Annotated in this window: 58 protein-coding genes (2 of these 58 only partly in view); 40 read left to right on the plus strand and 18 right to left on the minus strand. The window is 55.3% G+C overall.

The genetic code is table 11. The features are described from left to right. Positions 1-89 carry the 3' portion of an autotransporter outer membrane beta-barrel domain-containing protein gene (locus tag AB6731_RS08560; RefSeq protein ID WP_371006190.1) on the plus strand. Its footprint begins 2,686 nt before the window's first position, so the window shows 89 of its 2,775 coding nt (coding positions 2,687-2,775); the start codon falls outside the window, past its left edge; its stop codon occupies positions 87-89. 91 nt (positions 90-180) lie between these two features. Then, positions 181-804, plus strand: a complete 624-nt coding sequence (locus tag AB6731_RS08565; protein ID WP_181240165.1) for a helix-turn-helix domain-containing protein — start codon at positions 181-183, stop codon at positions 802-804. Here the strand turns inward: AB6731_RS08565 and ampH are convergent. Continuing rightward, positions 801-1,967 (minus strand): D-alanyl-D-alanine-carboxypeptidase/endopeptidase AmpH, encoded by a 1,167-nt coding sequence (gene ampH / locus AB6731_RS08570; protein ID WP_020885249.1) that lies wholly within the window; start codon positions 1,965-1,967, stop codon positions 801-803. The genes AB6731_RS08565 and ampH overlap by 4 nt on opposite strands. Before the next feature lie 204 nt (positions 1,968-2,171). On the opposite strand from ampH, the gene AB6731_RS08575 reads away from it, so the two are divergent. The 3 genes from AB6731_RS08575 to AB6731_RS08585 all read left to right on the plus strand — a co-directional run bounded on the left by AB6731_RS08575 (position 2,172) and on the right by AB6731_RS08585 (position 5,149). Next, positions 2,172-2,705 carry an isochorismatase family protein gene (locus tag AB6731_RS08575; protein ID WP_134178845.1) on the plus strand — a complete coding sequence of 178 codons (534 nt, stop codon included), beginning with the start codon at positions 2,172-2,174 and terminating at the stop codon, positions 2,703-2,705. A 111-nt stretch (positions 2,706-2,816) separates the two neighbouring features. Further along, positions 2,817-4,037, plus strand: a complete 1,221-nt coding sequence (sbmA, locus tag AB6731_RS08580; RefSeq protein WP_044857021.1) for a peptide antibiotic transporter SbmA — start codon at positions 2,817-2,819, stop codon at positions 4,035-4,037. A 14-nt stretch (positions 4,038-4,051) separates the two neighbouring features. Next, positions 4,052-5,149, plus strand: coding sequence for a DUF1615 domain-containing protein (locus AB6731_RS08585; RefSeq protein ID WP_025205001.1), 1,098 nt, complete (start codon positions 4,052-4,054; stop codon positions 5,147-5,149). Here AB6731_RS08585 and AB6731_RS08590 read toward each other — a convergent pair. Further along, on the minus strand, positions 5,146-5,448 hold the full coding sequence (locus AB6731_RS08590) for a DUF2755 family protein (RefSeq protein WP_020885246.1): 303 nt from the start codon (positions 5,446-5,448) through the stop codon (positions 5,146-5,148). The two genes, AB6731_RS08585 and AB6731_RS08590, sit on opposite strands and share 4 nt — an antisense overlap. Positions 5,449-5,696: 248 nt before the next feature. Between AB6731_RS08590 and AB6731_RS08595 the strand changes: the two genes are divergently transcribed. Next, positions 5,697-5,933, plus strand: a complete 237-nt coding sequence (locus tag AB6731_RS08595; RefSeq protein ID WP_020885245.1) for a DUF2754 family protein — start codon at positions 5,697-5,699, stop codon at positions 5,931-5,933. Here AB6731_RS08595 and ddlA read toward each other — a convergent pair. Beyond that, positions 5,930-7,030, minus strand: coding sequence for a D-alanine--D-alanine ligase (gene ddlA / locus AB6731_RS08600; protein ID WP_086463107.1), 1,101 nt, complete (start codon positions 7,028-7,030; stop codon positions 5,930-5,932). The two genes, AB6731_RS08595 and ddlA, sit on opposite strands and share 4 nt — an antisense overlap. 103 nt (positions 7,031-7,133) lie before the next feature. On the opposite strand from ddlA, the gene AB6731_RS08605 reads away from it, so the two are divergent. The 6 genes from AB6731_RS08605 (at position 7,134) to adrA (ending at position 12,801) form a co-directional block, all read left to right on the plus strand. Then, on the plus strand, positions 7,134-7,817 hold the full coding sequence (locus AB6731_RS08605) for an extensin family protein (RefSeq protein ID WP_371006193.1): 684 nt from the start codon (positions 7,134-7,136) through the stop codon (positions 7,815-7,817). A 169-nt stretch (positions 7,818-7,986) separates the two neighbouring features. Continuing rightward, the gene (locus AB6731_RS08610; protein ID WP_025204998.1) at positions 7,987-9,201 is read left to right on the plus strand and encodes a multidrug efflux MFS transporter; all 1,215 of its coding nucleotides are present in this window, start codon (positions 7,987-7,989) and stop codon (positions 9,199-9,201) included. Between the two features lie 209 nt (positions 9,202-9,410). Further along, entirely contained in the window at positions 9,411-9,671 is a 261-nt protein-coding gene (gene iraP / locus AB6731_RS08615) for an anti-adapter protein IraP (RefSeq protein ID WP_014168818.1), read from the plus strand. A 99-nt stretch (positions 9,672-9,770) separates the two neighbouring features. Next, positions 9,771-11,186, plus strand: a complete 1,416-nt coding sequence (phoA, locus tag AB6731_RS08620; protein WP_371006195.1) for an alkaline phosphatase — start codon at positions 9,771-9,773, stop codon at positions 11,184-11,186. Between the two features lie 89 nt (positions 11,187-11,275). After that, positions 11,276-11,596, plus strand: a complete 321-nt coding sequence (gene psiF / locus AB6731_RS08625) for a phosphate starvation-inducible protein PsiF (RefSeq protein ID WP_014168820.1) — start codon at positions 11,276-11,278, stop codon at positions 11,594-11,596. Positions 11,597-11,697: 101 nt separating this feature from the next. Next, positions 11,698-12,801, plus strand: a complete 1,104-nt coding sequence (gene adrA / locus AB6731_RS08630; RefSeq protein WP_063215184.1) for a diguanylate cyclase AdrA — start codon at positions 11,698-11,700, stop codon at positions 12,799-12,801. A 16-nt stretch (positions 12,802-12,817) separates the two neighbouring features. Here adrA and proC read toward each other — a convergent pair whose 3' ends face one another. After that, positions 12,818-13,627 (minus strand): pyrroline-5-carboxylate reductase, encoded by an 810-nt coding sequence (proC, locus tag AB6731_RS08635; RefSeq protein WP_020885239.1) that lies wholly within the window; start codon positions 13,625-13,627, stop codon positions 12,818-12,820. Between the two features lie 97 nt (positions 13,628-13,724). On the opposite strand from proC, the gene AB6731_RS08640 reads away from it, so the two are divergent. The 5 genes from AB6731_RS08640 to ppnP all read left to right on the plus strand — a co-directional run bounded on the left by AB6731_RS08640 (position 13,725) and on the right by ppnP (position 16,362). Then, the gene (locus AB6731_RS08640) at positions 13,725-14,183 is read left to right on the plus strand and encodes a YaiI/YqxD family protein (RefSeq protein WP_181240157.1); all 459 of its coding nucleotides are present in this window, start codon (positions 13,725-13,727) and stop codon (positions 14,181-14,183) included. A gap of 144 nt (positions 14,184-14,327) precedes the next feature. Then, entirely contained in the window at positions 14,328-14,852 is a 525-nt protein-coding gene (gene aroL, locus AB6731_RS08645; protein WP_059306748.1) for a shikimate kinase AroL, read from the plus strand. Positions 14,853-14,896: 44 nt separating this feature from the next. Continuing rightward, positions 14,897-15,088 (plus strand): protein YaiA, encoded by a 192-nt coding sequence (gene yaiA, locus AB6731_RS08650; protein ID WP_013095817.1) that lies wholly within the window; start codon positions 14,897-14,899, stop codon positions 15,086-15,088. A 237-nt stretch (positions 15,089-15,325) separates the two neighbouring features. Further along, positions 15,326-16,003: an AroM family protein gene (locus AB6731_RS08655; RefSeq protein WP_032670756.1), complete on the plus strand. Its 678-nt coding sequence runs from the start codon at positions 15,326-15,328 to the stop codon at positions 16,001-16,003. A 71-nt stretch (positions 16,004-16,074) separates the two neighbouring features. Then, a complete protein-coding gene (gene ppnP, locus AB6731_RS08660; protein ID WP_014168827.1) occupies positions 16,075-16,362 on the plus strand; it encodes a pyrimidine/purine nucleoside phosphorylase in 288 nt (95 codons plus the stop codon). Positions 16,363-16,407: 45 nt separating this feature from the next. On the opposite strand, the gene rdgC is transcribed toward ppnP, so the two are convergent. Beyond that, positions 16,408-17,322, minus strand: a complete 915-nt coding sequence (gene rdgC / locus AB6731_RS08665) for a recombination-associated protein RdgC (protein WP_014882739.1) — start codon at positions 17,320-17,322, stop codon at positions 16,408-16,410. Positions 17,323-17,445: 123 nt separating this feature from the next. Between rdgC and mak the strand changes: the two genes are divergently transcribed. Next, positions 17,446-18,351, plus strand: coding sequence for a fructokinase (gene mak, locus AB6731_RS08670; RefSeq protein WP_025204991.1), 906 nt, complete (start codon positions 17,446-17,448; stop codon positions 18,349-18,351). A gap of 60 nt (positions 18,352-18,411) precedes the next feature. Here mak and sbcC read toward each other — a convergent pair whose 3' ends face one another. Then, positions 18,412-21,543, minus strand: a complete 3,132-nt coding sequence (gene sbcC / locus AB6731_RS08675) for an exonuclease subunit SbcC (RefSeq protein ID WP_371006198.1) — start codon at positions 21,541-21,543, stop codon at positions 18,412-18,414. After that, positions 21,540-22,745: an exonuclease subunit SbcD gene (gene sbcD / locus AB6731_RS08680; protein WP_014168831.1), complete on the minus strand. Its 1,206-nt coding sequence runs from the start codon at positions 22,743-22,745 to the stop codon at positions 21,540-21,542. The genes sbcC and sbcD overlap by 4 nt, the downstream gene beginning before the upstream one ends. A 187-nt stretch (positions 22,746-22,932) precedes the next feature. Between sbcD and phoB the strand changes: the two genes are divergently transcribed. From phoB to AB6731_RS08720, 8 genes are all read left to right on the plus strand, one after another. After that, complete coding sequence (phoB, locus tag AB6731_RS08685; protein ID WP_008503265.1) at positions 22,933-23,622, plus strand: phosphate response regulator transcription factor PhoB; 690 nt, start codon at positions 22,933-22,935, stop codon at positions 23,620-23,622. A 21-nt stretch (positions 23,623-23,643) separates the two neighbouring features. Beyond that, the gene (phoR, locus tag AB6731_RS08690) at positions 23,644-24,939 is read left to right on the plus strand and encodes a phosphate regulon sensor histidine kinase PhoR (RefSeq protein WP_014168833.1); all 1,296 of its coding nucleotides are present in this window, start codon (positions 23,644-23,646) and stop codon (positions 24,937-24,939) included. Positions 24,940-25,348: 409 nt separating this feature from the next. Then, positions 25,349-26,668 (plus strand): branched-chain amino acid transporter carrier protein BrnQ, encoded by a 1,320-nt coding sequence (brnQ, locus tag AB6731_RS08695; protein WP_014168834.1) that lies wholly within the window; start codon positions 25,349-25,351, stop codon positions 26,666-26,668. Positions 26,669-26,749: 81 nt separating this feature from the next. Next, positions 26,750-28,123, plus strand: coding sequence for a proline-specific permease ProY (proY, locus tag AB6731_RS08700; RefSeq protein ID WP_014168835.1), 1,374 nt, complete (start codon positions 26,750-26,752; stop codon positions 28,121-28,123). A gap of 153 nt (positions 28,124-28,276) precedes the next feature. Further along, on the plus strand, positions 28,277-30,094 hold the full coding sequence (gene malZ, locus AB6731_RS08705; protein ID WP_032681572.1) for a maltodextrin glucosidase: 1,818 nt from the start codon (positions 28,277-28,279) through the stop codon (positions 30,092-30,094). A 200-nt stretch (positions 30,095-30,294) separates the two neighbouring features. Beyond that, positions 30,295-30,936, plus strand: a complete 642-nt coding sequence (locus AB6731_RS08710) for a hydrolase (protein ID WP_047744157.1) — start codon at positions 30,295-30,297, stop codon at positions 30,934-30,936. Positions 30,937-30,984: 48 nt separating this feature from the next. Next, positions 30,985-31,530 (plus strand): antibiotic biosynthesis monooxygenase, encoded by a 546-nt coding sequence (locus tag AB6731_RS08715; RefSeq protein ID WP_371006199.1) that lies wholly within the window; start codon positions 30,985-30,987, stop codon positions 31,528-31,530. 21 nt (positions 31,531-31,551) lie between these two features. Continuing rightward, positions 31,552-33,420, plus strand: coding sequence for an amidohydrolase (locus AB6731_RS08720; RefSeq protein WP_014168839.1), 1,869 nt, complete (start codon positions 31,552-31,554; stop codon positions 33,418-33,420). Between the two features lie 70 nt (positions 33,421-33,490). Here AB6731_RS08720 and AB6731_RS08725 read toward each other — a convergent pair whose 3' ends face one another. Together AB6731_RS08725 and acpH are read right to left on the minus strand one after the other, a co-directional pair. After that, positions 33,491-34,093 carry a peroxiredoxin gene (locus tag AB6731_RS08725; RefSeq protein ID WP_014168840.1) on the minus strand — a complete coding sequence of 201 codons (603 nt, stop codon included), beginning with the start codon at positions 34,091-34,093 and terminating at the stop codon, positions 33,491-33,493. 127 nt (positions 34,094-34,220) lie between these two features. Continuing rightward, positions 34,221-34,802, minus strand: coding sequence for an ACP phosphodiesterase (acpH, locus tag AB6731_RS08730; RefSeq protein WP_371006200.1), 582 nt, complete (start codon positions 34,800-34,802; stop codon positions 34,221-34,223). A 92-nt stretch (positions 34,803-34,894) separates the two neighbouring features. On the opposite strand from acpH, the gene queA reads away from it, so the two are divergent. The 7 genes from queA (at position 34,895) to AB6731_RS08765 (ending at position 41,561) form a co-directional block, all read left to right on the plus strand. After that, positions 34,895-35,965, plus strand: coding sequence for a tRNA preQ1(34) S-adenosylmethionine ribosyltransferase-isomerase QueA (gene queA, locus AB6731_RS08735; RefSeq protein ID WP_032677507.1), 1,071 nt, complete (start codon positions 34,895-34,897; stop codon positions 35,963-35,965). 53 nt (positions 35,966-36,018) lie between these two features. After that, on the plus strand, positions 36,019-37,146 hold the full coding sequence (gene tgt / locus AB6731_RS08740; protein ID WP_020885227.1) for a tRNA guanosine(34) transglycosylase Tgt: 1,128 nt from the start codon (positions 36,019-36,021) through the stop codon (positions 37,144-37,146). A gap of 22 nt (positions 37,147-37,168) precedes the next feature. After that, entirely contained in the window at positions 37,169-37,501 is a 333-nt protein-coding gene (gene yajC, locus AB6731_RS08745) for a preprotein translocase subunit YajC (protein WP_000007630.1), read from the plus strand. Positions 37,502-37,528: 27 nt separating this feature from the next. After that, on the plus strand, positions 37,529-39,376 hold the full coding sequence (gene secD, locus AB6731_RS08750) for a protein translocase subunit SecD (protein WP_014168844.1): 1,848 nt from the start codon (positions 37,529-37,531) through the stop codon (positions 39,374-39,376). Positions 39,377-39,386: 10 nt separating this feature from the next. Then, on the plus strand, positions 39,387-40,358 hold the full coding sequence (gene secF, locus AB6731_RS08755; RefSeq protein ID WP_020885225.1) for a protein translocase subunit SecF: 972 nt from the start codon (positions 39,387-39,389) through the stop codon (positions 40,356-40,358). A 142-nt stretch (positions 40,359-40,500) separates the two neighbouring features. Beyond that, positions 40,501-40,866 (plus strand): VOC family protein, encoded by a 366-nt coding sequence (locus AB6731_RS08760; protein ID WP_020885224.1) that lies wholly within the window; start codon positions 40,501-40,503, stop codon positions 40,864-40,866. A 14-nt stretch (positions 40,867-40,880) separates the two neighbouring features. Continuing rightward, complete coding sequence (locus AB6731_RS08765; RefSeq protein ID WP_014168847.1) at positions 40,881-41,561, plus strand: YafY family protein; 681 nt, start codon at positions 40,881-40,883, stop codon at positions 41,559-41,561. A gap of 48 nt (positions 41,562-41,609) precedes the next feature. On the opposite strand, the gene AB6731_RS08770 is transcribed toward AB6731_RS08765, so the two are convergent. Both AB6731_RS08770 and AB6731_RS08775 read right to left on the minus strand, forming a co-directional pair. Beyond that, the gene (locus tag AB6731_RS08770; RefSeq protein WP_025204975.1) at positions 41,610-42,494 is read right to left on the minus strand and encodes a nucleoside-specific channel-forming protein Tsx; all 885 of its coding nucleotides are present in this window, start codon (positions 42,492-42,494) and stop codon (positions 41,610-41,612) included. Positions 42,495-42,760: 266 nt separating this feature from the next. Then, positions 42,761-43,300: a DUF3251 domain-containing protein gene (locus AB6731_RS08775; RefSeq protein WP_025204974.1), complete on the minus strand. Its 540-nt coding sequence runs from the start codon at positions 43,298-43,300 to the stop codon at positions 42,761-42,763. Between the two features lie 152 nt (positions 43,301-43,452). Here AB6731_RS08775 and nrdR point away from each other — a divergent pair, with 152 nt between their 5' ends. The 5 genes from nrdR to thiL all read left to right on the plus strand — a co-directional run bounded on the left by nrdR (position 43,453) and on the right by thiL (position 47,059). Continuing rightward, positions 43,453-43,902, plus strand: coding sequence for a transcriptional regulator NrdR (gene nrdR, locus AB6731_RS08780; protein ID WP_008503337.1), 450 nt, complete (start codon positions 43,453-43,455; stop codon positions 43,900-43,902). A 4-nt stretch (positions 43,903-43,906) separates the two neighbouring features. Further along, complete coding sequence (ribD, locus tag AB6731_RS08785; protein ID WP_063435362.1) at positions 43,907-45,010, plus strand: bifunctional diaminohydroxyphosphoribosylaminopyrimidine deaminase/5-amino-6-(5-phosphoribosylamino)uracil reductase RibD; 1,104 nt, start codon at positions 43,907-43,909, stop codon at positions 45,008-45,010. Between the two features lie 87 nt (positions 45,011-45,097). Continuing rightward, positions 45,098-45,568, plus strand: a complete 471-nt coding sequence (ribE, locus tag AB6731_RS08790; RefSeq protein WP_371006201.1) for a 6,7-dimethyl-8-ribityllumazine synthase — start codon at positions 45,098-45,100, stop codon at positions 45,566-45,568. A 21-nt stretch (positions 45,569-45,589) separates the two neighbouring features. Continuing rightward, positions 45,590-46,009, plus strand: coding sequence for a transcription antitermination factor NusB (nusB, locus tag AB6731_RS08795; RefSeq protein WP_006809908.1), 420 nt, complete (start codon positions 45,590-45,592; stop codon positions 46,007-46,009). Positions 46,010-46,087: 78 nt separating this feature from the next. Next, positions 46,088-47,059 (plus strand): thiamine-phosphate kinase, encoded by a 972-nt coding sequence (gene thiL / locus AB6731_RS08800; protein ID WP_020885221.1) that lies wholly within the window; start codon positions 46,088-46,090, stop codon positions 47,057-47,059. An 81-nt stretch (positions 47,060-47,140) separates the two neighbouring features. On the opposite strand, the gene AB6731_RS08805 is transcribed toward thiL, so the two are convergent. The 4 genes from AB6731_RS08805 to xseB form a co-directional block, all read right to left on the minus strand. Continuing rightward, positions 47,141-48,115, minus strand: coding sequence for an aldo/keto reductase (locus AB6731_RS08805; RefSeq protein WP_014168853.1), 975 nt, complete (start codon positions 48,113-48,115; stop codon positions 47,141-47,143). 63 nt (positions 48,116-48,178) lie between these two features. Next, entirely contained in the window at positions 48,179-50,041 is a 1,863-nt protein-coding gene (dxs, locus tag AB6731_RS08810; RefSeq protein WP_025204969.1) for a 1-deoxy-D-xylulose-5-phosphate synthase, read from the minus strand. Between the two features lie 24 nt (positions 50,042-50,065). After that, complete coding sequence (gene ispA / locus AB6731_RS08815; RefSeq protein WP_014168855.1) at positions 50,066-50,965, minus strand: (2E,6E)-farnesyl diphosphate synthase; 900 nt, start codon at positions 50,963-50,965, stop codon at positions 50,066-50,068. Further along, a complete protein-coding gene (gene xseB / locus AB6731_RS08820) occupies positions 50,966-51,208 on the minus strand; it encodes an exodeoxyribonuclease VII small subunit (protein ID WP_008503331.1) in 243 nt (80 codons plus the stop codon). A gap of 312 nt (positions 51,209-51,520) precedes the next feature. Between xseB and thiI the strand changes: the two genes are divergently transcribed. After that, the gene (gene thiI / locus AB6731_RS08825; protein WP_014168857.1) at positions 51,521-52,969 is read left to right on the plus strand and encodes a tRNA uracil 4-sulfurtransferase ThiI; all 1,449 of its coding nucleotides are present in this window, start codon (positions 51,521-51,523) and stop codon (positions 52,967-52,969) included. A 45-nt stretch (positions 52,970-53,014) separates the two neighbouring features. On the opposite strand, the gene yajL is transcribed toward thiI, so the two are convergent. Both yajL and panE read right to left on the minus strand, forming a co-directional pair. Further along, complete coding sequence (yajL, locus tag AB6731_RS08830; protein WP_020885217.1) at positions 53,015-53,608, minus strand: protein deglycase YajL; 594 nt, start codon at positions 53,606-53,608, stop codon at positions 53,015-53,017. Then, positions 53,571-54,482, minus strand: coding sequence for a 2-dehydropantoate 2-reductase (panE, locus tag AB6731_RS08835; RefSeq protein ID WP_014168859.1), 912 nt, complete (start codon positions 54,480-54,482; stop codon positions 53,571-53,573). Before panE ends, yajL begins: the two co-directional genes overlap by 38 nt. Before the next feature lie 203 nt (positions 54,483-54,685). Here panE and AB6731_RS08840 point away from each other — a divergent pair, with 203 nt between their 5' ends. Further along, entirely contained in the window at positions 54,686-55,177 is a 492-nt protein-coding gene (locus AB6731_RS08840) for a YajQ family cyclic di-GMP-binding protein (protein ID WP_020885215.1), read from the plus strand. Between the two features lie 32 nt (positions 55,178-55,209). Here AB6731_RS08840 and AB6731_RS08845 read toward each other — a convergent pair whose 3' ends face one another. Beyond that, positions 55,210-56,130, minus strand: partial view of an MFS transporter gene (locus AB6731_RS08845; RefSeq protein ID WP_214580823.1) — the 3' portion only. It continues 441 nt past the right edge of the window; the window shows 921 of its 1,362 coding nt (coding positions 442-1,362); the start codon falls outside the window, past its right edge; its stop codon occupies positions 55,210-55,212.

Below are 56,130 nucleotides of genomic sequence, written 5' to 3' on the forward strand. Positions count from 1 at the left end.
TCAGTGCTTACACTGATGCCACTTATCTGGGCGGCGGTGACGTTGACCAGAACTGGGGCGCAAATCTGGGTGTGAAATATACCTGGTAATAAATAAAAGCGGGGGATAAGCCCCCGCTTTTTTATAGATGACAATAAAAAATAATAGTGAACCGACAAATACGGATGTCTTGAGGTCTGCATGAACGTTAATGCGAAACCACTTTCTGAATTAAGCCGGCTCGAAGCATGTTTGATAGCAGCCAGTACCCCGTTTAAATCTGCTCCACAGCAATTAATTACCTCGGGCAAGGGGAGTGAGCCTTGTACCTACGTATTCCAGACCGGCGTTATTGAAGTTTATCGTCATTCAGACGATCTGCTGGTTGGCATTGCGTCAGCCCCTTTTATTTTTGGCCTGTCTGCCGTAGTGATTAATCACAGTCAGGAATACAGAGTCACTGCCAAAACGGCCTGTACCGGTTTTTATTTGCCCGCGACGACCACCCGTCAACTCATTCAACAGCATTCGCTCTGGAAAGACGCGTTTTGCTGGTTATCCTGGATAAATTACATTCTGGGCAAACGCGACAGGCAGCTGGTGGGAAATAACTCCTATCACCAGATCCGCGCAATGCTGCTGAATATGGCCGAGTGGGATGAAACGCTGCGTTCAAAAATTGGTGTGATGAATCATATACAGCAAAGCACGCGTATTTCACGCTCTGTCGTTGCCGAAGTGCTCGCCGCTTTGCGACAAGGCAACTATATCAATATGAGCCGGGGCAAACTGGTCAGCATCAACCGTTTGCCCACGGAATATTAAGGCTGGATGGAGGCGGTGAGCACCTGGGCTTTATTGGCGCTCAGCTCAGCCACCAGGTTATTGATGCCATCGCTCATATTGACGAAACGCGTATTTGGAGAGCGGGTGACGACCACAAACGCGCCCACGTTGGACTGCGGGATCATCGCCATATAGGTGATGAATCCACCGCCGCCACCGGTTTTCTGAATAATGCCCGGTCGGCCATTTTTGGGTGCCATATAGACCCAGCCCATGCCCAGCGCGTCGGCTTTACCCGGTACGTCCATGCCGATCACGCGGTGCAACTGGCTACGCTGGTAAATCAGGGTCTGCATGCGATCGGCCTGGTGACTGCGCGCATAGAAATCTGATGAGAGGAACTGCTGCATCCAGCGCATCATGTCGCCTGGCGTTGAATAGACCCCACCACTGCCGATGGCTGCCAGGGTGTTATTACACGGGCTTGCGCCTTTCTCTGCCACCATCAGGCGTCGGCACTGATCCGGAGAAGGGGTAAAGGTGGTGTCCTTCATGCCGAGCGGGCGCGTTATCTGCTCTTCAAAGAGTTGCGGGTAAGGTTTGCCTGCTGCCGTCGAGAGCGCATCTGCCAGCAGGTCAAACGCCAGGTTTGAGTAAGATGCCTGTGAACCCGGGGCCGATTTCAGCGTGGCGGTGCTCAGGTAGTTCCAGCGCTGTTCGCGCGTTGGCCAGACAAAAACGTCACGGTGCGCCGCGCCGCCGGGTTGTTCGCGAGGCAGCGCGCTGGTATGGGTGGCAAGGTTTACCAGCGTGATGGGCGTGCCCTGATAGGTTGGAACGCGTGCGCCTGGCGGCGCATATTTGCTGAGCGGATCGTCGAGCTTGACCACGCCCTGATCGAGTAATTTCACCAGCATTTCGCTGGTCATCAGCTTGGTTAAGGACGCAATGCGGATCACGGAATCCAGCTGCGGGTGAACGTTATTTCCCGGTCGCGTTTCGCCAAAGCTGCGAAATACGCGCTGGTTGCCGTCGATGACCACCATCGCCATCCCGGTCGCGCCACTGCCGTAATAGATAAGGTTCGCGTAGCGATCGGCAATATCTGAAGCCAAAACGGGGGCCGTCAGCGGCTGAGCTGCCTGGGCGGTGGAGAAGCTCACCGCACACAGCGCGGCAAAAGAGAGCAGACAACGTTTCAACGAAAAGCATCCATGAATTGAATGAGAAAAGTAATGGGTATTTATACTACTAAAGCGCACCGTGCAATGCCCCGAATTGCATAACGATAGCGAGAAAAACGTAACCATGGGTAAATAAGCATAATTTCCTGGCGACCAGTCTCCCATTTTGTGACATCGGCCGTATGATAGAGGCCAGTGTCACTCAATCTTGCGGAGAACGATATGTCAGTGAAGCGTGTGGTTATGGTTGTCGATATGCAGCAAGGGGTGTTTGCAACGCCGCGTTACCAGCGCGAAAAATGTGTTTCGCTTATCAATCAGCTCACGCAGGCCGCCGAACGGGTGATTTTTATTCAGCATACCGGTGAAGGCGGTCTGGAAGAGGGGAGCGAAGGGTTTGCGCTGCTGCCTGAACTCCATCAGCCCGCTGACGCGCTTTACGTCACCAAGACTGCCTGCGATGCATTTTATAACACCGCACTTGAAGCGGTGTTGCGCGAGCAAGGTATTCGCGAGTTTGTCATCTGCGGCTGTGCCACCGATTACTGTGTCGACGCGACCATCAAGAACGGGGTCAGCCGTGGCTATCACATTACCGTGGCGGAAGATGCCCATACCACGGCTAATCGTCCGGCAGCCGACGCGCCCATTCTGATTAACCATTACAACGACGTCTGGCGTGACTTTATTGCGCCGGCCAATCCTCTCGTGGTGAAACGCACCGAAACAATTCTCGAAAACTGGAAAGCGAACTAATAATTAACCCTCGGGTCTGACCTTTTTGCCTGCGCCGTCTGGCTCAGGCGAGATTTTCGTGTGGTGATGTGTTGAGCACAGCAACAGCCATAACAACAAGAAGGAAGCATTATGTTTAAGTCTTTTTTCCCAAAGCCGGGGCCTTTTTTCCTGTCGGCATTTATTTGGGCACTGATCGCTGTCATTTTCTGGCAGGCTGGCGGCGGGGCGTGGCTGGCCCGCATTACGGGCGCAACGGGTGAAGTCCCGATCAGCGCCGCTCGCTTCTGGTCGCTTAGCTATTTGCTGTTTTACGCCTACTACATGGTATGCGTTGGCCTGTTTGCCCTGTTCTGGTTTGTCTATGCGCCGCACCGCTGGCAATACTGGTCGATTCTGGGAACCTCGCTGATTATCTTTGTGACCTGGTTCCTGGTGGAAGTGGGGGTGGCAGTAAACGCCTGGTATGCCCCGTTCTACGACCTTATCCAGACTGCGCTGAGTTCGCCGCATAAGGTAACCATTAACCAGTTTTACCATGAGGTGGGCATTTTCCTCGGTATCGCATTGATTGCGGTGGTGATCGGGGTGATGAACAACTTCTTCGTCAGCCACTACGTTTTCCGCTGGCGTACCGCGATGAACGAACACTATATGGCGCACTGGCAACACCTGCGTCATATCGAAGGTGCAGCACAGCGTGTGCAGGAAGACACCATGCGTTTTGCCTCCACCCTTGAAGACATGGGCGTCAGCTTTATCAACGCCATCATGACGCTGATTGCCTTCCTGCCGGTGCTGGTGACGCTCTCGGCTCACGTGCCGGATCTGCCTCTTGTCGGTCATCTGCCGTATGGGCTGGTGATTGCGGCGATTGTCTGGTCTCTGATGGGGACGGGGCTGCTGGCGGTGGTCGGGATTAAGCTGCCGGGGCTGGAGTTTAAAAATCAACGCGTGGAAGCGGCTTATCGTAAAGAGCTGGTCTACGGTGAAGATGATGCTAACCGCGCCTCGCCACCAACCGTACGTGAGCTGTTTGGTGCCGTGCGTCGCAACTATTTCCGTCTCTACTTCCACTATATGTATTTCAATATTGCGCGCATTTTGTATCTGCAGGTCGATAACGTTTTCGGTTTGTTCCTGCTGTTCCCGTCCATCGTTGCGGGTACGATTACGCTCGGCCTGATGACCCAGATAACTAACGTTTTTGGTCAGGTGCGTGGCTCATTCCAGTATCTGATCAGCTCCTGGACCACGCTGGTGGAACTGATGTCCATCTATAAACGTTTACGCAGCTTTGAGCGTGAGCTGGACGGCCAGGAACTGCAGGAAGTCACCAATACATTTAGCTAATACAGGGAGTTGCTATGACCTTTGCCGTACCGCGTGCGTTACCGTTGTCCTTACTGGCCGCTCTGGTGCTGGTAGGGTGTGCCGAAAAAGGGGCTGCCCCGCTTAAAGAAGGGGAGAAGCCTGTTGATGTGGCAAGCGTTGTGCGGCAAAAAATGCCTGCCAGCGTGAAAGATCGCAATGCATGGGCGGATGCGCTGGCAAAAACCTTTGAAAGCCAGAAGATTGCCCCTACCGAGGAGAATATCTGCTCGGTACTGGCGGTGGCGCAGCAGGAATCAATGTACCAGTCAGACCCGGTCGTGCCGGGTCTGAACAAAATAGCCTGGAAAGAGATCGACCGCCGTGCGGAATCGATGCATATCCCGGTATTTCTCGTGCATACCGCGTTTAAAATCACCTCGCCAAATGGAAAAAGCTACAGCGAACGGCTGGACACGGTAAAAACCGAGAAACAGCTCAGCGCCATCTTTGATGATTTCATCAGCATGGTGCCGATGGGGCAGACACTGTTTGGCTCACTTAACCCGGTACACACCGGCGGGCCGATGCAGGTCAGCATTGCCTTTGCGGAAAAGCATACCGACGGCTACCCGTGGAAAATCGACGGTACGGTGCGTCAGGAGGTCTTCTCCCTGCGTGGCGGCCTGTGGTTCGGCACTTATCATCTGCTGAACTATCCGGCGAATTACAGTGAGCCGCTGTACCGCTTTGCGGACTTTAACGCGGGCTGGTATGCCAGTCGTAACGCGGCATTTCAGAATGCGGTCAGCCGCGCGAGCGGCGTGAAGCTGGCACTGGATGGCGATCTTATTGCCTACGGCAGCAGCGAGGCTGGCACCACGGAGCGGGCGGTGCGGAAATTATCGAACAGGCTTGGCATGAGTGACAGCGACATTCGCCATCAGCTTGAGAAAGGCGATAGTCTGGCGTTTGAGAAAACCGATCTCTACAAGAAAGTCTTTACGCTTGCAGAACAGAAAAGTGGGAAAACGTTACCGAGGGCAATCCTGCCGGGTATTCAGCTGGAAAGCCCGAAGATCACGCGTAACCTGACAACCGCCTGGTTCGCAAAACGCGTGGATGACCGCCGGGCTCGCTGTATGGGGCTTTAAAAGCGACGGCGAAAACGCAGTACTAATGCCACAACGCCTAAAATCATACACCCTGCGAGGAAAGGAATGAGGCCAAACAGGGTGCTTACGCCAAAGCCAATTTCCACTCGCGGGCGTCCGTTATCCTGCACCTGCATCAGGTGTTCATAGACTCCTGGTGCATGAACCAGCATATTGAGTAGCTGCGAACCCGCCCAGAAACAGAACAAGACAAACAGGGCGTAAGCGATATTACCCGCCGTGGAGGTTTTTGGTTGTTTACCGCCAAAAATCGGTTTCGACAATGTAAAGTCAGCCATCACGACCTCCCGATAAATCACTCTGTTTTATATGCGTCTTACAAGGTGAGTTTGACAGGTCATAGCATTTGTCAATATCAGAATCGTGTTAATTTACCCTAAGGAATTCTCCTGGATTGTCGAATTCTGCAGCGCATCACAATTTCTTAACTTAATTGAAACAACAGCGTATTTCAGAATTTCCGCATCAGCCACAGACCTCGTCATAAATCTGTGAGAGGATATCTTTTTTTCCTGCCGGAGTTGTCATGAAGCTCACTTCCAAACTACGCCGTGACTGGCATTACTACGCCTTTGCTATCGGGCTGATCTTTATTCTTAACGGTGTCGTGGGGCTGTTGGGATTTGAAGCAAAAGGGTGGCAAACGTATGCCGTGGGTCTGGTGACCTGGGTTATCAGCTTCTGGCTGGCGGGGATGATTATCCGCCGTCGTCCTGAAGAGACGACAGCGGATGAGACGGAAACGGCGAAGAGTCCCGATTAACCGTTTACGGAGCTTTTCAGGGCGCTGTCCGCAGCATGACGCTCCAGCGCCAGTTCAATCAGGCGGGTGATAAGTGCTGAGTAGCTAAGCCCGCTGGCCTGCCACAGCTTGGGATACATGCTGATGTTGGTGAAGCCCGGCAGGGTGTTGATTTCATTAATCACCACCTCGTTTTCAGGCGTCAGGAATACATCCACGCGCGCCATGCCGCTGCAGCCGAGCGTCTGATAAGCGTTAATCGCGATCGCGCGGATCTTATCGTTGATTGCCGGATCGATATTCGCAGGCACAACAACCTGGGCGCCTTTATCATCAATGTATTTGGTGTCGTAAGAGTAGAAATCACTGTTTAACACCACTTCACCGCAGGTGCTTGCCTGTGGGAAATCGTTGCCCAGCACGGCGCACTCAATTTCGCGGCCTTTGATGCCCTGCTCAACCACCACCTTATGGTCAAACTCAAACGCCAGGCTGACCGCTTGCGTGAACTGCGCTTCGCTTGTCACCTTGCTGACCCCGACGGAAGAACCCTGGTTTGCGGGTTTCACAAACAGCGGCAGGCCCAGCTGACCGGAAATCTGAGCGAAGCTGTGTTGGTCACGATTGGCGCGGGTGAGGGTGACAAACGGCGCAATATTCAGCCCCGCATCACGCAGCAGGCGCTTGGTGACGTCTTTATCCATGCAGGCAGCGGAACCCAGCACATCAGAACCGACAAACGGCAGGTTGGCCATGCGCAGCATCCCCTGCAGCGAACCATCTTCGCCAAGGGTGCCATGAACGATAGGGAAGACCACGTCAATCTGGGCGAGAGACTGCGCATTACCGGCGTCGATGAGTTGCCCTTGCACCACGCCGGGTACGGTCGCGACGCTGATTGCAGAAGGATTCAGGGCGATATGCGCCGGATCGTCAGCATTTAACAGATACTGGCAGGCATCGTTGACATGCCACTGCCCCTGTTTATCTATGCCCAGCAGCACCACGTCGAAACGGCTTTTATCGATTGCATCGACGATATTTTTGGCCGATTGCAATGAAACCTCGTGCTCCGCTGATTTTCCCCCAAAGACAATACCTACGCGCTGCTTTGCCATCTCACTCTCTTCCAGTCTGACGAAAAACCAATAACATACCACGATGCCCAGCGGGTTTCGCGGCCTTCTGCCATAATGTTTTGGGGAATGTTAAGGGGGGAGCGTGAAAGGAAAAACTCTGCTGACCGTTTTCATTATTGCGGCTGTCGCAACGGTGGGGTATCGCTGGTTGCCGTCTTACTACAACCCTTTCACGCCGCTACATCTCGACGACCCGCCAGGCCGCATTACCCAGTATAAGCTTCGGAACTTAACGCCCCAGGCGTGCGCGAGCCTGTTATCGCAGGCCAATCAACGCGCGCTTATCCGCACACAACCGGTCGCAGACAGCGGTGGGGAGTGTCCACTCCGTAACGTCGTCCGGGTACGTAACTTCGGTCCGGTCAGCCTGAACAGCAGTTTCCTTGCGAGCTGCCCGCTGGCGCTCAGTTCTGCCTTGTTTATCAGCCAGCAGGCCCGGCCACTCACCAGAAGCTATACGGGAAGTGAGCTGACGCGTATTGAGCATCTCGGCAGCTTTGCCTGCCGCAACATTTACCATCGCCCCGACGCGCGACGCAGTGAACATGCTACGGCAGAGGCGCTGGATATCACGGCGTTTGGGCTGGCAAACGGTGAGAGGGTCACGGTACAAAACGGCTGGAAGGCGACAAAAACGCAGCCATGGCTGAAAGGCATGCTGGCGGCGAGCTGCAGCTATTACGGTAACAGCCTGGGGCCAGAGTATAACGCTGCCCATGCCAGCCACTTTCACCTGGGGATGCGCGATTTTGGTCTCTGCCGCTGAAGCATAATATTCCGTCAGAAAATGGATTATTTGTGACTTATTTCACAAATATGATGACTGGGAAGATAAAACACCAAAGTCGGCAAGTGCGCATCTCTGGTGCGACGTCATAACGCGTAACTTGCTAATCTGTCGGCGAATTCGCCTAAAAATGAAGACTATTTCTTTTATGGAATCCTGGAAAGTTAATCTCATCTCGGTCTGGTTCGGGTGCTTCTTTACCGGGCTGGCCATCAGCCAGATATTGCCCTTCCTGCCGCTGTACGTGTCGCAGCTGGGCGTTACCTCCCATGAAGCGCTATCCATGTGGTCAGGTCTGACGTTCAGCGTCACGTTTCTGGTCTCTGCCATCGTCTCGCCGATGTGGGGGAGTCTGGCCGACCGCAAAGGGCGCAAGCTGATGCTGTTGCGCGCATCGCTGGGGATGGCGATAGCCATTCTGCTGCAGGCCTTTGCCACTAACGTATGGCAGCTCTTTTTCCTGCGAGCGGTGATGGGGCTGACGTCCGGGTATATTCCGAATGCCATGGCGCTGGTGGCCTCGCAGGTGCCCCGTGAACGCAGCGGCTGGGCGCTGAGTACGCTCTCTACTGCTCAGATAAGCGGGGTCATTGGCGGCCCGCTGCTAGGGGGCTTCCTCGCCGATCATGTGGGATTGCGCGCGGTGTTTATCATTACGGCCATCCTGCTGGTGGTCAGTTTTCTGGTCACGCTCTTCCTCATTAAAGAGGGAGGACGCCCCGTCATCAGCAAAGCTGAACGCCTGAGCGGCAAGGCCGTCTTCGCCTCGCTGCCCTATCCGGGCCTGATGATCAGCCTGTTTGTGACCACCATGGTGATCCAGCTTTGCAACGGTTCGGTCGGCCCGATTCTGGCGCTGTTTATTAAGTCGATGGAGCCAGACAGCAATAATATTGCTTTCCTCAGCGGGATGATTGCCGCCGTCCCGGGCGTATCAGCCCTCATTTCGGCGCCACGCCTTGGAAAACTGGGCGACAGGATCGGCACGGCGCGTATCCTGATGGCCACGCTGATTTTTGCGGTGGTGCTCTTTTTCGCAATGTCGTTTGTCACTTCTCCGCTTCAGCTTGGCGTGCTGCGGTTTCTGCTGGGCTTTGCCGATGGTGCGATGTTACCCGCGGTGCAAACATTGCTGGTGAAATATTCCAGTGACCAGGTAACGGGCCGTATTTTTGGCTATAACCAGTCGTTTATGTATTTAGGTAACGTTGCCGGTCCGCTTATGGGAGCCGCTGTTTCGGCAATGGCCGGTTTCCGTTGGGTATTTGCTGCTACCGCCATTGTGGTGCTGATAAATATTATTCAACTGGCTATTGCACTGCGTCGCCGCAGACAAATGGCAGAGGCGAAGTCGGCGCGATAACCGTTTCGCAGATGTATTATATATTCTTATGGTCGCCGCATTTTTATATAACTAAATGCGGCGTTTTTTATAGAAAAACGTTTCGCTGAAAGCCGCGAGGAATCTATTTTTCCTGCCGCATCACTTTTGCATAACATAATAAATTTCTTCTCTTTGCATAATGGATTCAGAATGCTAAGTTCAGACAAAACGGATAAGGAAATAGCACCATGAAAAATCTCATTGCTGAGTTGTTGGTCAAGCTTGCACAAAAGGAAGAAGAGTCAAAAGAGTTGGTCGCCCAGGTTGAAGCGCTGGAAATTGTGGTCACCGCGCTGCTGCGACAAATGGCGAAAAACGAACAACAGACGTTGATTGAGAACGTTGAAGGCGCGCTGGAAAGCGTCAGACCCGATTCCCAGGTGCCGGTTGAGGATGCTGAAATGCTCCGCCAGTACGTAAAAAAGCTGTTAAGGCATCCTCGCAACTAAACCATCACGGAACCTGACGGCGTGTCATAGAATTGTCATGCAGGATGCCTATAGTCGCTCTGTTTTATTTTTTATGTATTTGTACATGGAGAAAATAAATTGAAACAGAGCGCACTTTTCATCGCATTACTTCCCCTGTTAATGTCACCCGCTATTTATGCCGACACTCACAATACCAGCGTGCTGGATAATCGTGCGGCCAAAGGGGATATCACCCAGCCAGGCGGCGCGCGCCGGTTGACTGAAGATCAAACCGCCGCCATTCGCGCTTCGCTGAATGAGAAACCCGCTAAAAACATTATTCTGCTGATTGGCGACGGGATGGGCGATTCCGAAATAACGGCAGCACGAAATTATGCCGAAGGCGCGGGCGGCTTTTTTAAAGGTATCGACGCACTGCCTCTCACCGGACAATATACCCATTACGCGCTGGATAAAAAAACCGGTAAACCCGATTACGTGACGGATTCTGCTGCCTCTGCCACGGCGTGGTCCACGGGTGTGAAAACCTATAATGGTGCGCTGGGTGTAGATATTCACGAAAAAGATCACCAGACCATTCTGGAGATGGCTAAAGCGGCGGGACTGGCTACCGGCAACGTCTCTTCGGCTGAACTTCAGGATGCAACGCCAGCGGCGCTGGTGGCGCATGTCACCTCGCGTAAATGCTACGGCCCGTCGGTGACCAGCGAAAAATGCCCCACTAACGCGCTGGAAAAGGGCGGCAAAGGCTCGATTACGGAACAACTGTTGAACGCACGTCCTGACGTGACGCTGGGCGGCGGGGCGAAAACTTTCGCGGAAACCGCAACGGCGGGCGAATGGCAGGGCAAAACGCTGCGTGAGCAGGCGCAGGCTCGCGGCTATCAGCTGGTGAGCGATGCATCTTCTCTGGCGGCGATTACCGAAGCAAGCCAGGATAAACCGCTGCTGGGTCTTTTCTCTGATGGCAATATGCCGGTGCGCTGGGAAGGGCCAAAAGCGTCCTACCACGGCAACATTGATAAACCTGCCGTAACCTGTACGCCAAACCCAAAACGTACCGACAGCATCCCGACGCTGGCGGCGATGACCGATAAAGCGATCTCACTGCTGAGCAAGAGTGAAAAGGGCTTCTTCCTGCAGGTGGAAGGCGCGTCTATCGATAAACAGGATCATGCGGCTAACCCGTGCGGTCAGATTGGCGAGACGGTCGATCTGGACGAAGCAGTGCAGAAGGCACTTGAGTTCGCGAAGAAAGACGGCAACACCCTGGTGGTCGTTACCGCAGACCATGCGCACGCCAGCCAGATCATCCCAGCGGATACCAAAGCACCGGGCCTGACGCAGGCGCTGAACACCAAAGACGGCGCGGTGATGGTGTTGAGCTATGGCAACTCTGAAGAAGAGTCCATGGAGCATACCGGAACCCAGCTGCGCATCGCAGCATACGGTCCGCATGCGGCAAACGTGGTAGGGCTGACCGATCAAACGGATCTGTTCTACACCATGAAAGCGGCTTTGGGGCTGAAATAATAAAAGCCCGGCGGAAATCACATCTGCCGGGTGGTTTTTTTCCTGTCACGAACCAGACTTACAGTGAATGTTCACAAAAGGATGGTGCAATGAAAACAACATTACTGGTTACTCTGCTCTCGGGTCTGTTCCTGATCTCATCGGCGAACGCGGAAGAGAAAACATTAACGCCGCAGCAGCAACGCATGACCACCTGTAATCAACAGGCGACCGCACAGAGCCTGAAGGGCGATGCCCGTAAGACCTACATGAGCGGTTGCCTCAAAAACGGTGCCGCGAAGCCGGGTGAGAAAAGCCTGACGCCGCAGCAGCAAAAAATGCGCGAGTGTAATGCGAAAGCGACCGAACAGTCCCTGAAAGGCGACGATCGCAGCAAGTTCATGAGTGCCTGTCTGAAGAAAAACGTGTAGTCCTATCGGGTGAGTGGCCCCGGCGGCTCACCCGAAATTTCATACTTTCCCCGTAAGCCCCCTCTCTATAATTTGGGAAATATTTCAGAATATTCCCAAAAATGATGAATGATGAATCTTATTACAATATAAAGCGCATTCGGGAAGAGTGGAATATGACCCTTTCTCAGGATGACCCCCACCGTACCGGGATCCCGTTTGCCCGGCGAGCCCGGCTGGCGCGTGTTGTCGGACTGGCAGCGATGTTCTTCCCCCTCTCTGGCGTGCTGGTCACCTTTTCTGTATCCGGCGTCTGGTGGTTGTTCCTGGTGGGGTGGGCATTTGTCTGGCCCCATTTCGCCTGGCAGTGGTCCTGCCGTGCTGCTTCTCCTCATCAGCAGGAACGCTTTAATCTGAAGATTGATGCCATTATTGCCGGGCTTTGGATCGGCATGATGGGGATCAATGCGCTACCTACGGCAGCGCTGCTGATGATGGTGGGAATGAACATGATGGGGGCCGGCGGCTGTCGGCTGTTTTTTACCGGCATCATGTTAACCCTTCTGTCTTCCCTGGTGACGCTCCCCGTCGTGGGCCGGGTGGCTGTCTTTAACCCGGAGCCTCTGGCATGGGGCTTAACGCTTCCCGTGCTGGTGTTATATCCGATGCTTTTTGCCTGGCTCAGCCATCGTACTGCCATCAGGCTTGCAGAGCATAAACGGCGGCTGGAGCTGATGAGTACTCGCGACGGCATGACCGGCGTCTTTAATCGCCGGCACTGGGAAGTGCTGCTGAGAAATGAATTTGAACACTGTCGCCGCAACCACTGCACCGCCACGATTTTGCTTATCGATATCGATCATTTTAAGAATATCAATGACACCTGGGGCCACGATGTGGGTGATGAAGCGATCATTGCCCTGACGCGGCAACTGCAGCTAACGGTGCGTTCCGGGGATGCGATAGGCCGTTTTGGCGGGGATGAGTTTGCGGTGATCATGTCCCGGACGGCGGCTGACAGTGCCATCGCCGTGATGTCACGCGTACATGAGAGGCTGGAAACGCTGTCGTTACCGTGTGCGCCCAAGGAATCTCTGCGTATTAGCGTCGGTGTCGCGCCCTGGGGACCGCAGTTCGGGCACTATCGGGAGTGGTTAAAAGCGGCCGATGTGGCGCTGTATAAGGCCAAAAATGCCGGACGCGGCCGCACCGAGGTGGCCGCCTGACGTCCGGAGCAGATAATCAGGATTTACTCAGTTTCTCTGATTTTTCCATGCATTTTGTCATCGCTTCAATAACGGCCGAACGGAAGCCGCGTTCTTCCAGCACCCGCACCGCCTCGATAGTGGTTCCGCCAGGCGAGCAGACCATATCTTTCAGTTCACCCGGATGCTTACCGGTCTCCAGCACCATTTTGGCAGAGCCCATCACGGCCTGTGCAGCGAATTTATACGCCTGCGCTCGTGGCATACCGCCAAGCACCGCAGCGTCGGCCATCGCTTCTAAAAACATAAAGACATACGCAGGCGCTGAACCGCTCACTCCCACTACCGGATGGATCATAGATTCGGCAATGACTTCCGCTTCACCGAAGCAGCGGAAGATGTTCAGGACATCCGCCACGTCTTCCGACGTCACCAGCGCGTTAGGCGTGACGGAGGTCATGCCGGCGTTGACCAGTGATGGGGTATTCGGCATAGCGCGTACGATTTTACGGTCATGACCCAGCGCGCGCGCCAGCTGATCGAGCGTGACGCCCGCGGCAATCGATACGACCAGCGTCTCTTTGTTCAGGCTGGTGGTGATGTCGCTCAGCACTTTGATCATGATGTTCGGCTTGACGGCGCCAAAGACAATATCGGCTACCTGGGCCACTTCCTGGGCGCTTTCGGCTGCGTTGATCCCGTACCGATCGCGTAACGCGGCGACGTTGTCCGGTGATGGGGTGTAGACCCAAATCTGACCCGGCAGCACCTGTCCGCTGGCGATCAGGCCACCCAGGATGGCTTTGCCCATGTTACCGCAGCCGATAAACCCGATTTTCTTATCCATCACGATTCTCCGTCATTATGCGTTGTTTTCTCTGATTGATAGCTTAACAACGAAATGCAGGCGACAATAGTCGGCAGAATCATTATGGGGAGACAATATGGCGATTTGGGTTGATGCGGACGCGTGTCCGAATGTGATTAAAGAGATTTTATTCCGCGCGGCCGAGCGCGTGCAGATGCCGCTTACGCTGGTGGCGAACCAGAATATTCGCGTACCACCTTCCCGATTTATTCGCGCGTTGCGGGTTCCGGCCGGCTTTGACGTGGCGGATAACGAGATTGTGCGTGTGTGTAGCCCTGAGGATCTGGTGATCACGGCGGATATCCCGCTGGCCGCGGAAGTGATTGAAAAGGGAGCGGCGGCGCTGAACCCGAGAGGGGAGCGTTATTCGCCGGCGACCATTCGTGAAAGACTCACCATGCGTGATTTTATGGATACGCTTCGCGCCAGCGGCGTGCAGACCGGCGGGCCAGACAGCCTGTCCCAGCGCGATCGCCAGCAGTTCGCCGCAGAGCTTGATAAGTGGCTGCTCGAAGTCAAGCGTCGCACTGCGTAATGATAACCATTGTCACTTTGTGGTACAGTATGGCCTCCGCAGGGTTGTCATCCCGTACCGCTTTGCAGTAAAGTAAACGCAACATCTTCTGCAATTATTTCTTTACGCTCTTCGGCCATCCGGCATCAAGGGGAACACCTGGTTATGACCCAACCCATCTTTTTAGTTGGCCCCCGCGGCTGTGGGAAAACCACCGTTGGCCTGGAACTGGCACGCGCGTGCGATCGTCAGTTTGTTGATACCGACCACTGGCTGCAAACCGAAGCCGGGAAAAGCATCGCGGAAATCGTTGAGCAAGAGGGGTGGGAGAGCTTTCGCGCTCTTGAAACGGCCGCGCTGAAGGCGGTCACCACGCCGTCTGCTGTTATCGCAACCGGTGGCGGCATTGTTCTCGCCGAGTGTAACCGTCGCTTTATGCGTGAAAAAGGGATTGTCATCTACCTCAGCGCACCCGTTTCGGCCCTGGTAGGGCGGCTGGAAGCATTTCCGGAAGAGGGACAACGTCCTGCGCTGACCTCCCGGCCGCTCAGCGAAGAGGTGAGCGAAGTGCTGGCCGAACGCGATGCGTTATACCGCGAAGCGGCACACCACGTTGTGGATGCTTCCGCTTCACCCGAGGACGTGGTAATTCAGATTATTACCGCTCTGCGTTTGGCTTGTGCCAGCTAAGCGGCGTCTATACTTATAGCTCAGACATAAAAAAAGGATGAGCTATGCCAACCAGACCTCCCTATCCACGTGAAGCACGCATCGTTACCGTTGAAAAAGGCAATGGCGATCAAACCGTCACCTGGTATCAGCTGCGTGCCGATCACCCCAAACCAGACTCTCTGATCAGTGAACATGAAACTGAACAGGAAGCGCTGGATGCCAAACGGCGCTACGAAGATCCTGATAAGTCGTGAATGAATTCCTAAAGGGCTAAATACCGTGCCTGAATCACACTTTTTACTCATCGCAAATGTTAAGCAGGAGTTAATATTTAGTTATTACAGGTAACTCCGTAACGGGCAGGCGATCTTTACATTTCGCGATGGGGATCACCTGCTACGCTTGGTGCTGTTTTGTTGAAAAAACGAACTGTGCAGCGTAGTGAGCCTGTACCTGTGTGAAAGATTTAGCGGTAATGGAAGGCGATGAAGATGAAGGCGACGTTGGCGATCCTCACTATTGGTGTGGTCCCTGTAAGCGAAGTGTTACCGCTCTTAACCGAGCATGTATCTGAACAACAGATAACGCATCTAAGCCTGCTGGGGAAGATGAGTCGGGAAGAGGTCATGGAAGACTACGCTGTAGAGGCGGGGGAGGATCCCCTGGCGACGTTATTAAGTGACGGTAAACTGGCGCATGTTTCGCGTCAGAAAATAGAGCGCGCGCTGCAGAGCGTAATAGAAGTGCTCGATAATCAAGGCTATGACGTTATTTTACTGATGAGTACTGCACCTGTTAAGGGACTCATCGCGCGTAATGCGATTTTGCTGGAGCCGATGCGGATCATTCCGCCGCTGGTGGCCTCCATTGTTGACGGGCATCAGGTGGGTGTCATTGTTCCCATTGAAGAGCTCATGGACAACCAGACGGCAAAATGGCACGTACTCGAAAAAATGCCTTTGTATGCGCTGGCCAATCCCTTCTGGGATAGCGAGGCTGCGCTGATTGAGGCAGGACGGGAACTGCTGGAGAGAGGGGCCGATGTGTTGATTCTGGACTGCCTTGGATTCCACCAGCACCACCGTGATTTACTGCAAAAGGCGCTGGATGTCCCGGTGCTGTTGTCCAATGTTCTGATGGCCCGGCTGGCCGCAGAGCTGTTGATCTAATGATTTTGCGTGACAGGTGATGATCATGGCCCCTATAGTGAATTTTTATCTAAAAATATAAGGGCCAGTTCATGCTTCAAAGTAACGAATACTTTTCCGGTAAAGTGAAATCCATTGGTTTTACCAGCAGCAGCACTGGCCGCGCCAGTGTCGGCGTTATGGCTGAAGGGGAATACACCTTTGGTACAGCCGAAGCTGAAGAGATGACGGTGATCAGCGGTGCGCTCAACGTCTTACTGCCGGGGGAAACAGAATGGAAAGTTTACTCTGCCGGACAAGCGTTCAACGTCCCTGGCCACAGCGAATTCCATCTGCAGGTTGCTGAACCGACCTCTTATCTGTGCCGCTACCTGAAATAAAACGTTTTATTCCCTCTCCCTTCCGGGAGAGGGTCACTGCAGGCATTACCGCTGCGCTTCGCCGCCGAGGCCTTCTACCAGATTCTGAATTAACGCTGCCAGCTCTCCGGTCATCAGGATAAAGTCCGCGTCAAAGCGCTGGGCGTAATCTTCACGATCGATATCTTCGTTCTGATCGCGCAGCTCATCGCAGAATTTCAGACGCTTCACCGAGCCGTCATCGCACATCACAAACTGAATACGCTGCTGCCAGTCGAGTGCCAGTTTGGTCACCACTTTGCCCGCTTCAATGTGTACGGCGATCTCGTCGCTCACCAGATCCTGCTTTTTCGCGCGGATCACGCCGCCATCTTCGAGCAGAGCTTTGAGCTCGGCTTCATCAAGGATCTGGAAGCCCTGGGCCGCTGTACCGCTGCGCACCCATTCGGTCAGGGTCAGTTCAATCGGCGTTTCCAGCGCCAGCGGAACGACCGGTAACGAGCCGATGCTTTTGCGCAGCAGGGCCAGCGTATCTTCCGCTTTTTTGGCGCTGGCGCAGTCCACCATGATCAGCCCGTTAACGGTATCGATCCACATCATTGTCTGGCTGAAACGGCTAAAGGCGCGCGGCAGCAGAGAGTGCAGAACTTCGTCTTTCAGCGAATCTTTTTCGGTTTTTTTCAGCTTGCGGCCCTGTTCGGCTTCAAGCTTGAAAATTTTCGCTTCGAGCGCCTGCTTGACCACCGGCGTGGGCAGAATTTTTTCTTCTTTGCGGGCGCAGACGATGATTTGACCCGTGCTGCTGGCGTGGGTCAATGCATCGCTTTGTGAACCCATTGGAGGAACCCAACCGGTTTTGGCCATATCCTGGCTACCGCAAGGGGAAAAGCTATAAGCGGCTAACTGTTTTTCCATCTCTTCTGCACGCAGCGAAACGTCGCGGCTGAGACGGTAAACCATCAAATTTTTGAACCACAGCATGATAATTTCCACGGCCTTGTCGTTAAATCAGCGGGCATGATAACGAATTGTCGCATCGCTTGCATTGCTAATCGGGAAGCGGGCTTCTACTCTGTTGATAATCAAAATAATGAGGAGTGTCTTGTGCGCATTGGGATTGATTTGGGCGGCACCAAAACAGAAGTCATCGCACTGAGCGAGCAGGGGGAGCAACTGTTCCGCCACCGTCTGCCTACGCCGCGCGATGATTATCACCAGACTATCGAGACGATTGCCCGGCTGGTCGACATGGCTGAGCAGGCGACAGGGCAGACCGGCACCGTTGGGATGGGGATCCCGGGCTCAATCTCGCCCTATACCGGGGTGGTTAAAAATGCCAACTCCACCTGGCTCAACGGTCAGCCTTTTGATAAAGATTTAAGTCAGCGCCTGAACCGGGAAGTGCGTCTGGCAAATGACGCCAACTGTCTGGCCGTCTCCGAAGCCATTGACGGTGCCGCCGCAGGGGCCCAGACCGTTTTTGCGGTCATTATCGGGACCGGCTGTGGCGCAGGCGTGGCCCTGGGCGGGCGTGCCCATATTGGCGGCAACGGTACGGCGGGCGAGTGGGGACATAACCCCTTGCCGTGGATGGATGACGATGAACTTAAATACCGCGCCGAGGTGCCGTGCTATTGCGGCAAGCAGGGCTGTATTGAGACGTTTATCTCCGGCACCGGTTTTGCCACCGATTACCACCGCCTGAGTGGCCAGCCACTCAAGGGAAACGAGATTATGCGCCGGGTCGGGGAACACGATCCGGTGGCTGAGCTGGCTCTCAGCCGCTATGAAATGCGGCTGGCGAAATCCCTGGCGCACGTGGTGAATATCCTTGACCCTGACGTGATTGTGCTCGGCGGCGGGATGAGCAACGTCGACCGTTTATATGCCACGGTGCCGAATCTGGTGAAGCAGTGGGTCTTCGGCGGCGAGTGTGAAACCCCGATCCGCAAAGCGGTGCACGGGGACTCCAGCGGCGTGCGCGGCGCCGCGTGGCTCTGGCCGCTATAGCCATTCTCCCTCTCCCTACGTGAGAGGGGCGGGATGAGGGTGCCCTCATGCAGGGCACCCTCACTCCACCGCAAACACCTTATCCAGCTTGCTATACCCCAGCCCGTTAATCTTCTTCACTTTGATCTGCACCGGGATCCGCTCTTTCATCGCCTCGACGTGGCTAATCACGCCAATGGTTTTCCCGGTGGCGTTCAGCGCGTCGAGCGCATCCAGGGCGGTATCCAGCGTTTCGCTGTCGAGCGTGCCGAAGCCTTCATCCAGGAACAGCGAATCGATGCGTGTCTTGTGACTCACCAGATCGGAAAGCGCCAGCGCCAGTGCCAGGCTAACAAGGAAGCTTTCGCCGCCGGAGAGGGTACGGGTATCGCGCACCGCGTCCGCCTGCCAGGTATCCACCACTTCGAGTTCCAGCGCATCGCTGACCTTGCGCTGCAGCAAATAGCGCCCGTGCAGGCGATTTAGCTGCTGGTTGGCAAGCCAGACCAGATTATCCAGCGTGAGCCCCTGGGCAAACTTACGGAACTTGTCGCCGGTGCTGGAACCTATCAGCGAATTCAGATAGCTCCAGTCATCGGCCAGCCGCGCGGCCTCTTCAATATGTTGCATGAGCGCCTGCTGGTGCTGACGGTTATCGCTGTCCTGTTTAAGCTGCTGGCGGATCTCACCCTGATGAGTGGTGTTCTCCCGAAGCTGTTGCCCGAGTTGCTGTAGCTGCAACTGCAGGGTTGGCGCGTCGAGTTCCAGCCCTTCCGGTCGCTGCGTCTGATGAGCCTGCAGCTGCTGGTTTGCCTGTGCGAACAGCGCAGTTGCCTGCTGAAGCTGGTTTTCCAGGGTCTGCTTACGGTTTTCAAGACGGCGGATGGTCTCTTCATCAAGCAGTGCAGCCAGAAAGGCCTCCCGATCGGCGAAGCAGCTTGCGGTCAATGCGGCGGTGAAGTGCGTCGTGGCGTGCTGCAGCCGCTCGCTTTCGAGGCTTTCCTGCTGTTGCAAGGTGGCAAGCTGGCTCTGAAGAGAAACGCATTCGTCGTGCGTTTCGCGCCAGTTATCAGGAATGGCCGGTTCGGTTTCTGTGTCGTTTGTGGCGGGCAGGGTGTCGAGCAGCGGCATCAGAGCCGTCATGCGCTCCTGCATGACGCCATGCTGAGTCTGTTTTTCCTGCCACTGTGCGAACTCGGTTTCTCGTTCGTTCAGCCAGGCAGCCTCTGTGCCTTCTTCCGGGACGTTGAGTGACAGCGTAAGCAGGGTCGTTTCCAGCGCCTGGCGCGTGGCCGTCAGCTGCTGTTGATACTGACGCGCCTGCGCGTCCTGTTCATTCAGCTGTTGCTGCAGCGTCAGACGCTGGCTCAGCTGGTAAAGCTGACGCTCATACTGCTCTTGTTCGTTCATCCACGGGGCAATATCTTCCTGAATATTCAGAGTGATATTCAGGGACGCGCAAACGGATTGCCACTCTTTAGTGAGCGCTTGCTCCTCCTGAGAGAGCGTCTGAGCGTCGTCTGTCTCACGCTGGATCTGCCGGGTCAGGGCATTCACCTGGCCGAGAACTAACAATCCTTCCTCTTTAAGCGCAGCGACCTCTTTGGCTAACTGGTCGCGACGCTGCTGGTTGGCACTGAGCTCCAGCGCCTGATAGGCAGTGACCGCCGGGTGCGAGGTTGAGCCGCACAGCGGGCAGGGCTGTCCCGCCTGCAGCTGCGCACGCTCTGCCTCCAGACTTTTAATCTTCTCTTCCTGTCTGCAGAGCGTTTCAAGATCCAGATAATGTTGGTTTTTCTCTTTGTACTGCTGGCGGCGCAGCGTCAGCGTTTCATTGAGTTTAACCTGCTCTGCCTGGGCTTTCTGCAGGCTTTCACCGTTCTGGCGCAGACGTTGTTGCAGCGGCAGATAACGGGCCTGAAGCGACATCAGCCGCTGGCGGAAAGTCCGTGACTGAGCCTGTTGCTCCATCGCCACGCTGACCTCGTCAGCCGTGAGCGTCAGGGCGTTTTCCGGCATCTCTGCCAGCTTCTGGCGTAATTCAGCAATGCGCGTGGAAAGCGTGGCGATCTGATTTTTATCGCGATTCAGCTGTGCAAAATGGGCGCGCCAGCCTGCTATCTCCTGACCCCACTGACGATACCGCTCGTGCTCTGCCAGCCACTGTGCCAGCGCCGTAAGGTCGGTCTGCAGTTGTGCATGGCTACGCTGGGCCGTATTACGGATACGCGAGCGCAGCGCGGTTTTTGCTTGTAAGCGAGCATTTACTTCAACAATGCGTTGCTTCGTTTGCCCCAGTCGGGTGGTTTGCTCTTGCTGGCTGTCCCACAGTGGTCGCAGCTGGGCGGCGGGGTGAGCAAGCTGGAGCGTTGCCAGCTCGGGCGCAGCCTTGGTCAGTGCCTGTTGCGCCTGTTGCTGTAAGGTGGCAACGCGCTGCTGCTCACGTATAAGCTCGTCATTGCGCGTAAGCCACTGAAAATCTTTCTGTTGATTCTGCTGTTGCGCCAGCAGCGTTTTTTCTTCGTCAGTAAGTGCCTGCAAACTTTGCTGTAACTGCTGCTGTTGCTCTTCACTCAACAACACGACGCCTGCAGCCTGTGCTTCATGCACCTCAAGGGCGTTACGTGCGGCTTTGTGTTTCTCAAACACCATGGCGGAAATCTGACCGTAGATCTCGGTTCCGGTCAGTTCTTCCAGCAGTTCGGCGCGGTCGGAAGGTCTGGCATTGAGGAAGGCGGCAAATTGTCCCTGAGAGAGCAGCATTGAGCGGGTAAAACGGCCATAATCCAGCCCGGTGAGGGCGGCCGTTTGTTCCAGTTTATCCGACACTTTGTCGGCCAGAATTTTACCGTCCTCACAGCGTGCCAGCTCGACGCGTGGGGCCTGAAGATTACCGTCGGGCTGATTTCGCGCGCGGTTCTGACTCCAGAAAGCGCGATAGGCAATACCTTTGACTTCAAACTCAACTTCGGCAAGGCATTCGGCCGTGTCGCGCGTCATCAAATCGTTTTGTGCCTGGGAGACTTTCTGCAGGCGTGGCGTTTCGTGATACAGCGCCAGACAAATGGCGTCGAGCAGGGTCGTTTTCCCTGCGCCGGTAGCCCCGGTAATCGCAAACAGTCCGTTGCTGGCAAACGGCTCCGCGGTAAAATCGATTTTCCACTCACCCTTCAGTGAGTTGAGATTTTTCAGACGCAGGCTGAGGATTTTCATGCGTTTTCTTCCTCATCGTTCAGGGCATGCAGGGTGTGCGTAAACAGCTCGTTCAGCCGTGCGCGTTTCGCGTCGTCAATCTCCTCGTGGGAGAGCCGGCGTTCAAAAACCTCTTCCACCCTGAGTTCGCTGAGCGTTTCGCGCTGAGCGCCGAGCAGAATTTTCTCGCGCTGCTCGCGGCTGCGGCGCACCAGCAGCACCTCTACCGGCAGGTCTTCCGTGAGTACCTGAATTTTACGCTGTACATCATGCAGGTAGTCGGCGCTGGCGATCTCAATATCCAGCCAGACCGGCGGGTTTTGTTCCACGCCGCGCCACTGTTCAAGCTGGGCGGTGATGGCGTCCAGATCGCCTTTCAGCACCGCCAGCGGCTGGGTGACGGGCACTTCCAGCGTGTCAACGGCGCTGAGCTTGCCGTCGCTAAAGCTCACCAGATGGACACTTTTGGCTTTGCCGGTCTCATCAAAACTCAGCGAGATGGGCGAGCCGCAGTAGCGAATGTGCTCGCAGCCGCCGATAACCTGCGCCCGGTGGATATGCCCGAGGGCAATATAATCTGCGGGCGGGAAGTTTTGTGCCGGGAAAGCATCCAGCGTGCCAATATAAATGTCACGCACCGCGTCGCTTTTGCTGGCCCCAACGGTGGTGAGGTGCCCGGTGGCAATCACCGGAATCGCCTGGTCACCGCGAAGGGCACAGGCCTGGGCATGCTGCTGGTGGTAATAGTCGGTGATGGCCTGCAGCAAATGCTGCTGTTTTTCTGCGCCGGAAAGCCCCGCCTGGCTTTGGACAATATCGCGCGGGCGTAAAAATGGGATCGGACACAGTACCGCACCCGGCGTCCCGTCGCGCTTTTTCAGGATCTGCGGCGCATGTCCTGCGCTGGCCACCACGGTAGTATTGAGGAACGCCAGAATATCGCGGGATTCATTTAACGTTGCGACGGAATCATGGTTGCCGGCAACAATCACCAGATGACAGCCCGTTTGCTGCAGATTAACGACAAAACGGTTATACAACTCGCGCGCATAGCTGGGGGGCGAGCCGGTATCGAAGATGTCACCCGCCACAATAATGGCGTCCACCTCATGAGAGCGGGCCGTATCCAGCAGCCAGTTCAGGAACGCTTCGTGTTCAGCCGCCCGGCTTTTGCTGTAAAAATTTTGACCCAGATGCCAGTCAGAGGTGTGTAGTATGCGCATTGCTGATCCGTGGCGAAAAAGAGAAAGCAGGATTATAAACTGTCAGGGAACAGAAAATAACCGCTGTAATAAAACAACAGTTTGCCCTTTATAGTGGTACTGTTTTTCATAAATCTGTCATAAATCTGACGCATAATGACGCCGCATTACAAACTTGTAACTTAAATAAGATAAAACAGGGCAAAGTATGGCGAGACGTATTCTGGTCGTAGAAGATGAAGCTCCGATTCGTGAAATGGTGTGCTTCGTGCTCGAGCAAAATGGCTTCCAGCCGGTTGAGGCGGAAGATTATGACAGCGCGGTGAACCAGCTGAATGAACCCTGGCCCGATCTGATTCTGCTCGACTGGATGTTGCCTGGCGGCTCCGGGCTGCAGTTTATCAAACACCTGAAACGTGAAGCGCTAACCCGCGACATACCGGTTGTGATGCTCACGGCGCGCGGTGAAGAAGAGGATCGCGTACGCGGTCTGGAAACGGGGGCGGACGATTACATTACCAAACCGTTCTCACCGAAAGAGCTGGTTGCCCGCATTAAAGCCGTGATGCGCCGCATTTCACCGATGGCGGTGGAAGAGGTGATTGAGATGCAGGGACTGAGCCTTGACCCTACCTCACACCGCGTCATGACCGGTGAAAATCCCCTCGATATGGGGCCTACCGAATTTAAACTTCTGCATTTCTTTATGACTCACCCGGAGCGCGTATACAGCCGCGAACAGTTGCTGAATAACGTCTGGGGAACTAACGTGTATGTCGAAGACCGGACGGTTGACGTACATATCCGCCGCCTGCGAAAAGCGCTGGAACTGAGCGGCCACGATCGCATGGTGCAGACGGTCCGCGGCACGGGTTATCGTTTTTCAACCCGTTTCTGAACAATGACAGGAGTGTGACGCGTGCTGGAACGTCTGTCATGGAAAAGGCTCGTCTTTGAACTGATCTTATGCTGTATTCCGGCCTTCATTCTGGGGGCCTTTCTTGGATATTTGCCGTGGTTTCTGCTGGCGTCGGTTACCGGGCTGCTGATCTGGCATTTCTGGAACCTGCTGCGCCTCTCGTGGTGGCTGTGGGTTGACCGAAGTATGACGCCTCCGCCGGGAAGCGGAAGCTGGGAGCCGCTGCTGTACGGTCTGCACCAGATGCAGATGCGTAACAAAAAGCGGCGCCGGGAGCTGGGAAGCCTGATCAAACGCTTCCGTAGCGGCGCTGAGTCGCTGCCGGATGCTGTCATTCTGACGACCGAAGAAGGGACGATCTTCTGGTGTAACGGCCTCGCGCAACAGCTGCTGGGCCTGCGCTGGCCGGACGATAATGGCCAGAACATCCTCAACCTTCTGCGTTATCCCGAGTTCACGCTGTACCTGAAAAAGCGTGATTTTACCCGCCCCCACAACCTGAAGCTCAATAATGGGCGCCATCTGGAAATCCGAGTGATGCCTTACAGCGATCAGCAGTGGCTGATGGTTGCCCGTGATGTCACCCAGATGCACCAGCTGGAAGGGGCGCGACGCAACTTCTTTGCCAACGTCAGCCACGAATTACGCACTCCGCTGACGGTGCTTCAGGGGTACCTGGAGATGATGCAGGAGCAAACGCTGGAAGGCGCGCCGCGCGAGAAAGCGTTGCATACGATGCGTGAACAAACGCACCGTATGGAAGGGCTGGTGAAACAGCTGCTGACGCTCTCGAAAATTGAGGCCGCCCCCTCGCTGGCATTGAATGACACCATTGATGTGCCGATGATGCTGCGGGTGGTGGAGCGCGAAGCGCAGACGTTAAGCCATAAAATGCATCAGCTGACCTTCGAGGTCGACAACACGCTCAAGGTGCTTGGCAGCGAAGATGAGCTGCGCAGCGCCATTTCTAATCTGGTGTATAACGCGGTGAATCATACGCCAGCGGGGACGGATATCGTGGTGCGCTGGCAGCACACGCCAACGGGCGCTGAGTTCAGCGTAGAGGATAACGGGCCGGGGATCGCACCTGAACACATCCCGCGTCTGACCGAGCGCTTCTACCGGGTGGATAAAGCGCGCTCACGGCAGACCGGCGGCAGCGGTCTGGGGCTGGCTATTGTGAAACACGCGGTGAATCATCATGAAAGCCGTCTCGATATTCAAAGCACGCTGGGTAAGGGAACCCGCTTCAGTTTCGTTATCCCGGAACGATTAATTGCCAAAAAGATCGCCTGACGACAGGCGTGTCAGTTTACCTTTCCACGGGCCAGCGTTTGCTGGCCCGTTTGCTTTGCAGTCAAGCGAAACGCGGCTGAATATTATACGGCTGGCTGTTTTTTGTTCGCATGATTAGCCATGGGTTTTTCTTATAATTAGCGTATTATGCTGGTCTGATTTTTGATGCTGGCATATTGTTCTGGTTTCACGATCCCATCTTGCCTTTAAACGTTATAAGCGTTTAAATTGCGCCCCAGATACTGTCATACCGACTGTATTTGCGTGGTAAATCGAAAAACTATTCTTCTCCACGCCAGGACGGGAGCATATCCCGCTGAAATTGAGCAAATTTTCCGCTGTATCGTCCCGTCAGGGATAGCGAAAATCTCAATGTTTTCAACACCACATCCACAGGCAGTAAGGTTTTATGACCCATCACTTAAAATCGCGTGACATCATCGCGCTGGGCTTTATGACATTTGCGCTGTTCGTTGGCGCAGGCAACATCATTTTCCCCCCAATGGTTGGCTTACAGGCGGGTGAGCACGTCTGGACCGCTGCGTTTGGTTTCCTGATTACTGCTGTGGGTCTGCCGGTACTGACCGTCGTCGCGCTGGCGAAAGTCGGTGGTGGCGTTGATAGCCTCAGCACCCCGATTGGCAAAGTGGCCGGCATTCTGCTGGCGACCGTCTGCTATCTGGCCGTTGGCCCGCTGTTTGCGACCCCGCGTACCGCGACCGTATCCTTCGAAGTGGGGATTGCCCCGCTCACTGGCGATGGCGCGATGCCGCTGTTTATCTACAGCCTGATCTACTTCGCGATTGTGATTCTGGTTTCCCTTTATCCGGGCAAGCTGCTGGATACCGTGGGTAACTTCCTGGCTCCGCTGAAAATCGTGGCGCTGATTGTGCTGGCGGTTGCAGCCATCGTCTGGCCCGCAGGCCCGATTAGCGATGCGATGGACGCCTATAAAAACGCCGCGTTCTCCAACGGCTTTGTGAACGGCTACCTGACGATGGATACGCTGGGCGCAATGGTGTTTGGTATTGTTATCGTGAATGCCGCACGTTCCCGCGGCGTGACGGAAGCGCGTCTGCTGACTCGCTACACCATCTGGGCTGGCCTGATGGCCGGTGTAGGGCTGACGCTGCTGTACCTGGCGCTGTTCCGCCTGGGCTCAGATAGCGCCATACTGGTCGATCAAAATGCCAACGGCGCGGCGATCCTCCATGCCTACGTGCAGCACACCTTTGGTGGTGCGGGTAGCCTGCTGCTGGCGGTACTGATTTTCCTGGCGTGCCTTGTCACCGCCGTGGGTCTGACCTGCGCCTGCGCTGAGTTCTTTGCTCAGTATCTGCCGCTCTCTTACCGTACGCTGGTCTTTATCCTGGGCATCTTCTCCATGGCGGTGTCAAACCTCGGTCTGAGCCACCTGATTCAGGTCTCTATCCCGGTGCTGACGGCCATCTATCCGCCGTGTATTGTGCTGGTGGTGCTGAGCTTCACCCGCCCGTGGTGGAACAACTCGTCGCGAATTATTGCGCCAGCCATGTTTATCAGCCTGATTTTTGGTATCCTTGACGGGATTAAAGCATCCGCCTTTGCGCAAATACTGCCAGCCTGGACACAGCGTCTGCCGCTGTCCGAGCAAGGCCTGGCCTGGTTGATGCCTACCGTTGTTGCACTGGTTCTGGCCATTATCTGGGATCGTGCTGCAGGGCGTCAGGTCGCATCGAACGCCCATTAATCAACGGCAACAAACTGTTTAACCACGGGGCTTAAGGCCCCGTGGTTTTTTGTTTTTTTCGAGTTGAATGGCAAGATTTAAATGGAAAGCACTAACAAACTCAAACGTGGACTCAGCACCCGCCACATTCGCTTTATGGCGCTGGGATCCGCTATCGGTACCGGTCTTTTTTATGGCTCGGCAGATGCCATTAAAATGGCCGGTCCCAGCGTTCTGCTGGCCTACATCATCGGTGGCGTGGCTGCGTATATCATCATGCGCGCCCTCGGGGAGATGTCGGTTCACAATCCGTCTGCCAGTTCGTTCTCGCGCTATGCGCAGGAAAACTTAGGCCCGCTGGCGGGCTTCATCACCGGCTGGACCTACTGCTTCGAAATTCTGATTGTGGCTATTGCCGACGTTACCGCCTTTGGCATCTACATGGGCGTCTGGTTCCCCGCGGTTCCGCACTGGATCTGGGTGCTGAGCGTGGTGCTGATCATCTGTGCCGTCAACCTGATGAGCGTGAAGGTGTTTGGCGAACTGGAATTCTGGTTCTCCTTCTTCAAAGTTGCCACCATTATCATCATGATTATCGCGGGCTTTGGGATCATCATCTGGGGTATCGGCAACGGCGGTCAGCCAACGGGGATCCATAACCTCTGGAGCAACGGCGGCTTCTTCAGCAACGGCTGGCTCGGCATGGTGATGTCGCTGCAGATGGTCATGTTTGCCTACGGCGGGATCGAGATTATCGGCATTACCGCCGGGGAAGCGAAAGACCCGGAGAAATCCATTCCGCGCGCCATCAACTCAGTGCCAATGCGTATTCTGGTGTTCTATGTGGGGACGCTGTTCGTCATTATGTCCATCTACCCGTGGAACCAGGTGGGCACTAACGGCAGCCCGTTTGTGCTGACCTTCCAGCATATGGGCATCGCGTTTGCCGCCAGCATCCTGAACTTTGTGGTGCTGACCGCCTCGCTTTCGGCAATTAACAGTGACGTCTTTGGCGTGGGCCGCATGCTGCACGGAATGGCGGAGCAGGGCAGTGCGCCTAAAGTGTTTGCCAAAACCTCTCGTCGCGGCACGCCGTGGGTGACGGTAATGGTAATGACCGTAGCCCTGCTGCTGTCGGTCTACCTGAACTACATCATGCCGGAGAATGTGTTCCTGGTGATTGCGTCGCTGGCGACCTTCGCGACCGTGTGGGTGTGGATCATGATCCTGTTGTCACAGATTGCGTTCCGTCGCCGTCTGTCACCGGAAGAGGCGAAAGCGCTGAAGTTCAAAGTGCCGGGTGGGGTGGTGACAACCGCTGTCGGTCTGGTCTTCCTGGTCTTTATCATCGCCCTGATTGGTTATCATCCGGATACCCGTATCTCCCTTTACGTGGGCTGCGCGTGGATCGTCCTGCTGCTGCTGGGCTGGATGTTTAAATGCCGCCGCGACCGTCAGCTGGCGCAGGCACAGTAAACTTCCCTCTCCCCGCAGAGGAACTGGAAGGAGGCATCCGCTCACGCTGATGCCTCCTCCCCCGTCCTCCTCCCTCAATAAACCTCGTCATGATGAGCTAACCTTAACCACCCTGTGGCAAGGTGACGTCAATTTCATCAAAGGGGATTCGTGATGTTAAACGCCTGGCACCTTCCGGTTGCCCCATTTGTTAAGCAAAACAAAGACAACCTTGTGATTACGCTCTGGCTGGCGGGGGAAAATCAGCCTGAACGCGTGACGCTACGCGCCGAAATTGATAACGAAGAGACCGCGCTGAAAATGCATAAGCAGCGCAGCCAGCCGCAGCCCGGGATCACGGCGTGGCGGGCAAACATCGATTTAACCCGTGGACAGCCGCGTCGTCGCTACAGTTTTAAACTGCTGTGGAATAACCGCCAGCTGTGGTTTACCCCGCAGGGGTTTAGCCGTTTTCCGCCGGCCCGGCTGGAGCAGTTTGCCGTCGATTACCCGGACAATGGTCCGCAATGGGTTAACGATCAGGTGTTTTACCAGATTTTCCCGGACCGCTTTGCCCGCAGCGAAAAGCGCACGGCCGACCAGGATAAGGTTTATTACCACCACGCAGCAGGTCACGACATTATCCTCAAAGCATGGGATGAACCGCTGACCGCGCAGGCGGGTGGCTCGACGTTTTACGGCGGCGATCTCGACGGGATCAGCGAAAAACTCCCGTACCTGAAAAAACTGGGCGTGACGGCGCTGTACCTTAACCCGGTGTTTAAAGCGCCGAGCGTGCATAAATACGACACCGAAGATTATCGTCATGTTGATGAGCAGTTTGGCGGCGATGCCGCGCTGCTGCGCCTGCGACAGAATACTAAAAACGAAGGGATGCGCCTGATTCTGGACGGCGTGTTCAACCACAGCGGGGATTCGCACGCGTGGTTTGACCGTCATAACCAGTCGATGAGCGGGGCATGCCATAACCCGGATTCGCCGCAGCGTGACTGGTACAGCTTTAATGAAGAGGGCTACGCGCTGGACTGGCTGGGCTACCCAAGCCTGCCGAAGCTGGATTTCCAGTCGCCTTCTCTGGTCAACGAAATCTACGGCGGTGAAGACAGCGTTGTCCGCCACTGGCTTAAGGCACCATGGAACATGGACGGCTGGCGTCTTGACGTGGTGCATATGCTGGGTGAAGCGGGCGGAGCGCGGAATAACCTTCAGCACGTTGCAGGTATCACCCGCTCAGCGAAAGCCGCGCAGCCGGAGGCCTTTGTCTTTGGCGAGCATTTTGGCGATGCGCGCCAGTGGCTGCAAGCCGATGCAGAAGATTCGGCCATGAACTACCGCGGTTTTACCTTCCCGCTATGGGGATTTCTGGCGAACACCGATATCTCCTACGATCCGCAGCATATCGACGCCGAAACCTGTATGGCATGGATGGATAACTACCGCGCCAGCCTGTCGCATCAGCAGCAGTTGCGGATGTTTAACCAGCTGGACAGCCACGATACCGCACGTTTTAAATCCCTGCTTGGCAAGGATGTGGCGCGCCTGCCGCTGGCCGTTACCTGGCTCTTCACCTGGCCTGGCGTGCCGTGCATTTACTACGGTGATGAGGTGGGGCTGGAGGGGAACAACGATCCCTTCTGCCGCAAAACCTTCCCCTGGGATCCGGCGAAGCAGGACAAGGCGCTGCTCAGCCTGTACCAGCGTCTGGCTAAGCTTCGTAAACAGAACCAGGCGCTGCGTTACGGTGGCTGTCAGGTGGTATATGCCCACGATAACGTGGTGGTGTTTGCCCGCGTCTACAACCAGCAACGCGTGCTGGTCGCCATCAACCGCGGAGAAGCCTGTGAAGTGGTGCTGGATGACTCTCCGTTGCTGCACGTGAAGGCGTGGCAACGCAAAGAGGGTAAAGGCACGATTCAGGAAGGCATTCTCTCCTTACCGGCCATTTCCGCCTCCGTCTGGTTCGGAAATTAATCGTCATCAGCAACCGGTTTATTTCCCGGTTGCTGAAAATTCCCCTAAGTTGTTCGGTTAATTTCAACAGAGGGGACAAATATCTTTACTATCCGCTCAATCAATTCTCGCTATACTCAAATTGCTTTATCAGTCAGGGCCCTTTCTCATATAGCACACCAAAACGTTGGCTTTTAACACATTGATTAAAAGGTACTTTTATGTCTATTCGTGAACTGATTGACCCGTCCAATTCTGTACTGATTTTTATCGATCACCAACCGCAAATGTCTTTTGGCGTGGCAAATATTGACCGTCAGTTATTAAAGAATAATACGGTGGCTCTGGCAAAAGCAGGCAAAATTTTTGATGTTCCGGTTATCTACACCTCTGTCGAAACAAAAAGCTTTAGCGGATACATCTGGCCAGAATTGCTGGCGGTTCACCCGACGGTTAAACCGATTGAACGTACCTCTATGAACTCCTGGGAAGACGATGCGTTTGTTGCGGCAGTGAAAGCAACGGGCCGCAAGAAACTTATTATCTCAGCCCTGTGGACCGAAGTTTGCCTGACCTTCCCGGCGCTGATGGCTCTGGATGAAGGGTTTGAAGTTTATGTAGTGACCGATACTTCCGGCGGTACCTCCGTAGATGCCCATGAACGTGCGATTGACCGTATGGTTCAAGCGGGCGCGGTTCCTGTGACCTGGCAGCAGGTGCTGCTTGAGTATCAGCGCGACTGGTCTCGCAAAGGCACTTACGACGCGGTCATGGACCTGGTCCGTGAGCACAGCGGCGCTTATGGCATGGGCGTTGACTATGCCTACACCCTCGTTCACGGCGCGCCAGAACGCAAAGCGTAAACCTTTCAGGGCGGGGTTCTCCCGCCCATTAATGACCAGGAAACTATTATGGCGCACACATCGCATGTCACGCTGGTGATCACCCACACCTTGCTGCCGGGTCAGGCTGAGCGATACGAACAGTGGCTGGGTAAGATCATGCCCATCGCGGCGGAATTTCCGGGGCATCTTGGCGCGAACGTCATCCGCCCGACCGACGGACAACATCTGTGGACGGTGATAATCCGTTTCGACACCCTCGAACACCTTTCTGCATGGACCCAGTCCGATACCCGTAATGCGCTGGTAAAAGAGATTGAACCGCTGCTGGCGGAAGGCGATAAAACCGAAGTGCGTACCGAGGCGGCGTTCTGGTTTACCCCACCGGAGCCTCATATGCGTAAGCCTAAACAGTGGAAACAGTTTCTCATTACCCTGCTGGTTATCTTTCCCAGTACCAACCTGGTGCCGCTGGTCACCGGTGCGTTGCTTCCTGGCCTGAAAGGTACGTTGTTGTTGCATCTGATTAACGATGCCTGTGTGGTCGCGCTGGTGGTCTGGTTGTGGATGCCCATCGTGACCCGTCTGTTTGCCGGATGGCTCAAAAAAGCCTGATTCGGCTGAAAGGAGTACGTTATGTCTCAAACTGCCACACTGATCTTAACCAAAGGTAAGATCCATACTCTCGATCGCGAAAACCCGCTCACGGAAGCGGTGGCTATTGCTAACGGCAAGATCCTGGCGACGGGCAACCACGATCGCATTATGAGCTATGCGACGCAGGGAACGCAGATTGTCGATCTGAAGGGGAGTACGGTGATCCCCGGGCTTAACGATTCGCACCTGCACCTGATCCGCGGCGGGCTGAACTACAACCTCGAGCTGCGCTGGGAAGGCGTACCGTCGCTGGCGGATGCGCTAAGGATGTTGAAAGATCAGGCCGATCGTACACCTTCACCTCAGTGGGTTCGGGTGGTGGGCGGCTGGAGTGAGTTTCAGTTCGCCGAACGCCGGATGCCGACCATCGAAGAGCTTAACGAGGCGGCACCGGATACGCCGGTGTTTGTCCTGCACCTCTACGATCGCGCCCTGCTTAACCGCGCCGCGTTGAAAGCTGTCGGCTACACCAAAGAGACGCCAAACCCGCCGGGCGGGGAGATTGTGCGTGATAACCACGGCAACCCGACCGGGCTGCTGATCGCTAAACCTAACGCGATGATCCTCTACGCCACGCTGGCAAAAGGACCGAAACTCCCCATTGAGCAGCAGGTTAACTCCACGCGCCAGTTTATGCGTGAGCTTAACCGTCTGGGGCTGACCAGCGCCATTGATGCCGGCGGCGGCTTCCAGAACTACCCGGAAGATTACGAGGTGATTGCCGAACTGCACGCCAAAGAGCAGATGACGGTGCGTATTGCCTACAACCTCTTCACCCAGCGCCCTAAACAGGAGCTGGAGGATTTTGAGCGCTGGACCGATATGCTCAAACCGGGGCAGGGCACAGACTTTTATCGTGCGAACGGGGCAGGAGAGATGCTGGTCTTCTCGGCGGCGGATTTTGAAGATTTCCTCCAGCCGCGCCCGGATCTGCCGCAAGGGATGGAAGACGAGCTGGAACGCGTTGTGCGCCACCTGGTGGAAAACCGCTGGCCGTTCCGGCTGCATGCCACCTATGACGAATCCATCAGCCGGATGCTGGATGTCTTTGAGAAGGTGAACCGTGAGATTCCGTTTAACGGGCTGCACTGGTTCTTTGACCATGCGGAGACCATTACCGAGCGTAATATCGAGCGCGTCAAAGCGTTGGGGGGCGGTATTGCGGTGCAGCACCGTATGGCGTTCCAGGGCGAATATTTCGTCGACCGCTACGGCAAAGAGGCGGTGAAACACACGCCGCCGGTGGCGAAAATGCTGGAACTGGACGTGCCGGTTGGGTTAGGAACCGACGCAACCCGTGTGGCGAGCTATAACCCGTGGACGGCGCTCTACTGGCTGGTCTCCGGGCGAACCGTCGGCGGCCTGGCGATGTATGACGACAATAACCGCCTGCCGCGTGAGGTAGCGCTGGAGCTGTGGACCGCAGGCAGCGCGTGGTTTTCCAGCGAGCAGGGTAAAAAAGGCCGTCTGGTTGAAGGGCAGCTTGCGGACCTGGTGGTGCTGTCGAAAGATTACTTCAGCGTGACGGAAGAGGAGATCAAGGGCATTGAATCGGTGCTGACCGTTGTGGATGGCAAGGTCGTGTATGCCGCCGGTCATTTCAGTCCGCTGTCACCGCCGCCGATCCCGGTTGTGCCGTCGTGGTCACCGGTCGTGAAAGTCCCGGGGCATTACCGCTCTGCGCCGCCTGCAGCCAGCAAAGTGGGGGCGGTGGTGCAGATGCACCAGTGTATTGGTAGCTGCGGGGTGCATGGCCATGCGCACGGCATTGCGCGGCAATCGGATATCCCGGTATCTGATGACCAGGCATTCTGGGGTGTGCTGGGGTGTTCGTGCTTCGCGTTTTAACGTGTGAAGAGTGAGATCGTACAAAACAAAAAGGCCCGCTGATGCGGGCCTTTTCCGTAAACCGTGCAGATTACAGGCTGGATACGTTCTCAGACAGGTATTTAGCAACGCCGTCCGGAGACGCGTTCATACCTTCTTTACCTTTTTCCCACTGAGCCGGGCACACTTCACCGTGCTCTTCGTGGAACTGCAGCGCGTCAACCATGCGCAGCATTTCGTCGATGTTACGACCCAGTGGCAGATCGTTAACAACCTGGTGACGAACGATGCCGTTTGCGTCGATCAGGAAAGAACCGCGCAGTGCAACGCCAGCGTCCGGATGTTCGATACCGTAAGCCTGCTGGATTTCGCGTTTGATGTCCGCAACCATTGCGTATTTCACCGCACCGATGCCGCCTTTGTCGACAGGGGTGTTACGCCATGCGTTGTGTACAAATTCAGAGTCGAAGGAGACGCCTACAACTTCTACGCCACGCTTCTGGAATTCTTCGTAACGTTTGTCGAATGCGATCAGCTCAGACGGGCAAACGAAAGTGAAGTCCATTGGCCAGAAGAACAGAACGGTCGCTTTACCGTTGGTGTGCTGTTTGAAGTTGAAGTTTTCAACGATTTCACCGTTGCCCAGAACTGCTGCAGCTGTAAAATCCGGAGCCGGACGAGTTACCAGAACCATGTGATTCTCCTGTAGATACTAAGGTTATTTGGAACGCAACGCCGCCCAGTATAGAGAGTGTTCATTGATAAGACAAAGAGGCGCTAACAATCGTTCAGCAAGCTTTCACCTATCAATGGCATTTCTGTTATAGCTGTTTGTTTTTCGCCTGGGTCATCATACGCGGGTAGAACTGCCAGAATCGTGTCTCCAGCGCCTCGTAGTGGGCGTCCAGGTCATGCCAGGAGTCGCGCAGCGCGTCGAGTCGCGGTCGGCGACTCGCCATCCCGTTTAACACATTCTGTATAAAGTCCATCTCGCGATAGCGCTCAAGCCAGCGTTCTGACCAGAGATAGTTATTCAGATTCACAAAGCGCGGCGGCGAATCCGGCAAAATAATGGACACCTGCTGGTGGGCATAGCGCACGAACGCGTTTAGGGGCATCTCAGGAGAGAGTGTTTCCCAGTGCCGCGAGAGGAAATGGTCCCACATTACATCGAGCGTGATCGGTGCGACGCGCCGCGTTTCAGGGCGGAACCACGCTTTGGCTTCCTGGACTTCCGGCAGGTTATCGGTCAGTACGTCGATACGGCGATGCATAAAAATCCCGTCGATAACCTCTGCGGAGTACGCGTCGGCGGGATTACCGCGCACGAAATCGGCCAGCAGATTGCCGGAAAGAGAGCTGTCAGCGAGATGAGCAAGATGCAGGTGAGCGAGAAAATTCATGCGTTTTATTTGTCCAGGGGCGGCTAGTTGTTGCAGCAAAAGGGTGTGAGCACTAGACTATGCCGCCTGTTTTTAAGTCACGAGTATACGTCATGCGCGTCGCCGATTTCTCCTTTGAACTACCTGAATCCCTGATTGCTCACTACCCAATGCCTGAGCGCAGTAGCTGTCGTTTGCTGTCACTGGATGGGCCGACGGGCGAGCTGACGCACGGTACTTTCACCGATTTGCTCGACAAGCTCAACCCTGGCGATCTGCTGGTCTTTAACAATACCCGCGTGATCCCGGCGCGTCTGTTTGGCCGTAAAGCCAGCGGCGGCAAGATTGAAGTGCTGGTCGAACGTATGCTTGATGATAAACGTATTCTGGCACATATTCGCGCCTCTAAAGCGCCGAAGCCGGGTGCAGAGCTGCTGCTTGGCGATGATGAGAGCATCCGTGCAACCATGACCGCGCGTCACGATGCGCTGTTTGAGGTGGCGTTCAATGACGAGCGCACGGTGCTCGACATTCTGAATGCGATCGGCCATATGCCGCTGCCCCCTTACATCGAGCGCCCGGACGAAGAGGCTGACCGCGAGCTGTACCAGACCGTCTACAGCCAGAAGCCTGGCGCGGTCGCCGCGCCGACGGCGGGCCTGCATTTTGATGAACCGCTGCTGGAAAAATTGCGCGCGAAAGGCATCGAGATGGCCTTCGTGACCCTGCATGTCGGTGCGGGTACGTTCCAGCCGGTGCGCGTGGACAGCATCGAAGACCACATCATGCACTCCGAATATGCCGAAGTGCCGCAAGAGGTGGTGGATGCCGTTCTGGCCGCCAAAGCACGCGGTAACCGCGTTGTGGCAGTGGGCACCACGTCGGTACGCTCCCTTGAGAGCGCCGCGCAGGCCGCCAAAAATGACCTGATTGAGCCTTTCTTTGGCGATACGCAGATCTTTATCTACCCAGGCTATCAGTACAACGTGATTGATGCCCTGGTAACCAACTTCCATCTGCCTGAATCAACGCTGATTATGCTGGTGTCCGCTTTTGCGGGTTATCAGCACACCATGGCGGCGTACAAGTCTGCGGTAGAACAAAAATATCGCTTTTTTAGCTACGGGGACGCGATGTTTATCACGTACAATCCGCAGGCTTTGAATGAGCGTGTCGGGGAATAAGTCCGCGGCACCGTTTTACAACGTTGGACTGTTTTTCTGACGTCGGAGAAAAAATGAAATTTGAACTCGATACCACCGATGGTCGCGCACGTCGCGGCCGCCTGGTGTTTGATCGCGGCGTGGTGGAAACCCCCGCGTTTATGCCTGTGGGCACCTACGGCACCGTAAAAGGGATGACGCCGGAAGAAGTGGAAGCCACTGGCGCACAGATTATCCTCGGCAATACCTTCCACCTGTGGCTGCGTCCTGGCCAGGAGATCATGAAGCTGCACGGCGATTTGCATGACTTCATGCAGTGGAAAGGCCCGATCCTGACCGACTCCGGTGGTTTCCAGGTCTTCAGCCTGGGCGACATCCGTAAGATCACCGAGCAGGGCGTACACTTCCGTAACCCGATCAACGGCGATCCGATTTTCCTCGATCCTGAAAAGTCTATGGAGATTCAGTACGATCTCGGCTCTGATATCGTGATGATCTTCGACGAATGTACGCCATACCCGGCCGACTGGGATTACGCGAAACGCTCCATGGAGATGTCGTTGCGCTGGGCGAAGCGTAGCCGTGACCGCTTTGACTCCCTGCAGAACAAAAATGCGCTGTTCGGTATTATCCAGGGCAGCGTTTACGAAGATTTACGCGATATCTCTGTTAAAGGTCTGGTAGAGATAGGTTTTGATGGCTACGCTGTCGGCGGTTTGGCTGTGGGTGAACCGAAGGAAGACATGCATCGCATTCTGGAGCATGTCTGCCCGCAAATCCCGGCAGATAAACCCCGTTACCTGATGGGTGTGGGTAAACCTGAGGACCTGGTTGAAGGTGTGCGCCGCGGCATTGATATGTTCGACTGCGTTATGCCAACCCGCAACGCGCGTAACGGTCATCTGTTTGTGACCGATGGCGTGGTGAAAATCCGTAACGCGAAGCATAAGAGTGACACCAGCCCGCTCGATTCCGAGTGCGATTGCTACACCTGTCGCAATTATTCTCGCGCGTACCTGCATCATCTTGATCGTTGCAATGAGATTTTGGGCGCGCGTCTCAATACCATTCATAATCTTCGTTATTATCAGCGCTTAATGGCTGGTTTACGCAAGGCTATTGAAGAGGGTAAATTAGAGAGCTTCGTGACCGATTTTTACCAACGTCAGGGTCGAACCGTTCCACCTTTGAACGTTGATTAATTTTAATAATGAGGGAATTTGAATGAGCTTTTTTATTTCTGATGCGGTAGCGGCAACAGGTGCTCCGGCGCAGGGCAGCCCGATGTCTCTGATTCTGATGCTGGTTGTGTTCGGTCTGATCTTCTACTTCATGATCCTGCGCCCACAGCAGAAGCGTACCAAAGAGCACAAAAAGCTGATGGACTCCATTGCCAAAGGTGATGAAGTGCTGACCAACGGTGGTCTGGTCGGTCGCGTAACCAAAGTGGCTGAAAGTGGCTACATTGCTATTGCCCTGAACGACACCACTGAAGTGGTTATCAAACGTGACTTCGTAGCTGCCGTTCTGCCGAAAGGCACCATGAAGGCGCTGTAATCCCAACTTTTCCCAAAGGGAACTGCCGTGTTAAACCGTTATCCTTTGTGGAAGTACATCATGCTGGTCGCCGTGATTCTCGTCGGCCTGCTGTACGCGCTTCCCAACCTGTATGGTGAGGATCCGGCTGTTCAAATCACTGGCGCGCGCGGTGTCGCCGCCAGTGAGCAAACGCTGATCCAGGTCCAGAAATCGTTACAAGAAGAAAAAATTACCGCTAAGTCTGTGGCTCTGGAAGAGGGCGCAATTCTTGCTCGCTTCGACACCACCGACACGCAGCTCCGCGCTCGCGAAGTGCTGATGGGCGTGCTGGGTGATAAATACGTCGTGGCGCTTAACCTTGCTCCTGCAACCCCGCGTTGGCTGGCTGCGTTGAATGCAGAGCCAATGAAACTCGGTCTTGACCTGCGTGGCGGTGTTCACTTCCTGATGGAAGTGGATATGGATACCGCGCTTGGCAAACTGCAGGAACAAAACATCGACAGCCTGCGCAGCGATCTGCGCGAAAAAGGCATCGCTTACACTACCGTTCGTAAAGAAGATAACTACGGTATGAGCATCACGTTCCGCGACAGCGCGGCGCGCGATCAGGCTGTAGATTACCTGACTCAACGTCACCGTGACCTCGTGATCACCTCTCAGGGCAGCAACCAGCTGCGCGCGGTGATGACCGATGCTCGCCTGAAAGAAGCCCGTGAATACGCCGTTCAGCAGAACATCAATATTCTGCGTAACCGTGTAAACCAGCTGGGTGTTGCTGAGCCACTGGTACAGCGTCAGGGGGCTGACCGTATCGTGGTGGAACTCCCGGGTATTCAGGACACGGCACGTGCGAAAGAGATTCTGGGGGCAACTGCTACGCTGGAATTCCGTCTGGTTAACTCCAACGTCGATCAGTCCGCTGCCGCCGCTGGCCGTATTCCGGGCGATTCGGAAGTGAAACAGACCCGCGAAGGTCAGCCAGTTGTGCTGTACAAACGCGTGATCCTGACCGGTGACCACATCACCGACTCCACATCCAGCCAGGACGAATACAACCAGCCGCAGGTTAACATCTCGCTGGATAGCGCGGGTGGTAACATCATGTCTAACTTCACCAAGGACAACATCGGTAAACCGATGGCGACCCTGTTCGTGGAGTACAAAGACAGCGGTAAGAAAGATGCAAACGGCCGCGCGGTGCTGGTGAAAGAGGAAGAGGTGATTAACATCGCCAACATCCAGTCTCGTCTGGGTAACAGCTTCCGCATCACCGGTATCAACAACCCGAACGAAGCGCGTCAGCTTTCACTGCTGCTGCGTGCCGGTGCGCTGATTGCACCGATTCAGATTGTTGAAGAACGTACCATTGGTCCAACGCTGGGGATGCAAAACATCAAGCAGGGTCTGGAAGCGTGTCTGGCCGGTCTGGTGGTCTCCATCCTCTTCATGATCTTCTTCTATAAGAAGTTTGGTCTGATTGCGACAAGCGCACTGGTTGCGAACCTGGTGCTGATTATCGGCATCATGTCTCTGCTGCCGGGGGCGACGCTGACCATGCCGGGGATTGCCGGTATCGTCTTAACCCTTGCGGTGGCGGTCGACGCCAACGTACTGATAAACGAACGTATCAAAGAAGAGTTGAGCAACGGTCGCTCTGTTCAGCAGGCGATTGACGAAGGCTACAAAGGGGCATTCAGCTCCATCTTCGATGCGAACGTAACAACACTGATTAAGGTTCTTATCCTGTATGCAGTGGGGACTGGCGCTATCAAAGGCTTTGCGATCACCACCGGTATCGGTGTTGCAACGTCAATGTTTACCGCTATTGTCGGCACCCGTGCCATCGTGAACCTGCTGTATGGCGGCAAGCGCGTCAAAAAGCTGTCTATCTGAGGAGTGCGTTGTGGCACAGGAATATACTGTTGAACAATTGAACCACGGCCGTAAAGTCTGGGACTTTATGCGCTGGGACTACTGGGCTTTCGGCATTTCAGGTTTACTGCTGATCCTCTCCCTTATCGTGATGGGCGTGAAAGGCTTTAACTGGGGTCTTGATTTCACCGGTGGTACGGTAATTGAGATCTCCCTGGAAAAACCGGTCGATATGGACCAGATGCGCCAGTCTTTGCAGAAAGCGGGCTTTGAAGAGCCGTTGCTGCAGAACTTCGGCAGCAGCCGTGACATCATGGTGCGTATGCCGCCGGTGCACGATGCGAACGGCAGCCAGGAGCTGGGCAGCAAGGTTGTTAACGTGGTTAACGAAACAACCAACCAGCATGCGACGGTTAAGCGTATCGAGTTCGTCGGGCCAAGCGTAGGTGCTGACCTGGCGCAAACCGGTGCGATGGCGCTGCTGGTGGCTCTGATCTCCATTCTGGTGTACGTCGGTTTCCGCTTTGAGTGGCGACTGGCGGCGGGTGTGGTTATCGCCCTGGCGCACGACGTGGTGATCACCATGGGCATACTGTCTCTGTTCCACATTGAGATTGACCTGACAATCGTGGCATCCCTGATGTCCGTTATCGGTTACTCACTGAACGACAGTATCGTGGTATCTGACCGTATTCGTGAAAACTTCCGTAAGATCCGTCGCGGTACGCCGTACGAAATCTTTAACGTGTCGTTGACCCAGACGCTGCACCGTACGTTGATCACATCCGGAACCACCTTGATGGTGATCCTGATGCTGTTCCTCTTCGGTGGCCCGGTACTGGAAGGCTTCTCGCTGACCATGCTGATCGGTGTCTCTATCGGTACGGCTTCGTCTATCTACGTCGCCTCCGCACTGGCACTGAAACTTGGCATGAAGCGCGAGCACCTGCTCCAGCAGAAAGTCGAGAAAGAAGGGGCGGATCAGCCGTCTATTCTGCCGTAAGACGACGTGTCGTTCGTTCCCGAAATCCCGGTCTGTTGACCGGGATTTTTTTTATCTGCTCCTGCCAAACACTCCTGACAGTATGCTGTCAGGAGCCCTGTCGTAGACTCTTTTCGAACCCAAACAACAGGCAGGAGGATGTATGAAGAGTGTAATTAACTGGTTTGAAATTCCGGTCGCCGATATGGATCGCGCTATCAAATTTTATGAGCCCGTGATGCAGGTACAGCTGAGACGAGAGAAAATGGATGTGGCTGAGTTAGCCGTTTTCCCGCATGACGATCCGGCCACCGGCGGCGCGCTGGCAAAATTTGAGGGCATTACACCGTCCGTACAGGGCGCTATTATTTACCTGCATACTGACAACCTGGCGGCAACGCTCGATCGCATCGCGTCTGCGGGTGGCGAGTGCGTGTTTGGCCCGCTGGAATTGCCGCGTGGCATTGGCACCATAGCCTTGTTTACCGACAGCGAAGGTAATCGCGTCGGCCTCCATCAACCTGCCTGAGAGCTGAATACGATATGACCCGACGCGCTGACCGTTTGTTTCAGATTGTGCAGATCCTGAGAGGCAGGCGTCTGACAACGGCAGCGCATCTGGCGGACAGGTTGAGCGTATCGGAACGGACCGTATACCGTGATATCCGCGACCTGTCGCTTTCCGGCGTGCCGGTGGAAGGGGAGGCGGGAAGCGGCTATCGGCTGATGTCGGGTTTTGACTTACCTCCGCTGATGCTGACGAACAAAGAATCTGAAGCGCTGATGGTCGCCATCCGTCTGCTGAAAACCTGGGGGGGCGACTCGCTCTCGCGTGAGCTTGAGTCGGCGCAGGAGAAGGTACTGGCGATCCTGCCCGAGGAGAGCCGACGTAAGGCGGAACAGACGCGGATATATGCGCCGGATATTGCGCTTCAGCCGCATTCGCGCAGCGACTTTGATGTTATTCATCAGGCTATTTCTGCCCAGTGCGTACTGGCGCTGCATTATCGTGATGAAGCCGGGCATCTGACATGGCGCGACATTCAGCCGCTGGGGCTGTTCTTCTGGGGAGAGCATTGGCTGCTGGCCGCGTGGTGTGAACGGCGTGATGACTACCGCTGCTTCCGGCTCGACAGGTGTCTGAATATTACGCTCACGCAGAGGCGTTTTAGCGAAAGCGCGGAGCGATCGCTGGCGGATTTTCTGCGTAAGGTGAAGCAATAAAAAAGCCAGCATATCAGCTGGCTTTGTCCGTTTTTGCCTTCTTTCACATCAGAAGTTGTAACCGACAACCAGGTAACCACCCCAGCCGGTAGAACGTACGCTGAAGTCGCCATTGCCGAAGTTCAGGCTTGCGTCATCGTTCCACTGACCGCCGTTATGCCAGTAACGCGCAACAACGGAGTAGTGCCAGTGATCGTAGTTCAGCGCCAGGATGTGGCTGGAGGCGATGGAGTCGTTGGTACGCGCTTTCTTACCGTTCAGGTCACGGAAGTCGTTGTCGCCCAGGTCTGAACCCCAGTCAAAGTTGGTGAAACCGATATAGCTCAGGTTACCGCCCCACAGCTGGGTAATTGGCACAAAGTATTTCACTTTGAAACGGTAGCCATCCCACTCGTTTTCGTTCGCGGCACCGTAATTCTGCCACTGGTATTTCGCATAGACGTTCAGGGACAGGCTCATTGGCAGACCGGTATCGATGTCGGTACCCAGACCCATATACCAGGTGCTCTGACGACCGGACGCGTTACGGCCCATGTCGTAGATGTAGTTGTTCGCGAAATACCACTCTTTGAATGGACCAAACGCCAGGCTGGTGCCCGTCAGCTTATCAATGGAGAAGCGGGGTTCGATCTCCATGAACAGGGGGGAACCGTGGTTCCAGATACCTTTCGCATCGGTGTTACCGCCGAAGAAGACCGGCGCATCCATATAGCCGTAGAAATCGAACCAGTCTTTCTTGGCGAAGGCTTCGTACTCCAGGTAGGTATCGTTGCGGATCTGTGGTCCGAAACGGGTGTGATAGCTGCCGACCACGTTAACGCTCTGGTGCCACCAGTCGGAGAGGTATTGTGGTTTATCGTTTTCCGCTGCGTTAACAGTGAAAGTGGAGGAGAGTGCCAGCACGGCGCCAGCCGCGAGTAATGTTTTTTTCATAATCATGCCACTGATTGAAATTCCCTTCCGGGAGTGAAAAATGCGCGAATTGCGTTTCTAAATATTTCGTGTTTCTGCGGAGCCTATTATAGGAATCCTTGCTCACAAAAATATGTGTTGTTTCACATATCTCTCACACGCGTAATCGATTGCGTTCACGTTTGCGTACTTTAAACGGCGGGGATTGTAGCGGCAATGATTTCTGTTGCCAATCTTTGCGGATTGTAAATGTTAGCGGAGTGACATTGCACTCCGCTGAAAGGGGATTACTGCGCGGCGGGCTGGATATCGTGAATGCGGATGAAACCTAACTGATCCGGCGTAAGTCCGTTCAGCTGGATCGGAATGTCAACATCGCTCGGGGCCAGCACGCTGGCGGGAGCGGTGAATAGCTGGCTCTTCACGTTCACTTCCTGATAGTTCTCGGTGGTGCCCTGAATCTGCCCCCACTCGACGGTGCCGCTAAAGGCTGGCAGAGGATCGTTGGATTCCCCCTGAATGCGTAATGTTGCGCGAGTACCATCCGCATTGGCCGCCACGTTAACCAGCGACATTTTCAGCGTGCCAATCTGGCTGTTGAGGCGCGCCGGGGTGTTTGACCCGGGCAGCAGATAAACCCCGCTGCTGGATTTGGCATTCAGCGCGTTTTGCTGGGTGATCTTCACGGTTTCTTTGTTCAGTTTGTCCATCGCGGTATTGAGCGTATTCACGCTTTGTTTCATTTGACGGACTTCGGTTTGCTGTGCACAGGCGCTAAGGGTAAACAGACTCCCCACCAGCAATATTTTCAGGTAACGTCTTGTCATTGCGTTTATTTCCTTGAAATAACGGATCTCCGTAATGGTAGCCAGCATCGCATCAACAGGCATAGATCCTTTGTCTCAAAAAGCTCTTCCTTTGTTGTCAGGCCAGATCAGGGTAAAATGAAAATCAGTTAACCACATAACAGGGATACCGTATGCATTGCCCATTCTGCTCCGCTGTGGATACCAAAGTTATCGACTCTCGCCTTGTGGGCGAAGGGTCTTCCGTACGCCGCCGCCGGCAATGTCTGGTGTGCAACGAGCGTTTCACGACCTTTGAGGTTGCAGAGCTGGTAATGCCGCGCGTGGTAAAAAGTAACGACGTGCGTGAGCCGTTTAACGAAGAGAAACTGCGCAGCGGGATGCTCAAGGCGCTGGAAAAACGGCCTGTCAGTGCAGATGACGTCGAAATGGCGTTAAACCACATAAAATCTTACCTTCGTGGTTTGGGTGAGCGCGAGGTGCCAAGCAAAATGATTGGCAACCTGGTGATGGAGCAACTGAAAAAGCTCGATAAGGTCGCCTATATCCGCTTCGCCTCTGTGTACCGCAGTTTCGAAGATATCAAAGAGTTTGGCGAAGAGATCGCCCGCTTACAGGATTAAGCTCATGCAGGATGAGATTTACATGGCGCGAGCCATGAAGCTGGCGCAGCGCGGTCGTTTTACCACCCATCCCAACCCTAACGTCGGGTGCGTCATTGTCAACGATGGCGAGATCGTGGGCGAAGGGTTTCACTACCGCGCCGGTGAGCCCCATGCCGAAGTTCATGCCCTGCGCATGGCCGGCGAAAAGGCGCGCGGTGCAACGGCCTACGTGACGCTGGAACCCTGCAGCCACCATGGCCGTACCCCGCCGTGCTGCGAAGCACTGATTGCAGCGGGTGTCGCGCGCGTTGTCGCGGCGATGCAGGATCCCAATCCGCAGGTTGCCGGACGCGGCCTGTATCGACTGCAGCAGGAAGGGATTGACGTCAGTCACGGCCTGATGATGCAGGATGCTGAGGCGATCAACAAAGGCTTCCTGAAGCGCATGCGCACCGGGTTCCCGTACATTCAGCTTAAGCTTGGGGCCTCACTGGATGGTCGTACGGCGATGGCGAACGGCGAGAGCCAGTGGATCACCTCTGCGCAGGCAAGGCGCGATGTGCAACGTCTGCGCGCGCAAAGCCATGCTATCCTCACCAGCAGTGAAACGGTTCTGGCTGATAATCCTGCCATGACCGTGCGCTGGGATGAACTGAATGCCGATACCCAGGCGTGCTACCCGCAGGAAAACCTGCGTCAGCCGCTGCGTATTGTCATCGATAGCCAGAATCGCATCACGCCTGCGCACCGCATCGTGCAACAGCCGGGCGAAACCTGGATTGCACGCACGCAGGACGATGCGCGTGAATGGCCGCAAGGCGTACGCAGCATCATGGTGCCAGAGCATAACGGGCACCTCGACTTAGTGGTGCTGATGATGCTGCTTGGTAAGCAACAGGTGAACAGTATCTGGGTAGAAGCGGGGCCGACGCTGGCCGGCGCGCTGCTGCAGGCCGGGCTGGTGGATGAGCTGATTGTCTACGTAGCACCTAAACTGTTGGGTACCGATGCGCGTGGTCTGTTTGTGCTGCCGGGTCTTGAAAAACTTGGCGATGCACCACAACTCAAATTTAGCGAGATTCGTCCGGTGGGTCCGGATGTCTGCCTCCATTTAACGCCAGCGTAATTGCTCCTGAAATAGGGAAGCAGTGCGCAAAGTATTATGATAAAATCCGCCCCCCTGCGGGGCCAAATGAACCCGTAAAGGAAGAGTATGAACATTATTGAAGCTGCTGTAGCTACCCCGGACGCTCGCGTCGCCATCACCATTGCGCGTTTCAACAACTTCATCAACGACAGCCTGCTGGAAGGTGCCATTGACGCCCTGAAACGTATCGGCCAGGTTAAAGATGACAACATTATCGTTGTTTGGGTTCCAGGTGCTTATGAACTGCCACTGGCAGCGGGCGCGCTGGCGAAAACCGGTAAATACGACGCGGTGATTGCGCTGGGTACCGTTATTCGTGGCGGCACTGCACACTTCGAATACGTTGCAGGCGGTGCAAGCAATGGTCTGGCACACGTTGCGCAGGATGCAGAAATTCCTGTCGCGTTTGGCGTGCTGACTACCGAAAGTATTGAACAAGCCATTGAGCGCGCTGGTACCAAAGCCGGTAACAAAGGTGCAGAAGCTGCACTGACCGCGCTTGAAATGATCAATGTGTTGAAAGCCATTAAGGCCTGATTTTTTTGTAAGGGGAATTCCGTGAAACCTGCTGCTCGTCGCCGCGCCCGTGAATGTGCCGTCCAGGCACTTTACTCCTGGCAGTTGTCCCAGAACGACATCGCTGATGTTGAATACCAGTTCCTGTCAGAACAGGACGTGAAAGACGTTGACGTTCTGTACTTCCGTGAACTGCTGTCGGGAGTGGCGACTAATAGCGCGTATCTCGATGGTCTGATGAAGCCATATCTGTCCCGTCTGCTCGAAGAGCTGGGTCAGGTAGAGAAAGCAGTGTTGCGTATCGCGCTGTTTGAGTTGTCTAAACGTGATGATGTGCCGTACAAAGTGGCCATCAACGAAGCGATCGAACTGGCGAAAACCTTCGGCGCTGAAGACAGCCATAAATTTGTAAACGGCGTGCTGGATAAAGCCGCACCTGCGATCCGTCCCCACAAAAAGTGATCCGCAAACCGGAGTTTTGCATTGCCTGCCGGGCAGTGCGGCTCCGGTTTTTTTATTTAATTTGCTGAGGCATAACGTATGGCATGCGGCGAATTCTCCCTGATTGCCCGTTATTTCGACCGTGTCAGAACCTCTCGTCTTGATGTTGAAACCGGCATTGGCGATGACTGCGCACTTCTCAATATTCCCGAAAAACAGACGCTGGCAATCAGCACCGACACCTTAGTGTGCGGACGTCATTTTTTACCTGATATCGATCCCGCCGATCTGGCGTATAAAGCGCTGGCGGTCAACGTAAGCGATTTAGCGGCCATGGGCGCCGATCCCGCGTGGCTGACGCTGGCGTTGACGCTGCCCGAGGTGGACGAAGACTGGCTTGAAGCCTTTAGCGATGCGCTGTTTGATCAGCTCAACTACTACGATATGCAGCTGATTGGCGGTGACACCACTGCCGGGCCGCTGTCGATGACGCTTGCGATCCACGGCTATGTCCCGCTGGGACGGGCGCTGAAACGCTCGGGCGCAAAGCCGGGCGACTGGATCTACGTAACCGGCACGCCGGGCGACAGCGCCGCAGGGCTGGCAATCCTCCAGGACCGCTTACGCGTCAAGGATGCCGACGATGCGGCATATCTGGTGAAACGCCATCTGCGCCCAACGCCGCGTATTTTGCACGGCCAGGCGCTGCGCGAGCGGGCAAGCTCGGCTATCGATCTCTCTGACGGGCTTATCTCCGATCTCGGCCATATTCTGAAGGCCAGCGGTGTGGGCGCGCGCGTAGATCTGGATCTGTTCCCGCTGTCAGAGCCATTGCTTCGCCATGTGGAACCCGAGCAGGCTCTGCGCTGGGCGCTCTCCGGCGGCGAAGATTATGAGCTGTGCTTTACCGTACCGGAGCTGAACCGGGGAACGCTGGACGTGGCGCTAGCTCACCTTGGGGCGAAGTTTACCTGTATCGGACAGATTATGCCGGAAAGCGAAGGGCTGAAATTTGTGCGTGATGGCGCGCCGGTTACGCTTGACTGGAAGGGTTACGACCACTTTGCGTGATTCGTCTGCTGGGTAGCGTTGCGCTTACCCGGCCGATGGGTTTTGTTCTCTCTCCTTTTGGGAGAGGTGCAGGGCGAGGGCTTACTTAAACCCTACCACCGGATGCTGCTGGTACGGCGTTTCCAGCTCGGCGACTTGCTCAGGCGTCAGCGTTAAATCAACGGCACTCAACAACTCGTCCAGCTGTTCTTCCCGCGATGTACCGATAATCGGTGCCGCGACTCCGCGTTTGCTCAGCAACCACGCCAGCGCTACCTGCGCACGCGTGGCACCGGTATCATCGGCAATCCCCGCTAAACGTTCGGCGATCAACGCATCGCTGGCTTCCGTACCTTCGTACAAGGTTTTACCGAATGCATCCGACACCGAGCGGGCAGTGGTCTCTCCCCAAGGTCGGGTGAGGCGTCCGCGCGCCAGGGGACTCCATGGGATCACCGCTACACCTTCCTGATAGCAGAGCGGCAGCATCTCGCGCTCTTCTTCGCGATAGATAAGGTTGTAGTGATCCTGCATGGTGACAAACCGTGCCCAGCCGTGCTGCGCCTGAAGATCAAGCGCTGAGGCAAACTGCGAAGCGTGCATAGACGATGCGCCGATGTAACGCGCCTTCCCGGCCTTAACTACATCGTTAAGGGCTTCCAGCGTCTCTTCAATCGGCGTGTTGTAATCCCAGCGGTGGATCTGCAGCAGGTCGACATAATCCATATTCAGGCGCCGGAGGCTGTCATCAATGGATCGCAGGATTTGCGCACGGGAAAGGCCTTCAGGCAAATCACCCACCTGGTGATATACCTTGGTGGCGACGACCACATCGTCACGGCGGGCAAAATCGCGCAGGGCGCGGCCGACAATCTCTTCGCTGCTGCCGTCGGAGTAACTGTTGGCAGTATCAAAAAAGTTAATCCCGCCGTCGAGTGCGCGTTTGATGATAAGGCGGCTGCTCTCTTCCGGCAGCGTCCAGGCGTGATTTCCCCGGTCTGGCTCGCCAAAGGTCATGCATCCCAGGCAAAGTCGGGAAACCTGAAGGTCTGTTTTTCCTAATGTCGTGTATTGCATGGTTCCGCTCCTGCTTTTTTAAACAATACGTTTAAGCATAGCAGGAGCGGAAAAGGGGAGGGATCAGGCAAGCCAGGAACGGATTTTCGACTCAATGCCGGACGCATCCAGGCCAATCGCCGCACGGGCTTCGTCCTGCGTACCTTGCGGAATGAAATGATCCGGCAGACCAAGGTTCAGTACCGGCACGGCTTTACGGTTAGCCATCAGCACTTCGTTTACGCCGCTGCCCGCACCGCCCATGATGGCGTTTTCTTCCAGCGTGACCAGCACGTCATGAGATTCCGCCATGCTCAGGATCAGGGCCTCGTCGAGCGGTTTCACAAAGCGCATATCCACGAGGGTCGCATTCAGCGTTTCAGCCACTTTCGCGGCCTCCGGCATCAGCGTACCAAAGTTCAGGATCGCCACTTTCTCACCGCGACGCTTCACCAGACCTTTACCTATCGGCAGTTTTTCCAGCGGCTGCAGTTCAACGCCGACGGCATTGCCGCGCGGGTAGCGCACCGCACTAGGGCCATCCTGATAGTGGTAGCCGGTAAACAGCATCTGACGACATTCGTTCTCATCGCTTGGCGTCATGATGACCATATCCGGGACGCAGCGCAGGAACGACAGGTCAAATGCCCCCTGGTGCGTCTGGCCGTCAGCACCCACAATGCCTGCGCGGTCAATAGCAAACAGGACCGGCAGCTTCTGGATGGCAACGTCATGGATCACCTGGTCGTAGGCGCGTTGCAGGAAGGTGGAATAAATGGCGACAACCGGGTTATAACCGCCAATCGCCAGGCCTGCCGCAAAGGTCACCGCGTGCTGCTCGGCAATGGCAACGTCAAAATACTGGTCCGGGTATTTTTTGGAGAACTCCACCATGCCAGAACCTTCACGCATGGCCGGGGTGATCGCCATGAGCTTATTGTCTTTAGCGGCGGTTTCACACAGCCAGTCGCCAAAGATTTTTGAATAGCTCGGCATGCCGCCGCTGCTTTTGGGCAGGCAACCGCTGCTCGGGTCGAATTTCGGTACCGCGTGGAAGGTGATGGGATCTTTTTCCGCCGGTTCGTATCCACGGCCTTTTTTGGTCATGATATGCAGGAACTGCGGGCCTTTCAGGTCACGCATGTTTTTCAGCGTGGTGACAAGCCCCAGAACGTCATGCCCGTCCACCGGACCAATATAATTAAAGCCCAGCTCTTCAAACAGCGTACCCGGCACGACCATGCCTTTGATGTGTTCTTCGGTGCGTTTAAGCAGTTCTTTGATTGGTGGTACGCCGGAGAAGACTTTTTTTCCGCCTTCACGCAGTGAGGAGTAAAGCTTGCCGGAGAGCAACTGCGCCAGATGGTTGTTCAGCGCGCCCACGTTTTCGGAAATCGACATTTCGTTATCATTAAGGATAACCAGCATGTCTGGCTTGATATCGCCCGCGTGGTTCATGGCCTCAAAGGCCATACCGGCAGTGATCGCCCCATCGCCAATGACGCAGACGGTACGACGCTGTTTATTCTCTTTTTCGGCTGCCACCGCAATACCGATACCCGCAGAGATTGAGGTGGAGGAGTGTCCGACGCTTAATACGTCGTACTCGCTCTCGCCACGCCATGGGAACGGATGCAGGCCGCCTTTCTGACGAATGGTGCCAATTTTATCGCGACGTCCGGTCAGAATTTTATGCGGATAGGCCTGGTGGCCGACATCCCAGATGAGCTGATCGAACGGCGTGTTATAGACATAGTGCAGCGCCACGGTCAGCTCTACCGTGCCAAGCCCGGAGGCGAAATGGCCGCTGGAGCGGCTTACGCTGTCGAGCAGGTAGCGACGCAGCTCATCGCACAGCTTCGGCAGGCTCTCTTTCGGCAACAGGCGTAACTCCTGGGTGGAGTCAACTAACGCCAGTGTCGGGTATTTGGCAATATCAAAACTCATCAAAGGCTCATCGAGATAGTGTGTTTATTTATCACGCTGGATTATATAGTCCGCTAGCGCTTCCAGTGCCGAAGTATCCAGTGATTGCGCGGCCAGTTGATTCAGCGACTGGCGGGCATCCTCTATCAGATCCCGGGCTTTACGTTGGGCTTGCTCAAGACCCAGCAGGGCGGGGTAGGTACTTTTGCCAAGCTGCTGATCCGCACCCTGACGTTTACCCAATGTTGCAGTATCGCCCACCACATCCAGAATGTCATCCTGAACCTGGAATGCCAGACCGATACTTTCTGCGTATCTGTCCAGTATCGGCAGGGCTTTGCGCCCCTGTTCACCCGCGCTCAGGGCGCCCAGACGAACGGCTGCACGAATCAATGCGCCCGTTTTATGGCGATGAATACGCTCCAGCTGTTCCAGATTAACCTGACGTCCTTCCGCTTCCAGATCCAGTGCCTGACCGCCACACATACCGGCGACGCCGCTGGCCATTGCCAGTTCAGAGATCATCGACAGACGGTCACGGTCGGCCACTTCGGCCATCGGCGCATCGCTCAGAATCGAGAACGCCAGGGTTTGCAGGGCATCCCCCGCCAGAATGGCATTCGCTTCGCCAAACTTGATGTGGCAGGTAGGCTGGCCACGACGCAGATCGTCGTCGTCCATGGCCGGCAAATCATCATGGATCAGCGAGTAGGCATGGATGCACTCAACGGCGGCTGCCGGGGCATCCAGCGTGTTAGCGCTGATACCAAACATGTTGCCCGTGGCGTAGACCAGAAACGGACGCAGGCGCTTTCCACCCAAGAGTGCGCCATAGTGCATGGCTTCAACCAGTGGAGTGTTCTGAAAAGGCTGTGGCTCAATAAAACGGCGCAGTGCATCGTTGGCACGCGCGACGCATGCCTGAAGCTCGTTGGCGAAATCCATTTACTCGGCGTCCGGTGTGAATGGCGTAGTTTTAGCGTCTTCGCTGTCGGACAGCAGGATCTGCACGCGCTGCTCGGCCTGCTGCAGTTTGACCTGCCCCTGGCGCGCCAGCTGCACGCCGCGCTCGAATTCATTGAGCGCCTCTTCCAGCGGTAAATCGCCGCTCTCAAGGCGGGTGACAATCTGCTCCAGCTCACTCAGCGCAGTTTCAAAACTGGCCGGTGCGTCGTTCTTCTTCGGCATAGTGAATTGACTCTTATATTCTCAGCCCCGACATGGTAACGGACTCGGGGCAATTATCAAATAACGCGCAATGTGCACAGGAGCGGCGTGAAGATGATATACTTGCGCGCCTGGATGCAGCCACGGGTGTGGGCTGCTATACACGTCATCCTTCAGGTTGTCTCTGTTTGGGCTACGTTTGCGCCTTTCCGTTACTTACTCGCGTAAGCTTGCGGGGGGCTGTGACTCGCCGCGTTGATGCCACCTGAATGATTTTGTGTATATTTCATTTTCCATTACAAGCCTTAAGCTTGCCTAAGAAACATTGCCGCCATGAAGTTTATCATTAAATTGTTCCCTGAAATCACCATCAAAAGCCAATCTGTGCGTTTGCGCTTTATTAAAATTCTCACCGGGAACATTCGTAACGTATTAAAACACTACGACGAAACGCTCGCCGTGGTGCGTCACTGGGACCACGTTGAGGTTCGCGCGAAAGATGAAAACAAACGTCAGGATATTCGCGACGCGCTGACCCGTATTCCGGGCATTCACCATATTCTGGAAGTGGAAGACGTTCCTTACACCTCCCTGCATGACATTTTTGAAAAAGCGCTGGTGCAGTACCGCGATCAGATTGAAGGCAAAACCTTCTGCGTGCGCGTGAAGCGTCGTGGTAAGCATGAGTTTAGCTCCATTGAAGTGGAGCGCTATGTGGGTGGCGGCCTCAATCAGCACGTTGAGAGCGCGCGCGTGCGCCTGACTAACCCGGACGTGACCGTTAACCTGGAGATCGAAAACGATCGCCTGCTGCTGGTGAAAGGCCGTTATGAAGGTATCGGCGGTTTCCCAATCGGCACGCAGGAAGATGTCCTGTCGCTGATCTCCGGCGGTTTCGACTCCGGTGTTTCCAGCTATATGCTGATGCGCCGCGGCTGTCGCGTACACTATTGCTTCTTTAACCTGGGCGGTGCGGCGCATGAAATCGGCGTGCGTCAGGTCGCGCATTATTTGTGGAACCGCTTCGGCAGCTCCCACCGTGTGCGTTTTGTGGCGATCAACTTTGAGCCAGTGGTCGGCGAAATCCTTGAAAAAGTGGACGACGGTCAGATGGGCGTGGTGCTGAAACGCATGATGGTGCGTGCAGCGTCCAAAGTGGCAGAGCGCTACGGCGTGCAGGCGCTGGTCACCGGTGAAGCGCTGGGCCAGGTCTCCAGCCAGACCCTGACCAACCTGCGTCTTATCGACAACGTATCGGATACCCTGATCCTGCGTCCGCTGATCTCCTACGATAAAGAGCACATCATCGATCTGGCGCGCAAAATCGGTACCGAAGATTTTGCCCGCACCATGCCGGAATACTGCGGTGTGATCTCAAAAAGCCCGACCGTCAAAGCGGTAAAGGCGAAAATCGAAGCCGAAGAAGAGAACTTCGATTTCGGCATTCTGGAGAAGGTGGTGGCGGAAGCGACCAACATCGATATCCGCGAGATTGCCCAGCAGACCGAGCAGGAAGTGGTTGAAGTTGAAACCGTCAGCGGTTTCGGTGCCAACGACGCGATTCTGGATATCCGTTCCATTGATGAACAGGATGACAAACCGCTGCAGGTTGAAGGCGTGGACGTGGTTTCTCTGCCGTTCTACAAGCTGAGCACCAAATTCGGCGATCTCGACCAGAGCAAAACGTATCTGCTGTGGTGCGAGCGCGGGGTGATGAGCCGTTTGCAGGCGCTGTATCTGCGCGAGCAGGGCTTTGCGAATGTGAAGGTCTATCGCCCTTAACCGTTTGCCGGGTGGCGGCTTCGCTTACCCGGCTTTCTTTACACGCTACGCTTCGTAAAAATTATAAATCCCCGCCGCCATCACTAACGACGACGCCACCTCGTAGGCTTTCTCACGCCCGACCAGCAGGTCGATAATCTTCAGTCCAAAATCGATCGCGGTACCCGGCCCCTGGCTGGTGAGCAGATTGACGCGCGGATCCCAGACCACACGTTTATCCACCCATTGCTCTTCAGGAATGGTCTCTTTCAGTCCCGGGAAACCGGTCATATTCCCGATCGGGAAAATGTTATGCGGCACCAGAACCGTGCCGGCTGCGGCACAAATTGCCGCAACGATGCGCCCCGACAGATGGAATTGCCTGACAGTTTCGACCAGGAGGGGGCTGTCGCGAAAATACTCCGCGCCCTTCAGGCCGCCCGGCAGTACGATGATGTCGTAATCCCCGTCGGCCACCTGCACAAGCGGTGCATCGGCGAGGATTTTTACGCCGCGTGAACAGGTGATGGTCAGATTACCGTCGCTGGCGACGCTGGCGGTGGTCACGTTAATGCCGCCACGCACCATCAAATCAATGGTGGTGACGGCTTCTGTCTCTTCGCTACCAGGGGCGAGGCAGATCAGTGCTGACGCGCTCATATTCACTCTCCTTACGTTTAACCAGGTCATACAGACGGGCATTTTCCGGCACGGCAATGCCGTGGGCGCGGGCGCGTTTAAGCAAATAGCCTGTGATGTAATCAATCTCTGTGTGGCGTAATGCCCGAATGTCCTGCAACATCGAGGAGATGTTTTCTGCAGTACTTTCAATTACCTGCTCAACATAATAGCGTAAATCCTCCGCCGAGGTATGCAGGCCTTCACGTTCGATAACCGAGGCAACCTCCGCGCACAGGGTGGCAATTTCCTGCGGATGATTTTTCAGTTCCCCGTTCGGGCAGTTCCACAGCGCCGTCAGCGGATTGATCACGCAGTTAACCGCCAGCTTGCGCCACAGCTGCGGGCGGATAGTGTCATGCCAGGCCACGTCCGGCAGCACCTTCTGCAGAACATCCGCCAGATAGCTGTAGTCGCCATCCTGCGTACGGGCGGGGCCCATGTGCGTTACGCCGCTGGCGACATGCACGATAATGTTGCCATCGCGGCGTGCAGCGTGCGTGGTGGTCGCCATCAACAAGGGATGCGGGATGCTTTTCAGCTCATCAATGGTTCCCATGCCGTTATGCAGCAGCAGGATGGGGGAGTCTGGGGGAAGTTGCGCGGCCAGCGTCTTTACCGCATCTGATACCTGCCATGCTTTGAGCGTGACCAGCAGCAGATCGCTTTGCGCCAGAAAATCCGGATCGTTCGCGGTGAGTGATTCGTTGAATATACTTCCGTCTTCGTCAATCAGGTTCACACTGCAATAGGGCTGGGGCACGCGCAGCCAGCCCTGTACCTCATGTCCGTGCTTGCAAAGCGCGGTCAGCCATAGCTGTCCAAGGGCTCCGCATCCGAGCACTGTAATTTTCATTGTTCCTCCTCACCTGCAACTGCGCCAGGTGTTACGGCCTAAGTATAGCGCCGTCAGCTAAGCTTCTGTTGAGTAAACCCTGTGACATCTGTGCGGTGTTTCCTCACGTGAGCGGCCAGGGATAGCTGCAACTCGAATTATTTGGGGTATCTGCCTTGTAGCGGGTATTATGCAACGCAACAAAAATGAAGGGAGAAGAAAAGATGCCATCTTTCGATATTGTTTCCGAAGTTGATATCCAGGAAGTCCGCAACGGCGTTGAAAACGCAAGCCGTGAAGTTGAGTCACGTTTCGACTTTCGTGGCGTTGAGGCAACTTTCGAGCTGAACGATGCGAATAAGACCATTAAGGTCCTGAGCGAATCTGATTTCCAGGTTAACCAGCTGCTGGATATTCTGCGCGCCAAGCTGCTTAAACGCGGCATTGAAGGCACCTCACTGGATGTACCAGACGAGTTTGTGCATAGCGGTAAAAACTGGTTTGTCGAAGCCAAACTGAAGCAGGGTATTGAGAGCGCGGTTCAGAAGAAGATCGTTAAGCTCATCAAGGACAGCAAGCTGAAGGTTCAGGCGCAAATCCAGGGTGAAGAAATTCGTGTGACCGGTAAATCCCGCGATGACCTGCAGGCCGTTATGGCGCTGGTACGTGGCGGCGATCTGGGGCAGCCGTTCCAGTTCAAGAACTTCCGCGATTAAGACAAAAATGCCCGGTTTTACCGGGCATTTTTTCAGGCTTTGAGAGCCTGCTCGATTTCGAAGCGGTTAGTCACTTTACTGTCTATTTTGACGTAAGCGCTGCGCTCTTGTGGGGCAATAAGCACTTCACTTACCCCCTCCGTTGCTTCAAGACGCTGTTTTAGCGCGTCGGTAATCTCAACATCCTCAGGAATTTCGACCCGCAGACTGCTGACGTAGCGCGGCTCTTTCATGCTGCTGGCGACCAGCAGCCAGACCATCGCCAGCAGTGCGCCTGCGAGGAACACGGTTTGCGAATCAAACAGGCCGTCCACCCAGCCGCCGAGCGAGCCCCCGATAGCCACGCCGATAAACTGGCTGGTGGAGTAGATCCCCATTGCTGTGCCTTTATAGCCGGCCGGGGACTCCTTGCTAATTAGCGATGGCAGCAGAGCTTCCATCAGGTTAAAGGCCAGGAAGAAGAGCTGCACGCCGGCCACCAGTTCCCAGAAGTGCGGGCCGGACCCCCAGAGCACAATCTCGGCAATCAGCAGCACCGCCACGCAGCCAATGAAGACGCGCTTCATCTTGCGTTTCACTTCGGCGTAGATGATGAACGGCACGACCGAAACGAACGAAATCAGCATGGTCACCAGATAGATTTTCCAGTGCTCCGCGGCAGGGAAGCCCGCGGCGGCAAGCTGACCGGGCAGGGCGACAAAGGTCGACATCAGCAGGATGTGCAGACACATGATGCCGAAGTTAAGTTTAAGCAGGCGCGGTTCCATCAGCACTTTGCTGAAGCAGCCTTTCACCATCCCGGATTCACGGTTAAGGACGTGGTTTTTGCTGTCCGGCACCACCCAAAGGGTCAGCGCAATACCGATGGTCGCCAGCACGGCAATCATCCAGAACAGGGCATGCAGACCGAGTTTATGCGTGATGATAGGCCCGAGCACCATCGCAATCGCGAA

This window comes from Enterobacter sp. RCC_40 (assembly GCF_041360735.1).
In the GTDB taxonomy this organism is placed as follows: Bacteria; Pseudomonadota; Gammaproteobacteria; order Enterobacterales; family Enterobacteriaceae; genus Enterobacter; species Enterobacter ludwigii.

Excerpts from the sequence above, each read along its gene's own strand:
- phoB (WP_008503265.1), top strand. The coding sequence starts at position 22,933 with ATGGCGAGACGTATTCTGGTCGTAGAAGATGAAGCTCCGATTCGTGAA.
- sbcD (WP_014168831.1), bottom strand. The coding sequence starts at position 22,745 with ATGCGCATACTACACACCTCTGACTGGCATCTGGGTCAAAATTTTTAC.
- AB6731_RS08760 (WP_020885224.1), top strand. The coding sequence starts at position 40,501 with ATGAAGAGTGTAATTAACTGGTTTGAAATTCCGGTCGCCGATATGGAT.
- AB6731_RS08565 (WP_181240165.1), top strand. The coding sequence starts at position 181 with ATGAACGTTAATGCGAAACCACTTTCTGAATTAAGCCGGCTCGAAGCA.
- AB6731_RS08595 (WP_020885245.1), top strand. The coding sequence starts at position 5,697 with ATGAAGCTCACTTCCAAACTACGCCGTGACTGGCATTACTACGCCTTT.
- tgt (WP_020885227.1), top strand. The coding sequence starts at position 36,019 with ATGAAATTTGAACTCGATACCACCGATGGTCGCGCACGTCGCGGCCGC.
- adrA (WP_063215184.1), top strand. The coding sequence starts at position 11,698 with ATGATGAATGATGAATCTTATTACAATATAAAGCGCATTCGGGAAGAG.
- dxs (WP_025204969.1), bottom strand. The coding sequence starts at position 50,041 with ATGAGTTTTGATATTGCCAAATACCCGACACTGGCGTTAGTTGACTCC.
- AB6731_RS08715 (WP_371006199.1), top strand. The coding sequence starts at position 30,985 with ATGGCGCACACATCGCATGTCACGCTGGTGATCACCCACACCTTGCTG.
- AB6731_RS08585 (WP_025205001.1), top strand. The coding sequence starts at position 4,052 with ATGACCTTTGCCGTACCGCGTGCGTTACCGTTGTCCTTACTGGCCGCT.
- iraP (WP_014168818.1), top strand. The coding sequence starts at position 9,411 with ATGAAAAATCTCATTGCTGAGTTGTTGGTCAAGCTTGCACAAAAGGAA.
- yajL (WP_020885217.1), bottom strand. The coding sequence starts at position 53,608 with ATGAGCGCGTCAGCACTGATCTGCCTCGCCCCTGGTAGCGAAGAGACA.
- AB6731_RS08775 (WP_025204974.1), bottom strand. The coding sequence starts at position 43,300 with ATGACAAGACGTTACCTGAAAATATTGCTGGTGGGGAGTCTGTTTACC.
- AB6731_RS08725 (WP_014168840.1), bottom strand. The coding sequence starts at position 34,093 with ATGGTTCTGGTAACTCGTCCGGCTCCGGATTTTACAGCTGCAGCAGTT.
- AB6731_RS08590 (WP_020885246.1), bottom strand. The coding sequence starts at position 5,448 with ATGGCTGACTTTACATTGTCGAAACCGATTTTTGGCGGTAAACAACCA.
- nrdR (WP_008503337.1), top strand. The coding sequence starts at position 43,453 with ATGCATTGCCCATTCTGCTCCGCTGTGGATACCAAAGTTATCGACTCT.
- rdgC (WP_014882739.1), bottom strand. The coding sequence starts at position 17,322 with ATGCTGTGGTTCAAAAATTTGATGGTTTACCGTCTCAGCCGCGACGTT.
- yajC (WP_000007630.1), top strand. The coding sequence starts at position 37,169 with ATGAGCTTTTTTATTTCTGATGCGGTAGCGGCAACAGGTGCTCCGGCG.
- ribE (WP_371006201.1), top strand. The coding sequence starts at position 45,098 with ATGAACATTATTGAAGCTGCTGTAGCTACCCCGGACGCTCGCGTCGCC.
- AB6731_RS08720 (WP_014168839.1), top strand. The coding sequence starts at position 31,552 with ATGTCTCAAACTGCCACACTGATCTTAACCAAAGGTAAGATCCATACT.
- AB6731_RS08710 (WP_047744157.1), top strand. The coding sequence starts at position 30,295 with ATGTCTATTCGTGAACTGATTGACCCGTCCAATTCTGTACTGATTTTT.
- ribD (WP_063435362.1), top strand. The coding sequence starts at position 43,907 with ATGCAGGATGAGATTTACATGGCGCGAGCCATGAAGCTGGCGCAGCGC.
- sbmA (WP_044857021.1), top strand. The coding sequence starts at position 2,817 with ATGTTTAAGTCTTTTTTCCCAAAGCCGGGGCCTTTTTTCCTGTCGGCA.
- AB6731_RS08805 (WP_014168853.1), bottom strand. The coding sequence starts at position 48,115 with ATGCAATACACGACATTAGGAAAAACAGACCTTCAGGTTTCCCGACTT.
- acpH (WP_371006200.1), bottom strand. The coding sequence starts at position 34,802 with ATGAATTTTCTCGCTCACCTGCATCTTGCTCATCTCGCTGACAGCTCT.
- panE (WP_014168859.1), bottom strand. The coding sequence starts at position 54,482 with ATGAAAATTACAGTGCTCGGATGCGGAGCCCTTGGACAGCTATGGCTG.
- ispA (WP_014168855.1), bottom strand. The coding sequence starts at position 50,965 with ATGGATTTCGCCAACGAGCTTCAGGCATGCGTCGCGCGTGCCAACGAT.
- AB6731_RS08840 (WP_020885215.1), top strand. The coding sequence starts at position 54,686 with ATGCCATCTTTCGATATTGTTTCCGAAGTTGATATCCAGGAAGTCCGC.
- aroL (WP_059306748.1), top strand. The coding sequence starts at position 14,328 with ATGACCCAACCCATCTTTTTAGTTGGCCCCCGCGGCTGTGGGAAAACC.
- thiL (WP_020885221.1), top strand. The coding sequence starts at position 46,088 with ATGGCATGCGGCGAATTCTCCCTGATTGCCCGTTATTTCGACCGTGTC.
- brnQ (WP_014168834.1), top strand. The coding sequence starts at position 25,349 with ATGACCCATCACTTAAAATCGCGTGACATCATCGCGCTGGGCTTTATG.
- malZ (WP_032681572.1), top strand. The coding sequence starts at position 28,277 with ATGTTAAACGCCTGGCACCTTCCGGTTGCCCCATTTGTTAAGCAAAAC.
- AB6731_RS08575 (WP_134178845.1), top strand. The coding sequence starts at position 2,172 with ATGTCAGTGAAGCGTGTGGTTATGGTTGTCGATATGCAGCAAGGGGTG.
- proY (WP_014168835.1), top strand. The coding sequence starts at position 26,750 with ATGGAAAGCACTAACAAACTCAAACGTGGACTCAGCACCCGCCACATT.
- psiF (WP_014168820.1), top strand. The coding sequence starts at position 11,276 with ATGAAAACAACATTACTGGTTACTCTGCTCTCGGGTCTGTTCCTGATC.
- AB6731_RS08765 (WP_014168847.1), top strand. The coding sequence starts at position 40,881 with ATGACCCGACGCGCTGACCGTTTGTTTCAGATTGTGCAGATCCTGAGA.
- AB6731_RS08770 (WP_025204975.1), bottom strand. The coding sequence starts at position 42,494 with ATGAAAAAAACATTACTCGCGGCTGGCGCCGTGCTGGCACTCTCCTCC.
- yaiA (WP_013095817.1), top strand. The coding sequence starts at position 14,897 with ATGCCAACCAGACCTCCCTATCCACGTGAAGCACGCATCGTTACCGTT.
- AB6731_RS08610 (WP_025204998.1), top strand. The coding sequence starts at position 7,987 with ATGGAATCCTGGAAAGTTAATCTCATCTCGGTCTGGTTCGGGTGCTTC.
- queA (WP_032677507.1), top strand. The coding sequence starts at position 34,895 with ATGCGCGTCGCCGATTTCTCCTTTGAACTACCTGAATCCCTGATTGCT.
- ppnP (WP_014168827.1), top strand. The coding sequence starts at position 16,075 with ATGCTTCAAAGTAACGAATACTTTTCCGGTAAAGTGAAATCCATTGGT.
- AB6731_RS08640 (WP_181240157.1), top strand. The coding sequence starts at position 13,725 with ATGGCGATTTGGGTTGATGCGGACGCGTGTCCGAATGTGATTAAAGAG.
- proC (WP_020885239.1), bottom strand. The coding sequence starts at position 13,627 with ATGGATAAGAAAATCGGGTTTATCGGCTGCGGTAACATGGGCAAAGCC.
- sbcC (WP_371006198.1), bottom strand. The coding sequence starts at position 21,543 with ATGAAAATCCTCAGCCTGCGTCTGAAAAATCTCAACTCACTGAAGGGT.
- ddlA (WP_086463107.1), bottom strand. The coding sequence starts at position 7,030 with ATGGCAAAGCAGCGCGTAGGTATTGTCTTTGGGGGAAAATCAGCGGAG.
- thiI (WP_014168857.1), top strand. The coding sequence starts at position 51,521 with ATGAAGTTTATCATTAAATTGTTCCCTGAAATCACCATCAAAAGCCAA.
- xseB (WP_008503331.1), bottom strand. The coding sequence starts at position 51,208 with ATGCCGAAGAAGAACGACGCACCGGCCAGTTTTGAAACTGCGCTGAGT.
- AB6731_RS08655 (WP_032670756.1), top strand. The coding sequence starts at position 15,326 with ATGAAGGCGACGTTGGCGATCCTCACTATTGGTGTGGTCCCTGTAAGC.